The organism is Streptococcus sp. NLAE-zl-C503 (genome assembly GCF_900104285.1).
Classification (GTDB): Bacteria; Bacillota; Bacilli; order Lactobacillales; family Streptococcaceae; genus Streptococcus.
Map to the genome: position 1 here is coordinate 474,275 of NZ_FNJT01000001.1, position 57,671 is coordinate 531,945.

The 57,671-nt window shown below is 39.1% G+C and carries 56 protein-coding genes, 1 tRNA gene and 1 riboswitch (2 of these 58 running past the window's edge); of the genes, 10 read left to right on the forward strand and 47 right to left on the reverse strand.

Features of this window, described 5'->3' with window-relative positions:
* Positions 1–427, reverse strand: the 5' portion of a protein-coding gene (locus BLS46_RS02290) for a YfbM family protein (protein ID WP_093585406.1). 68 nt of this gene lie to the left of the window's left edge; the window shows 427 of its 495 coding nt (coding positions 1–427); it begins with the start codon at positions 425–427; the stop codon falls past the left edge of the window.
* 168 nt (positions 428–595) lie between these two features.
* On the opposite strand from BLS46_RS02290, the gene BLS46_RS02295 reads away from it, so the two are divergent.
* Positions 596–1,618: a hypothetical protein gene (locus BLS46_RS02295; protein WP_093585408.1), complete on the forward strand. Its 1,023-nt coding sequence runs from the start codon at positions 596–598 to the stop codon at positions 1,616–1,618.
* An 8-nt stretch (positions 1,619–1,626) separates the two neighbouring features.
* Here BLS46_RS02295 and BLS46_RS02300 read toward each other — a convergent pair whose 3' ends face one another.
* The 25 genes from BLS46_RS02300 to BLS46_RS02425 all read right to left on the reverse strand — a co-directional run bounded on the left by BLS46_RS02300 (position 1,627) and on the right by BLS46_RS02425 (position 24,265).
* Positions 1,627–2,781, reverse strand: coding sequence for a hypothetical protein (locus tag BLS46_RS02300; protein ID WP_093585410.1), 1,155 nt, complete (start codon positions 2,779–2,781; stop codon positions 1,627–1,629).
* A gap of 273 nt (positions 2,782–3,054) precedes the next feature.
* Positions 3,055–3,381: a hypothetical protein gene (locus tag BLS46_RS02305; RefSeq protein WP_093585412.1), complete on the reverse strand. Its 327-nt coding sequence runs from the start codon at positions 3,379–3,381 to the stop codon at positions 3,055–3,057.
* A 69-nt stretch (positions 3,382–3,450) separates the two neighbouring features.
* The gene (locus tag BLS46_RS02310; protein WP_093585414.1) at positions 3,451–4,005 is read right to left on the reverse strand and encodes a DUF6892 domain-containing protein; all 555 of its coding nucleotides are present in this window, start codon (positions 4,003–4,005) and stop codon (positions 3,451–3,453) included.
* Positions 4,006–4,017: 12 nt separating this feature from the next.
* Positions 4,018–4,323: a hypothetical protein gene (locus BLS46_RS02315; protein WP_093585416.1), complete on the reverse strand. Its 306-nt coding sequence runs from the start codon at positions 4,321–4,323 to the stop codon at positions 4,018–4,020.
* A 172-nt stretch (positions 4,324–4,495) separates the two neighbouring features.
* Positions 4,496–6,238, reverse strand: coding sequence for a glycoside hydrolase family 13 protein (locus BLS46_RS02320; RefSeq protein ID WP_093585418.1), 1,743 nt, complete (start codon positions 6,236–6,238; stop codon positions 4,496–4,498).
* A 175-nt stretch (positions 6,239–6,413) separates the two neighbouring features.
* The gene (locus tag BLS46_RS02325) at positions 6,414–6,905 is read right to left on the reverse strand and encodes a phosphoribosylanthranilate isomerase (RefSeq protein WP_093585420.1); all 492 of its coding nucleotides are present in this window, start codon (positions 6,903–6,905) and stop codon (positions 6,414–6,416) included.
* A gap of 61 nt (positions 6,906–6,966) precedes the next feature.
* The gene (locus tag BLS46_RS02330; protein WP_093585422.1) at positions 6,967–7,848 is read right to left on the reverse strand and encodes a diacylglycerol/lipid kinase family protein; all 882 of its coding nucleotides are present in this window, start codon (positions 7,846–7,848) and stop codon (positions 6,967–6,969) included.
* Positions 7,849–8,011: 163 nt separating this feature from the next.
* On the reverse strand, positions 8,012–8,638 hold the full coding sequence (locus BLS46_RS02335; protein WP_093585424.1) for an SAP domain-containing protein: 627 nt from the start codon (positions 8,636–8,638) through the stop codon (positions 8,012–8,014).
* A 108-nt stretch (positions 8,639–8,746) separates the two neighbouring features.
* Entirely contained in the window at positions 8,747–8,875 is a 129-nt protein-coding gene (locus BLS46_RS09980; RefSeq protein WP_093585426.1) for an ADP-ribosylglycohydrolase, read from the reverse strand.
* An 11-nt stretch (positions 8,876–8,886) separates the two neighbouring features.
* On the reverse strand, positions 8,887–9,693 hold the full coding sequence (locus BLS46_RS02345) for an alpha/beta hydrolase (RefSeq protein WP_093585428.1): 807 nt from the start codon (positions 9,691–9,693) through the stop codon (positions 8,887–8,889).
* A gap of 162 nt (positions 9,694–9,855) precedes the next feature.
* Positions 9,856–11,355 carry a hypothetical protein gene (locus BLS46_RS02350; protein WP_093585430.1) on the reverse strand — a complete coding sequence of 500 codons (1,500 nt, stop codon included), beginning with the start codon at positions 11,353–11,355 and terminating at the stop codon, positions 9,856–9,858.
* A gap of 79 nt (positions 11,356–11,434) precedes the next feature.
* A complete protein-coding gene (locus BLS46_RS02355) occupies positions 11,435–12,508 on the reverse strand; it encodes a hypothetical protein (protein ID WP_093585432.1) in 1,074 nt (357 codons plus the stop codon).
* 529 nt (positions 12,509–13,037) lie between these two features.
* Positions 13,038–13,436 (reverse strand): hypothetical protein, encoded by a 399-nt coding sequence (locus tag BLS46_RS02365; RefSeq protein ID WP_093585436.1) that lies wholly within the window; start codon positions 13,434–13,436, stop codon positions 13,038–13,040.
* Between the two features lie 12 nt (positions 13,437–13,448).
* Positions 13,449–14,414 (reverse strand): DUF4365 domain-containing protein, encoded by a 966-nt coding sequence (locus BLS46_RS02370; protein ID WP_093585438.1) that lies wholly within the window; start codon positions 14,412–14,414, stop codon positions 13,449–13,451.
* 447 nt (positions 14,415–14,861) lie between these two features.
* Positions 14,862–16,217, reverse strand: coding sequence for a 23S rRNA (uracil(1939)-C(5))-methyltransferase RlmD (gene rlmD, locus BLS46_RS02375; protein WP_093585440.1), 1,356 nt, complete (start codon positions 16,215–16,217; stop codon positions 14,862–14,864).
* A 74-nt stretch (positions 16,218–16,291) separates the two neighbouring features.
* Complete coding sequence (locus BLS46_RS02380; protein WP_093585442.1) at positions 16,292–17,266, reverse strand: DUF1002 domain-containing protein; 975 nt, start codon at positions 17,264–17,266, stop codon at positions 16,292–16,294.
* A gap of 86 nt (positions 17,267–17,352) precedes the next feature.
* The gene (locus BLS46_RS02385; protein ID WP_084927270.1) at positions 17,353–17,955 is read right to left on the reverse strand and encodes a lysozyme family protein; all 603 of its coding nucleotides are present in this window, start codon (positions 17,953–17,955) and stop codon (positions 17,353–17,355) included.
* Positions 17,955–18,929 carry a nucleoid-associated protein gene (locus tag BLS46_RS02390; protein WP_180364034.1) on the reverse strand — a complete coding sequence of 325 codons (975 nt, stop codon included), beginning with the start codon at positions 18,927–18,929 and terminating at the stop codon, positions 17,955–17,957. Before BLS46_RS02390 ends, BLS46_RS02385 begins: the two co-directional genes overlap by 1 nt.
* Before the next feature lie 7 nt (positions 18,930–18,936).
* The gene (glyA, locus tag BLS46_RS02395) at positions 18,937–20,193 is read right to left on the reverse strand and encodes a serine hydroxymethyltransferase (RefSeq protein ID WP_000575508.1); all 1,257 of its coding nucleotides are present in this window, start codon (positions 20,191–20,193) and stop codon (positions 18,937–18,939) included.
* A 59-nt stretch (positions 20,194–20,252) separates the two neighbouring features.
* Positions 20,253–20,684: a GNAT family N-acetyltransferase gene (locus BLS46_RS02400; RefSeq protein ID WP_093585446.1), complete on the reverse strand. Its 432-nt coding sequence runs from the start codon at positions 20,682–20,684 to the stop codon at positions 20,253–20,255.
* 1 nt (position 20,685) lies between these two features.
* A complete protein-coding gene (locus BLS46_RS02405; RefSeq protein WP_180364035.1) occupies positions 20,686–21,288 on the reverse strand; it encodes an L-threonylcarbamoyladenylate synthase in 603 nt (200 codons plus the stop codon).
* A complete protein-coding gene (prmC, locus tag BLS46_RS02410; RefSeq protein WP_093585448.1) occupies positions 21,272–22,108 on the reverse strand; it encodes a peptide chain release factor N(5)-glutamine methyltransferase in 837 nt (278 codons plus the stop codon). Before prmC ends, BLS46_RS02405 begins: the two co-directional genes overlap by 17 nt.
* Positions 22,108–23,187 carry a peptide chain release factor 1 gene (prfA, locus tag BLS46_RS02415; protein WP_093585450.1) on the reverse strand — a complete coding sequence of 360 codons (1,080 nt, stop codon included), beginning with the start codon at positions 23,185–23,187 and terminating at the stop codon, positions 22,108–22,110. The genes prmC and prfA overlap by 1 nt, the downstream gene beginning before the upstream one ends.
* Before the next feature lie 9 nt (positions 23,188–23,196).
* Positions 23,197–23,676, reverse strand: a complete 480-nt coding sequence (locus BLS46_RS02420; RefSeq protein ID WP_093585452.1) for a GNAT family N-acetyltransferase — start codon at positions 23,674–23,676, stop codon at positions 23,197–23,199.
* Positions 23,666–24,265: a thymidine kinase gene (locus tag BLS46_RS02425; protein ID WP_093585454.1), complete on the reverse strand. Its 600-nt coding sequence runs from the start codon at positions 24,263–24,265 to the stop codon at positions 23,666–23,668. Before BLS46_RS02425 ends, BLS46_RS02420 begins: the two co-directional genes overlap by 11 nt.
* A gap of 122 nt (positions 24,266–24,387) precedes the next feature.
* Here BLS46_RS02425 and BLS46_RS02430 point away from each other — a divergent pair, with 122 nt between their 5' ends.
* Positions 24,388–24,570, forward strand: a complete 183-nt coding sequence (locus BLS46_RS02430) for a 4-oxalocrotonate tautomerase (protein WP_001117401.1) — start codon at positions 24,388–24,390, stop codon at positions 24,568–24,570.
* A gap of 133 nt (positions 24,571–24,703) precedes the next feature.
* Complete coding sequence (gene mnmE, locus BLS46_RS02435; RefSeq protein ID WP_093585456.1) at positions 24,704–26,077, forward strand: tRNA uridine-5-carboxymethylaminomethyl(34) synthesis GTPase MnmE; 1,374 nt, start codon at positions 24,704–24,706, stop codon at positions 26,075–26,077.
* A 44-nt stretch (positions 26,078–26,121) separates the two neighbouring features.
* On the opposite strand, the gene dapA is transcribed toward mnmE, so the two are convergent.
* From dapA to BLS46_RS02455, 4 genes are all read right to left on the reverse strand, one after another.
* On the reverse strand, positions 26,122–27,057 hold the full coding sequence (gene dapA, locus BLS46_RS02440) for a 4-hydroxy-tetrahydrodipicolinate synthase (RefSeq protein ID WP_093585458.1): 936 nt from the start codon (positions 27,055–27,057) through the stop codon (positions 26,122–26,124).
* A gap of 56 nt (positions 27,058–27,113) precedes the next feature.
* Entirely contained in the window at positions 27,114–28,190 is a 1,077-nt protein-coding gene (locus BLS46_RS02445) for an aspartate-semialdehyde dehydrogenase (RefSeq protein ID WP_093585460.1), read from the reverse strand.
* Between the two features lie 357 nt (positions 28,191–28,547).
* Positions 28,548–28,620, reverse strand: a tRNA-Thr gene (locus BLS46_RS02450).
* 105 nt (positions 28,621–28,725) lie between these two features.
* Positions 28,726–29,235, reverse strand: a complete 510-nt coding sequence (locus BLS46_RS02455; protein WP_093585462.1) for a QueT transporter family protein — start codon at positions 29,233–29,235, stop codon at positions 28,726–28,728.
* Positions 29,233–29,329, reverse strand: a riboswitch (PreQ1 riboswitch). It overlaps the preceding gene by 3 nt.
* Positions 29,330–29,357: 28 nt before the next feature.
* Here BLS46_RS02455 and BLS46_RS02460 point away from each other — a divergent pair.
* Both BLS46_RS02460 and mscL read left to right on the forward strand, forming a co-directional pair.
* A complete protein-coding gene (locus tag BLS46_RS02460) occupies positions 29,358–29,789 on the forward strand; it encodes a GtrA family protein (RefSeq protein ID WP_093585464.1) in 432 nt (143 codons plus the stop codon).
* An 84-nt stretch (positions 29,790–29,873) separates the two neighbouring features.
* Entirely contained in the window at positions 29,874–30,254 is a 381-nt protein-coding gene (gene mscL, locus BLS46_RS02465; RefSeq protein ID WP_093585466.1) for a large conductance mechanosensitive channel protein MscL, read from the forward strand.
* Positions 30,255–30,295: 41 nt separating this feature from the next.
* Here the strand turns inward: mscL and hemH are convergent, their stop codons facing one another.
* Entirely contained in the window at positions 30,296–31,390 is a 1,095-nt protein-coding gene (gene hemH, locus BLS46_RS02470; RefSeq protein WP_093585468.1) for a ferrochelatase, read from the reverse strand.
* Between the two features lie 152 nt (positions 31,391–31,542).
* On the opposite strand from hemH, the gene pepT reads away from it, so the two are divergent.
* Positions 31,543–32,766 (forward strand): peptidase T, encoded by a 1,224-nt coding sequence (gene pepT / locus BLS46_RS02475; RefSeq protein WP_093585470.1) that lies wholly within the window; start codon positions 31,543–31,545, stop codon positions 32,764–32,766.
* 45 nt (positions 32,767–32,811) lie between these two features.
* Here pepT and BLS46_RS02480 read toward each other — a convergent pair whose 3' ends face one another.
* The 6 genes from BLS46_RS02480 to BLS46_RS02505 form a co-directional block, all read right to left on the reverse strand.
* A complete protein-coding gene (locus BLS46_RS02480; protein ID WP_093585471.1) occupies positions 32,812–35,847 on the reverse strand; it encodes a pneumococcal-type histidine triad protein in 3,036 nt (1,011 codons plus the stop codon).
* Positions 35,848–35,860: 13 nt separating this feature from the next.
* Positions 35,861–36,778, reverse strand: a complete 918-nt coding sequence (locus BLS46_RS02485; protein WP_093585473.1) for a metal ABC transporter solute-binding protein, Zn/Mn family — start codon at positions 36,776–36,778, stop codon at positions 35,861–35,863.
* Between the two features lie 195 nt (positions 36,779–36,973).
* Positions 36,974–39,496 carry a pneumococcal-type histidine triad protein gene (locus tag BLS46_RS02490; protein ID WP_093585475.1) on the reverse strand — a complete coding sequence of 841 codons (2,523 nt, stop codon included), beginning with the start codon at positions 39,494–39,496 and terminating at the stop codon, positions 36,974–36,976.
* Positions 39,497–39,752: 256 nt separating this feature from the next.
* The gene (ptsP, locus tag BLS46_RS02495) at positions 39,753–41,486 is read right to left on the reverse strand and encodes a phosphoenolpyruvate--protein phosphotransferase (RefSeq protein ID WP_093585477.1); all 1,734 of its coding nucleotides are present in this window, start codon (positions 41,484–41,486) and stop codon (positions 39,753–39,755) included.
* Between the two features lie 5 nt (positions 41,487–41,491).
* Positions 41,492–41,755, reverse strand: a complete 264-nt coding sequence (locus BLS46_RS02500; protein ID WP_000146948.1) for a phosphocarrier protein HPr — start codon at positions 41,753–41,755, stop codon at positions 41,492–41,494.
* Between the two features lie 463 nt (positions 41,756–42,218).
* Positions 42,219–43,439, reverse strand: a complete 1,221-nt coding sequence (locus BLS46_RS02505; RefSeq protein WP_093585479.1) for an alpha/beta hydrolase family protein — start codon at positions 43,437–43,439, stop codon at positions 42,219–42,221.
* Positions 43,440–43,982: 543 nt separating this feature from the next.
* On the opposite strand from BLS46_RS02505, the gene nrdH reads away from it, so the two are divergent.
* The 4 genes from nrdH to BLS46_RS02525 all read left to right on the forward strand — a co-directional run bounded on the left by nrdH (position 43,983) and on the right by BLS46_RS02525 (position 48,506).
* On the forward strand, positions 43,983–44,201 hold the full coding sequence (gene nrdH / locus BLS46_RS02510; RefSeq protein WP_000259240.1) for a glutaredoxin-like protein NrdH: 219 nt from the start codon (positions 43,983–43,985) through the stop codon (positions 44,199–44,201).
* A gap of 81 nt (positions 44,202–44,282) precedes the next feature.
* Complete coding sequence (gene nrdE, locus BLS46_RS02515) at positions 44,283–46,442, forward strand: class 1b ribonucleoside-diphosphate reductase subunit alpha (protein WP_093585481.1); 2,160 nt, start codon at positions 44,283–44,285, stop codon at positions 46,440–46,442.
* A gap of 194 nt (positions 46,443–46,636) precedes the next feature.
* On the forward strand, positions 46,637–47,599 hold the full coding sequence (gene nrdF / locus BLS46_RS02520; RefSeq protein ID WP_000451380.1) for a class 1b ribonucleoside-diphosphate reductase subunit beta: 963 nt from the start codon (positions 46,637–46,639) through the stop codon (positions 47,597–47,599).
* Positions 47,600–47,738: 139 nt separating this feature from the next.
* Complete coding sequence (locus BLS46_RS02525) at positions 47,739–48,506, forward strand: DeoR/GlpR family DNA-binding transcription regulator (protein WP_000917585.1); 768 nt, start codon at positions 47,739–47,741, stop codon at positions 48,504–48,506.
* A 42-nt stretch (positions 48,507–48,548) separates the two neighbouring features.
* On the opposite strand, the gene lacG is transcribed toward BLS46_RS02525, so the two are convergent.
* From lacG to BLS46_RS02575, 10 genes are all read right to left on the reverse strand, one after another.
* Positions 48,549–49,955: a 6-phospho-beta-galactosidase gene (lacG, locus tag BLS46_RS02530; RefSeq protein WP_093585483.1), complete on the reverse strand. Its 1,407-nt coding sequence runs from the start codon at positions 49,953–49,955 to the stop codon at positions 48,549–48,551.
* Positions 49,956–50,039: 84 nt separating this feature from the next.
* Positions 50,040–51,734, reverse strand: coding sequence for a lactose-specific PTS transporter subunit EIIC (locus BLS46_RS02535; protein WP_093585485.1), 1,695 nt, complete (start codon positions 51,732–51,734; stop codon positions 50,040–50,042).
* Positions 51,734–52,051 carry a PTS lactose/cellobiose transporter subunit IIA gene (locus BLS46_RS02540; RefSeq protein WP_001078319.1) on the reverse strand — a complete coding sequence of 106 codons (318 nt, stop codon included), beginning with the start codon at positions 52,049–52,051 and terminating at the stop codon, positions 51,734–51,736. The genes BLS46_RS02535 and BLS46_RS02540 overlap by 1 nt, the downstream gene beginning before the upstream one ends.
* 35 nt (positions 52,052–52,086) lie before the next feature.
* Positions 52,087–52,923 carry a PRD domain-containing protein gene (locus BLS46_RS02545; protein WP_000285740.1) on the reverse strand — a complete coding sequence of 279 codons (837 nt, stop codon included), beginning with the start codon at positions 52,921–52,923 and terminating at the stop codon, positions 52,087–52,089.
* 235 nt (positions 52,924–53,158) lie between these two features.
* The gene (gene lacD, locus BLS46_RS02550; RefSeq protein ID WP_093585487.1) at positions 53,159–54,139 is read right to left on the reverse strand and encodes a tagatose-bisphosphate aldolase; all 981 of its coding nucleotides are present in this window, start codon (positions 54,137–54,139) and stop codon (positions 53,159–53,161) included.
* A gap of 1 nt (position 54,140) precedes the next feature.
* Positions 54,141–55,070 carry a tagatose-6-phosphate kinase gene (locus tag BLS46_RS02555; protein WP_093585489.1) on the reverse strand — a complete coding sequence of 310 codons (930 nt, stop codon included), beginning with the start codon at positions 55,068–55,070 and terminating at the stop codon, positions 54,141–54,143.
* A 10-nt stretch (positions 55,071–55,080) separates the two neighbouring features.
* The gene (lacB, locus tag BLS46_RS02560; RefSeq protein WP_001216908.1) at positions 55,081–55,596 is read right to left on the reverse strand and encodes a galactose-6-phosphate isomerase subunit LacB; all 516 of its coding nucleotides are present in this window, start codon (positions 55,594–55,596) and stop codon (positions 55,081–55,083) included.
* 30 nt (positions 55,597–55,626) lie between these two features.
* Positions 55,627–56,052 carry a galactose-6-phosphate isomerase subunit LacA gene (gene lacA / locus BLS46_RS02565; RefSeq protein ID WP_000029277.1) on the reverse strand — a complete coding sequence of 142 codons (426 nt, stop codon included), beginning with the start codon at positions 56,050–56,052 and terminating at the stop codon, positions 55,627–55,629.
* 294 nt (positions 56,053–56,346) lie between these two features.
* The gene (locus tag BLS46_RS02570) at positions 56,347–57,243 is read right to left on the reverse strand and encodes an aldose 1-epimerase family protein (protein WP_093585491.1); all 897 of its coding nucleotides are present in this window, start codon (positions 57,241–57,243) and stop codon (positions 56,347–56,349) included.
* A gap of 103 nt (positions 57,244–57,346) precedes the next feature.
* Positions 57,347–57,671, reverse strand: the 3' portion of a protein-coding gene (locus BLS46_RS02575; RefSeq protein ID WP_000382509.1) for a PTS galactitol transporter subunit IIC. The gene runs 1,151 nt beyond the window's last position; only the last 325 of its 1,476 coding nucleotides appear in the window; the start codon falls outside the window, past its right edge; it ends in the stop codon at positions 57,347–57,349.

Consider the following 57,671-nt stretch of genomic DNA (forward strand, 5'->3'; position numbering starts at 1 on the left):
GGAAATACTCGCAGATTTCTTCTTCAATCTCTTCCTCTTCGTCATCATAATCCCAAATATCGGGATAAAGATCTGCATTTTTACAAGCTTGCATACTAAAATGCGCCATGGCTTCTTCAATATCAAAGTTTTCCAAAGCTGAACAAATCTCTACTACTTTTGTTTTTTCTGTATAAGCAATATATTCCGTGACATTTTCAAGGGGTGTCACACCCAAAACAGCAACGCTCAAAGGATCATTTCCATTAGGATTTGAAGTGCTAATACCTGTAAGCACAAAATGAAGAACATCCCACATTTTATCTATATCAAGTAAAAGTTCTGCTTCCTCTACTATCTCAAATTGATCATCTTCTTCAGCATTAAAACTTTTCATTTGATGTAAATACTGATCATTGATATATCTATAATTAGCAATCATTCCCATTTGTTTTTCCTCCAAAATTTCTATGTTGAATGACATTTTTATATAAGCTCAATTTCGCCCAGGTTTAGTTTTTGCCTGATTTATTGTATCCTCAGATGTTTTCCCTATAAAGTGTTATAATAAAGGTGTATCCAAAATGTGGATTATAGTTTAAAAAGGAGAATAGCGATGGGCTTTTTTATATTTGCTTTGACTTTTTATTTTATTTTTTACCTTTTCTTAGTCTGTACGATTTATCTCTATTTTAAACTGGCGAGTGCCGTTAGAGCCGGCGAGGAGGTTCCTAAGTGGATGTATCAGTTTGGGCAAGGTTTTCAAGGACGCTACCATATTGAATATGAAGATATCACTAATCGGGACGCTCTTAAAGAAGTAAACCTATTTATTTTCTATTTTGTTCTGGCTAATATCCTCACTTTAGTGGCATTATATGTTAAAATGGACAATTTTCCAGCAGCTTTTTATACTTGTTTAAAGGCTCAATTTGCCATTGTTGTAGCAAGTATGCTGTTTAGAAACCTTATCAACTTAATGTTATTTATAGTAAAGCGTCCAAAGAAAAACCATCACCGCTATTCATCATCCAATGCGGTTGTTGGTGCTGTCTTTTTGACCGCTTTCATCTTTACTTTTTGCATCTTCATTACTGGCTTTCCTGCTCGACCTTTTGGAATACAAATCGATAAGACCAATGTGGTGGTCGGAGAAACAAGGGCTTCAGAACTACTGGATCAGGGTTTCAGCTTTACTGGAAAAAATCCTGAGAGCGAGATTGTGAACAAACGTAATGACCACTTCTACTACGGAGAACTACTTGAAATAGTCCGAGATGGTAAATCTTACGGTCTTATGAGCATTACACCAAAGTGGAAAGACACTGATAAACTCGCGAACTGCGTGGTTACATACTATGAAATCTTAGCAGAGAGCCCGCAACTCTCCCAAGTTAACATCAATAACCAAGACCTCTCCAAACTTACAATCAATGACTTTAAAACAAAAAAATTAACAGATATCTTTTCACTGAAACCTGCTGATGCTAAAGAAGTAAAACAGGACACCTACTTCAGTCTGAGGCTGCAAACTGCTGACTATGTGCTATGGAACAGCTATCAATTTGTGGCGAATTTCAATAGTGATCAGTCCCCCTATCGATACGGTGTAAGAGTCCAGCATACAATCTGGGAGTGAGAAAATCCCTACTCCTGATAGGATAATGTAACTCTGTCTATCTCTTTGAAATAGCTCTTCATCTTAAATAAAACTCTTATATTTTTATAGGGAACTCCGTCGCTCTCCTCTTCACTAGTGGAGGGCCTTTTTATTCCAAGCATATCATATAAATCAGCGGTTAATTCTTTTCTTTTATCAAATTCAAAATAGACATCTCCAATATACATACTTGCTGGATCAGAGATGACAGCCTTCACCAACGTTCCATCTAAAACAGAACATTCCTTATCACTTAGATTTTTCACCTGCACTGTAACTTTTGTATAATACTCTAAACTATTATCATTATAGTCTTTGGACAATATATAGTTTTCGCTATTTTCTCCAGGTTGCAACTTGATCTTTTGAAGTTCTTCTACTGTGGTAGATGATAATTCGAAATGCTTATATAAGCAATCATCGAGTGTATCGCTCCCCAGTACAAAGGAAGTCGTGTTTACTATAAATACAAATCCCTTTGAATTCTCAGGGTGTGTTCGTAGTTGGGGTTCCAATTCTTGACGAATTTCCTCAAAAGGTCTTATGTTTAATTTCCCATTTTTTGCATTGCAAACTTGTTGATAAATACCGGTATCGATTGACCCATCAAGATTCCTCCTCGAGCTCTTTAATCGAATACCACTGATATCCATTCGTACCCCGAAACAATCAGTTTCTACTAAAATAGGATACTTCAGGCTAGTATAGTTGATAAAGTCCAACATCTTGTCATAGGATTCTTTTAGTTGATCTAAATTTGTTACTTCTGTAGAATAGACAAAATTTACAGGATGCAGATAGGAAAGGACATCATCACCTAGATTATGATCTTCCTTATATTCCGCAAGAGCTCTTGTGCAGAAGGTTTCTTCAAAATCAGAATGAATAAAAGGTGATCCCATTGCTAGCCAATCATGGGACACACTACAAGTAAAGGGAATATTTGGATAATCCTTCAATGTCACAAACCAATAATAGGGATGACTGGGATCTTCTTTCATCACATAAGTATTTTCTCCATAGACCTTATTGAGATATCGAACCAGTCGCTCTTTGTCTTCTTTATGCGAGGTACAGGCACTTAGTAGAAGGGCGCCAACTATAATAATAAATAGACAGGAAATTTTTTTAAATAGTTTCATTTTTTTCTCTTCCTTGCTATCTAATCAGTATTTTCTACGATAAAGGGACTTTTATAAGTTGAATTCTTTGACTTGCTTCCTTCTAATGATAGTATGAGTGGAAAATAAACTCTTCACTTCTTCAACACTAGTTTGACTATTTAAATTCGAGTAAGTTACACTAGATTGAGTAAACTCAGATTTGAATTGTATTTTTTCACACTTTTCTCTTGTAATTAACTGTAACTCACCGCACTCTAGCATCTGCAACCTCTGTGATATAAAATACTCTCATCAAATAAATTTGCTCAAATCGTCAAATGAATAATCTTTATAGATTTGATTTGGTTTAAGTACAGAATCAGTTGTAACAGACAAGTTTTCCAGTAATGTTTCCGCATTTAGTCCTTCTGGTAAGGAAATCAATTCTCCAGCCATGTTTTCCTGTCTATGCGCAGTAAATAGAAACTCCCCTTTTTCCCAATCTATTGCAAAATCATTCATCACTTCAGATTTGGATATGTCTAACAATTCTTCCTGCTGTGCTATAAAGTTTTCATAGATAAATTCATAAAGTGCTTCTTTATCTATTTTCACAACTCTAAGTGTGTTGGCATCCATTGATTTTCATACTCCTTTTAAAGCGAGAGCAAATTATTGTTTTAACATGAATTGACTTGATAACTAACATTATAATAGATCCACTTCAATACCAGCCACATCGAAGATTTCTTTCACGCTATCAAAATTGCTACTTAAAATCGTTGCTTCTTTTAAATTTGGAAATTGTTGCAATTCGGATAAGCTGAGCTCATTCAAATCAAATGTTTCATCCTCTCCATCCCATTGTGGAATGATATTCATATAAATCTCATTTCCACCATCCATGTAAATTTCTTTGACCTCTTCAGCATATTTTTTAGGAATAGATAATGCTTCAAAATACTCAAGAGCCGGTCTTATAACTTCCATGCTTTCAATATCAATCTCTTCTGTACTGTATTGATCAGCAAAATCATAAATATCAAAAGATGGTTCAAGCACTTCTAAATCGTACATTAAGACCTGAATGACAGCCAATTTAAAGTTTAAATGATCAAAATGGAGGATTTGTTCAGAATCCACCTTTGTTTCATCATTTTCTAAATCAAGTTTCTTTTCAGAAACAGTCTGATTTTCTTTAGCCTTGTCATGTGACTCCTGATTGAACCACTTGCTTCTTTTTCGCTTAAAAAAACTAAACATGATTTCTCCTTACTAAGTTTCATCTAAATAAATTTTTACTTTGAGGTATTCCTTTTCTTTAGCATCGGCAAAGATCTCAGAGTTCCGAATATAGTCAAAGATATTCTCATCAAGATCTTCGTCCCATATAGACCCGATAAACTCTGCATTCTCACTAGTCAGCTTATAGAAAATATCTAAATGGACTTGGTAAAATTCTTCATCGTCATTAGGAACTTGTCGAACCAAGGAGATTTGGAACAAGGGATCGTTTGATAACCTAGTAAATGTTCCCGTTTCAAACAAAATCATTTCCTCATCAAATAGTGTACCACACATTTCTTCAAAGACATTTGGTCAGTGAACTTTTCTTTTAAAGATTGGACCAGATGTTCATCGTTCTCTTCTTTCTAAGGTTTTGCTTATGGTATTTCCTTTATTATACTACATAAACAGAAAAAAGACTGGAACGAATGGTTGCCCATCATTACAGTCTTTTTGATTACATTTTTTATTGAATCACAAATCCTTTTGGCAAAATCACCAGTTGCTGCTCCAATTCTTGGTAATGACTTGCTAACTCTACAGCATCACTGTCTTCTACAAGATAGTTTTCAGTTGATTGGTTAAAAATTGCTCGGACCTTTTGTCCATCATAATTCCATTCTAGAGCTAGTACATCAGGCTTGATTTCTTTCAGGTTGTAGGTTCCATGTTGGATAATGCCTGAAACATCCTTACGAAACTGAATCAATTTCTTCATGAAATTAAGCATCTCATTGCTTTCGGAAACACGTTCCCAAGGCATAGCACGACGACAATCTGGGTCTGGCCCTCCGTCTAACTCTAACTCGGTTCCATAGTAGAAACACGGTGTTCCTCTTTGTAAAAAGAGGCAGGCTAGGGCAGACTTAACAAGTTGGCCATCTCCCTTGGCTGTAGCCAAAATACGCTCCGTATCATGCGAATCCAAGAGATTGAACATCACTTCCGAAATTTGCTGTCTATAGTACATAGACTGGCTATTGATCTCATCGATAAATTGATGGGACTTCTTGACCCCACGCAAGAAATAATCCTTGATACTGTCAGAGAGAGGATAGTTCATGACCGCGTGGAATTCATCGCCATTTAGCCAAGGCTGAGAAGTGTGCCAGACCTCTCCAAGAATATAAAGGTCAGGTTTTTTAGCCAAGACAGCCTTACGGAAATCTCTCCAAAATTGGTGATCGACTTCATTGGCCACATCCAGGCGCCAAGCATCGATATCAAATTCTTCAATCCAGTAGGTCGCAACACTCAACAAATAGTCTCTCACTTGAGGATTTGCCGTATTGAGCTTAGGCATATAGCTCTCAAAGGCAAAGGTGTGGTAGGATAGTTCTCTTTTATTAACAAGATTTTCTTTAACGACTGGAAAGTCTTGAATATGAAACCAGTCTTTATAAATAGAATCTTCACCATGTTTGAGAACATCCTGCCACTGTGGAGATTGGTCTCCGATATGGTTGAAAACAGCGTCCAGCATGATTTTCATGCCTCTCTGATGGGCTTGATCCACCAGTTGACGGAAGGTTTCCTTGTCTCCAAAATGACGGTCAATTTCAAAATAATCCGTCGTATTGTACTTGTGATTACTTGGAGATTCAAAGATGGGACAAAGATAAAGCCCAGTAATTCCTAAGTCTTGTAAGTAATCCAGATGATCAATGATGCCTTGTAAATCACCACCAAAGAAATCGCTCGTCTTTGGTTTGATAGAGGAATCCCAAGTTAGAGCTCCTTCTGGTGAAATCTTAGGATTGCCATTAGCAAAGCGTTCAGGAAAAATCTGGTACCATACCGTCTCTGCTACCCAGTCAGGAACATGGCAAGCATCAATCTCATGGATATACGGTATTTTAAAACCATTTCCTTCATAATGAAGATTTTCAAGCGTGTTTGGAACACACCCCTTATCGCCGTATAAGATTCTCCGACCTTGCTTATCCTTGAGTTCAAAGAGATACTGGAGTCGTGCATAGCCAACTGTAACCTCCACTTGCCAGTAATCAAACAAAGCATCGGAGGTAAGTTTCCTCATCTCCTTAATTGCTTCATAACGATCCTCTATAAAGATAAAAGGATCACCATAATGTAAGTTGATGCTTTCGATATCATCTTTCTTGGTCCGGATACGAATGTGCATTGTCTTATCCTTATAAAGATAAGCATACTCCGACTCTGGTCTATGGTAAATAGCTGTTAATTCCACTGTATTTGTCTCCTGATTTACTTTCATTCATCTGCGACGCAAACGTTTTCATAATTATAACTCCAGTATACTACTTTAAAATCTTATTTGCAAGGCTCGTTTGTATTTTCCAATAGTTTGTTTATGAAAATAAAAAAGCAGTAAATCTCACAACTTACTACTTTTAAATGATGATTTACAAATGTCTTTCCAGCCATTCAATCTTCTTAAAATCTTTATTGCTATTTTGATTGTTTCGATAGGAGTCTTGAGAAGAAACTTTGTAAATACTTAGATACTGTTCCAGACTTGGAACACGAAAAGTGATGTTCTCAAGATGAATAAGATCTATATCCGATTCCGAAACTCCTGCAAAATCAGGTAAGGAATCGATACTTCCAAATTCAACACTCAAGTCATCTTTTTGGAATTCATGCTCATGAAGATCTATTAAAGTGTAGCCTAAGTGGTTCATCACTTTCATTATCTTGTCCCAGTCATAAATTCTGAGATGATCAGGCGCATCCCAGCCTCTAGGATCTCCAGAGACATGAATGTCAATGTCAGACGGCTCCCAATCTTCATTTGAACGGTATTCAAACCCCAAAGACCCCATAAGCGTCGGTGTGATTCCGACTTGGTTTAAATGAGAACAAATTGTTCGGAATTCATCAAATAGAGAATTCATCCCTCCTCCAATCGTTGATATAAAACTTTATTTCTCAATGAAAGATAAACTAGTTTTCCTTCTACTCTTTCGGTTGTGAAAAGACTTCAATATGCTGGCTTAGTACCTTAATCTCTACAGGTAGATTATCCGACTTATCGCCGTCAACATCTGACTCCAATTCACTATCTGAAGAGATTTTAATATTACGCGCTCTGATATACTCAATATGTTCATTGCCGACAACATCCCCTTTTAGTAAATCGGGAATGACGGATAATTTAGAGAATAGAGAAGCATCTTTTAGAATCAAAATATTGGCATAGCCATCTTTGTCTTCTTCAAAGATTTTCTTGTCAGCGAAGTAATTTGTCAAAAGGACCAAAACATGACTTGCTTCGCCATCATAATTTCCATTTTCTGTCTCAACCTTAATGTTAAAGACCTGATCTGTAATGACAGACTTCATGGTATTTACAGCGTAAGCTAAAATACCGAATTTTGTCTTGTCATCGATCTCTACATTGTGAATCGCTTCTGGAAGAGAACCGATACTAAAGATATAACCAAAATAGTTATCATTCGCTTTACCGATATCAATCTTGTTGGTTAAGTTAAAATCGAGTTCATCAATCGCGCCATCGATGTCTTGATTGATTTCCAAAAGTTTCGTAATGAGGTTACCCGTACCGCCTGGGATAATCCCTAACTTAGGAATGTAGTCTCTCTCAGCAATACCCGAAATGACTTCATTAACAGTCCCGTCTCCACCGAATACAACCACTGCATCGTACTGCTCACGAGAAGCTTCCTCAGCAAAGTATGTTGCATCCAGCGCTTTTTCGGTAATTTTTGTTTCCACATGCTCAAAATAATCTTTGGCTTTATTCTCCAGCTTGACCTTATAATCCAAAGCCTTTTCCCCACCAGAGGTAGGGTTGATAATTACCATTGCTTTTTTCATTGATTTTCTCCTTAATTTTTAAATAGAAATATTAGCGTAGCTACATTTATCATTACATATAATGCTATTATATAATGAAAACTCAGAAAAAAGAACTTTGACGTACTGGGCATTAATGTATAATAGCTAGTTTAAAATTCAGATTATCAAAAGCAAGTCACTTCTATTTAACTACCTCGCCATACTCTTTTATTTTATCAGCATATTTAGTCAAAAGATTCTTTGAATAAATTTTTTCATTACTTGAATTTCTAACTTCTTTCCAAAGAATAGAAGCTACTTTTAGTTTATTCGAGTAATTTCGACTATTTTCGTCTGCACAGAAATTCTTTAGAAATTGGTTCCATTGACAAACCGAATGATCATACTTGGCATAATCTGAATTTCCATAATAAACTTTTAGCATATCTTGGATTGTAAAACTCAAATCATGTTCTCTTTTTACTTTTCTCCAAGCTGTCGCCATATCAGCAGTAAATTTAAATGGCGAAACATCTGTTAAAGTTGAGAAATATTCTCTAAAGTGTGCATTAAAGGAGAATCCACATTCAAGCAAGGGTGTGTCCAAGGTAACGACTTCTACTTGTTTCTTTTTCCTTTTTATTGATGATTTTTTAATCAAATTGCCCTTAAAGTACTGCTCAATAATATCATTTAGTTCTTGTTTTGTACCTCTATTTTCAAGACCTAATGACTTGCATATCTGTGAAAGTTCATCACGATACCAATAGTATTTATTAAACTCATCAAAGGATATGATTTTATCAAACTCAGGTCTGCTTTCTATCAATATAACACCTCCTTCCTCAAAGACAATTTATGTTGTCATCTCAAAATAAAGGAATTTTAGTTTCTTTATTTTGAGAATTAACTACGTTTCTCTAACAAGCTCATACACTCAGCGGTTCGGACTTACCGTATCATCCGTGAAAAAACAATCCTCACAAAATAAAGAAAAAACCTTCGTTTTGATATTGTTCCATTCGTAAACTGAACCTACAATGTCTCCAACTATTGCTCCTAGCATATGTTTCCTCCTTATGGCATATCAGATTCGTTACACATTTCTAATGAATCACTCTTTAAAAATGGCACCACCAAATCAATCCACTCATAAGGCAGGTAAGCTGATAAATAACCGTGGTTATACCCCTTTGCTTCATACAAAATTGTATTTGAATGTAGCTGATGAAATAATTTCGCTGATTCTTTCACACAGTTCAATTCTTTTTCACCATAAATATACAGAACCTGAGCCTTGCTAGCAGAAATCATATCTTTCAGCTTGTAACATCCTATATAGTTTTTGTAAATGGTCACCAATGTTTTGACAGGGGTCCTTGGCAAATCCTCCAAATAATAAGCTTTTATTTCCTCTGGATAAGCCCGTTTTGGATAGAGTTTGTTCATCATGCTTAACTGAAGTTTGCAAGAGAATTTATTGAACATTAGTTTACCAAATAGAGACACTAGAAAAATGCTGATTTTAGCTAAACTTGGTTGAGGAATACAGAGGCTTCCATCTATGATGGCCTTCTCAGCTATATCTCTGTCTATTGACAAAAGCTCCATAGCAATTTGACCACCAAGTGAAACACCACCGATTGCAAACAATTTCCCACCACAGTTTGCTTTTATATAGTCTAGAATCTCAAAAGCAGAATCTTCAGTAGAAACATAATCAAGTTGATATTCCTCGCCGTGGCCATTCAAAGTGGGTAGGATAATACGGTATTCTTTTGACAAGATTCGTGCTTGACGAAGATAATTCCACCAAGAACTGCCACCACCATGTATCAGTAAAATAGGAGGCAAATTCTTATCACCAAATTCATGGAATTTCATGTTTAAACTCCTCACTGTAGGACTTTCACTAGCTACACCCATGTTTAATCAGCTTTTACAAGCAGTGATACCGCCTCAACATGTGCCGATAGCAATCTCCTGTACTATAGAACGAAAGGGGATTGATAGAGTTTTAAATAATACTGTTGTACGAAAAACATACTAAAGACCCAAACTTTTTTTTACTTTATCTTCAAGATCGACTTTAGACACCTTTTTAGCCAAAATATTACCAAGCATCATTTCCTTACCTATCTCCACAATTTCATTGTGATTATCAAAACTTTCAATAAAAATGTTAGAATTATAATTTGTGAAAGTATTTTTGATTATATCTGATAGTTGACTAATAATGGGCTGAAGCAAAAAAAGTGTATTATTTCTCATCACCAGTATACTATAGCCATCCATATTTACAATCGTGAACTCGACTCCAGTAAAATATTTTTGTATATTTTGAGCGCTTGCAGCAATCGAATTAGAAATTAAGATATAGCTAGTGTTTGGTAAAGCAGCTAATAGGTCTTTCCAATTAGGATATTTAAAAATATAAAAATCATGGAATTGTAATATTGCATTATTGCGATAGGCCAATTGTAAAACTAGTAAAAAACCACTATTCAACTCGTCATCAACGTACATACAATAATAATTTTCTCCGTTCGATAAAACGACGTTTACCGTTAACAAAAGGCCTGAAGGAATTACATTAATATACTGTATATTATCTAAACTAAATAACTCTTCTGGATTAGCAATGTACTTTATCTCTGGAGTATCATAGTTCTCCCCACTAATTTCTAAAAATGGGAAAGAATGTGCTAAATCGGGTAAACCGAAGGTATTTGAATTATCCTCTTTTAAATAAAAACTACTTAATCTGTTACGCACCATGAAATTTGAAGGATAATTTTGCTCTACAATTTTAATATAATCATCAATTCCATTGGTTTCCAGAGTGCTACACTCAATCACACTCTGATCATACTCAAACTCTCCATTAATCCATGATATAGTTTGTATTAATTTACTAAATCTCCTATTGGGATTGAAGTCAAGTCGACGCTCTATGCCACAACTACATTTATTGTAAGAATTGCATCTAGAACAACGACCTTCTGACATTACAGTTTGTAACTGAGAAAGAGTTGTTATAGATTCTAGACCAAATTTAGTAACATCAATATTAAACGCATCTCTACCAATTAATAGTAGACAATTAATCAATGATTGTATTTTTTCCGTTGTATAATTGATAATCCGAAAATAACCAAGATGCTTGTTCTTATATGAAAGATTCTTAAAATAATTGAAATATACTTTATTATATTCTCTCATGTATATTGCTTCATTTTTAAATGCTTCCACTCCAGATTTCTCAAGGAGTCTCAACATTTCTATATATGTAGCAAGCTGCTCTTGCATTCTTTTATAATATTTACTAACCCCTTGTAAAATTTCATCTCTAGTAGAATCTGTAAGAGATATTTTTTCAAACATTATCAATAGTAGACCCAAAGAAGATGTATGGAAAATTCGATGGTGAACAGTCTCATGTTGAATTATCGGTAATAATTCATGTAAACTCTTATCATGTAGTCCACCATTAATAAAAAATGATTCACCGTTATTGTAATAACCTGACTCAGTTGTATCAAACATATAATTAATCCTTTAAAGTAGTTAGAATGATCGGAACTAGACTGGCTTTGTGATTATATTATTGAACGAATTTATTACTCTAAGAAATGTAAAAGTCTACCGACAAGTCTTCATCAGATTCATGTGGTTTCCAAGCTACATTAAAGCCATATCTCTCGCTCAAATCTGGATGCCAGTCGTTATAATATGGGACACGGCTGTATTTGCCAAGTGTCACTTCATCCTCCTCTGATGATTCCTGACAGGTTATCCCAAACTGGATACCATCAAGTTCCCAGGAATTTCCCCAAACATAATCGTCAGAAATGACATCAACCCATCGAGAAGCGTCAATCTCAAAGTCGGTACATAACTTTAACGATTGGAAAGTACTGTAATTCATCTTGAAAGGTTTGATATGTATAGCGCAGTCAACGTGATACTTTTCATAATTGGTATTCAATAGGACAACCTTCATTGGAATGGGAACGCCATTCAGTTCCAACCACCAGTATCCAAGTTTATTGTGCAAAATATCTAAATAGTCATCTGCTACTAATGATTTGGAAAAATCATCTATTTGCAAACATCGACCTGACCTTAATAATTCAGCTGCAATCTCTTTTGCTTTCTCTTTATCAAAATCAGAATAACGCTTAATCACATGCTTTAACTTGTCAATTGGATATGAGAGGTCTTTTTGCGAAGCCTGAAATATCTTCACAACATGAGCAACCTTTTCGACATTGTTGATTCCAACAGGTACAACCACAAAATGGTCTTCCCTGATTGATTCATCCTCACAAATATAGATGTACTCCTCACCAAACTCTGAGAAAGTGACTGATGCAATTCTATAAACTATATCTGATGAATTTGAATCAGTCTCTTGATCAGTTAGCTCCTTCTCTTTACGATCTAAATCTATCCACTTATAGAAAGTATAACAATTTGGATTCTCATCCTCACCGAATACCATCAAGCTATGACAATTTGGACATTGCCAGGCATAGTATGAAGTATCAGAAATATCATAATAATCAATCTTATTATTTTCATCTGCGGTATCCGTTATCTTTTCCCATAACTCATCCGAGAATACCGAAAAAGCATTCGGGTCTGGGGCAGCATGGTCATTCATTGGATATCCGCATTGACAAGTCCACTTACCCATAATATAACTCCTACAGCTAGTAACCAATCTTACCGTTTATCGTTTTAGCTTATTATACCACAAAACAACACAAAAAACCGCAACCTTTCGATTGCAGTCTCCTACAAGTCAACTTCTGTTCCTTCTAGAAAGGTTACAGGAATCTGCCCACTTCCTGAGATTGTGATGTTGTCGAGAAATTGGCACATGATATTCCTGTAAAAATGACTACTAAACTTAACCAAAATCCTATCCAGTTTACCATCTCTACAATCCTATATTAGTCGGTTAAAGGCATCACCACACTCGGCGGTTCGGACTTACCGTATCATTTCGTCGTATACTCCTTACTCTACGACAGCTATACCACAGGGCACCTTCTCGACCTTTGGTGTCACCTTGTTGCATGGGCGGGTTCAGGGAACCTTTTGAGGATTAACTGCGTTTCACCAACAAGCTTACACACTCGACATGTGGTGAGAGAAATTTCTATACTATAGCACGATACAGAATAGTCAGAGTTTGAAATCATATTATGGAAGGATTCCACTCACAGACAGCCACCCATAGTAAGGATAATTTGTGTGTGTTTGAAGCCTGTATTTTTACTACTACATTCCATGACAATGTAGTAATCATCATCCTCTTCTGCTCTTACTACAATCCCTATTGAATATGGGGTTTTCCAAAGAGGTTCAACTCCATAGAACTTTGCTACAAACTCATTTGTTGGATTTGGTGTTTCCATACTGAAACCATTCTCAAATAGCCAAGCATGCCAATTTTTTAATGCTGGGGGAAAACCAAACATATGAATTGCTTGCATTGTAGATATTGCAAATTCCATTTCATCTTCCAAATTAATTACATACTTCTCAGTAGGATTTAGTCTATATCCATCTATAGTTTTTTCTGATTTCATACCACTATTAAGTTTAAGCTTTTTCATGATTATGCTCCTTTATTCATCTTTTGATTCTGGTCTTGCTTTGGTGTATGGTCTAGTTTCAGATATAAATTGCTCTACCTCTAAGAACGATTTTCCCAATTCATTCAAACTGAGAACCAACATATATTCTGCAACTTCACCAGCATGGTCAACGAAACGCATAGGGTGTAATTTTGAGCGGAATTGCTCAAATGTGTCTCCTACAACAATCCAATCATCCATTTCACTATCATAATAACAATGAAGTTGTTGCCATAATTCATAATCACTTTCTTCAAGAAATTCTTCATCAACAGAAAAATCTGCCCATGGAAATAATCGAGGAAAAACATCGGTATACGGTGTAAACGGAAACCAATAAGGATAGGCATACTCTTTAGTTTCTTGACCATCATTAACAATTAACTTAGTATCACCTTTACCACTAGACTTATTAACCCACTCTGTTGAATGTAGTTTAACTTCACCTCCAGTTTGTATAATTTCCATAAATTTTTTCTGAGATAGCAGAAAGTTATAATTTTGAATATGTTGCGGTAAATTCGTATAGGAAAGAAGGTGGTTATTTGATTGTTTATCCAAAAAAACTTGATTTATAGGAACTTTCACATAATATCCTTTGCCTCCTCCCTCTTTAGTTTTTTTAATTGTTTTAGGAGTTAACTCTTGCCAAATACACATACTATCATCAGGATTAAACAGAACAATTATACACGGAAGAGAATTCATCGTCCAATAATTATATTGTCTCTCATTTATGTTCCTAAAAATAATGCAGTTATCTTTTTTCTCCCTAAACCAACTTGGTCCTGACTTGATTTGTAATGCAAGGTGTTGTCTTGGTTTGCCATCTACAACAAATTCCATATGAGCATCTATACCTATATCATTAACTGGCTGCTCTCTAAACATCCAACTATTTCTTTCTGCAATAACTCCACATTGATGTATACCAATCCTCTCAGTGCTACTAGCCATATCAATATCTACCTCCCTATATAACTAAATATACTAACAATTGATGTAATTCAAGGGAGCCTCAGTACAATTTGCAACAGCTAGTTGCCAGGCCTGATTAAAATCTCCACTACTTGAAATCACTTTATAGAAATGTTCCGAAAACTCATATGCTATGCTCGATTCAACTTTCCCTCTATGAAAAATAGAAAAGTTTGAATTTTGTAAACGTGAATACAATGCGAACTCTAAAGTTGAATAACAGTTAAGAAATGAATAATAAAATCTATGGTTAGAAATCCAATTACTAAATTTTATAAAAGTCATGTTTGAATCTACAAAAGAAAGTAATCTCAAATAAGTTATCAAACCTAGAAAAAATATGAGAGGTTACTTTAATACTTCCCCACTAAACGAGAAAAGTCTTTACCTACAAGTCTTTTCTTAACCCCTTTCGTTACAAGGTTTCTAGGCTTTTACCAGCAAAGCAACACACTCCACGTGGTGCGTCTGCGGAAATAGATCCACCGGCTGTACTTTCTTCAGTTCATATCCTAACTCTTGATAGAGTTTGATGTCACGCGCCATGGTTGCGACATTGCAGGAAATATAGGCAATGCGGTCTGCTCCTGTTTGAGCGCTTGCTTTGATAAAGCTCTCGGTCAAGCCCTTGCGTGGTGGGTCAACCAAGATGACGGTTGGTTGGATACCTTCCTTGAGCCAGTTCTTCATGGCATTTTCAGCTGTGTCACAGACATAGTGGGCATTTGTAATATTGTTTAATACAGCATTCTTCCGGCTATTCTCTACTGCTTCTGAAATCACTTCAACACCGTAGACTTCTTTGACATGCTTTGCAACGGATAATCCAATCGTTCCAATTCCTGAGTAGGCATCAATAACCACATCATCTTTTCTTAACTCCGCAAAGTCAATAGCTGTTTGATAGAGTTTCTCCGCCATTTCAGTATTAACCTGGTAGAAAGCTGGGCCAGCGATTTGGAAGTCATTTCCCAACATCTGGTCCGTAATGTGATCTTGACCATAAAGTGTACGCCATTCCTTGCCAAAAATCGCATTGGTATTCTGGTCGTTGATATTTTGCATGACAGATACAATCTCTGGGAACTGCTTGATTAGTTGCTCGATCAACTGTTCAATACGAAAAACTTTGGGACGAGTTGTCACCAGAATGACCATGATTTGTCCTGAGTAGTGACCACGACGCACAACGAGGTTACGAATCAAGCCAGACTGTTCCTTTTCATCATAAGGTTTCAAATCATAACGACGGAGCAAGTCGCGCAGGGATACTACAACTTGGTCAATGACAGGATCTTGGATAAAGAAATCCTCAAGGGGCATGAGGTCGTGCGAATTTTTACGGAAAAAGCCTGTTTCCAAGATACCATTCACTCGACGAACGGGCACCTGTGCCTTATTTCGATACTTGACTGGATGTTCCATGCCAAGCGTTTCAGCAACCTCTACATCTATAATACCAGCAATCTTGTAGAGACTGTCTTTGACTTGCTTGGTTTTAAACTTGAGCTGCTCTGGATAGGCAAGATGCCCCAAGTCAGCAATTCCTGAACGCAGGTAAGCCAAATCTAAATCTTGATTACGATGAGGTGACTGAACAAGGTATTCTTCAACCTTCCCAAAGCCAATCTTTTTATTGACTTTAAGGACACGCATGAGGATTTTCTCAGTTGGTAGAGCATTCTCTACAAAGAAAACCAAACCATCTACCTTAGCGACCCCAGCACCTTCATGGGTCAAATCAACAATTTCAACTTCTACAATATCATTTTTCTTTAACATATTTTTCACTTTCTATCGGCCGACAAAAAAAGACGGCAACATTTCTGTTACCATCTATTATATCATGAAATGACCTAAGCACCAAAACTCTTGAAGAAGTTAACAATGGCTTTCCACAGGGAGCTAAAGAAGTTGCCCCCGTCTTCTAGCGCTTTATTGGCATCAAAGTTGAGGTTGATATTTTTAAAGCTATCTCCAGCTTGGGAAACAATGCTTTCCTTGAGGTCATTTAGGGTTTTAGTGAAATCAGCATTATTCAAAATGTCACTCTTTGAGAGGTTTAGGGCAAAATTGATGATGATATTGACCTGGTTTCCTGTTATAACCTGATCAAGTTTGTAGTTTTTAAGCGTGTCTTCAACGATTTTGCGGACATCTTCTTCTGTCAGATTTCCTTTGGCTTCTTTTGCCTTTGCGATTCCTGCCTTGATATCTGTCATAGCCGCATTGAGCTTATTAGCATCGTAACCTGACTTGTCCTTGTTTTCGGCATTGATATCGGACAAGGCTTTTAGCTCCTCTTGAGCCAAGTCTTTATTGGCTTGCGGTACTTTAGCACCATTAGCCTCTAACGAGTAGTAAATCCCAGCTAGAGCGCTCTCACCTGTAACTGGGATAGGTGCTGCAACTGTGATTTTGGCATGCTCCACTCCCAGAGTCACCGCTGCATTACGGTACATATCCTGCGTTACCTTGGTGATATTTTCAGGCGTTTCAATCTTGACTTCTAGGGGCGACTTGTCACCCAGCTTTTGAATCTTGGCCGACGAATAGAGTTGTAGACTAGCATCATTAGCCACATTCATAATCTTCGAATAGATATCAGGTGTCATGGTTTTAATATCTTTGGTGTCTTTTGATGCATTATAGCCAAGTTTGCTAAGAGTTTGATTTTTCTGGTCTTCAGTTAGTGAAGAGCCAAGCACATATTCAGGTTGTACATAGGTTTCATCGATTACTTTTTGAACATCTGTTGCTGCGTGGACACTCGTCATAGCTGTTGCTGCCCACAAAACTGCAGCGCTTGTTAGAAAGAATTTCTTTCTCATGGGATATTCCCTCCTTTACCTTTCTAGGGTAATAAAACAATCTTAAAGAAAACTTATAGTGAAAAACACCTGGCAAAACCAGATGCTTAAAAGAAATTAAAGAATTTCATGATATAGAGGTTAAAGCGAACCTGTCTCGAGTAGTAATAATTTCCACCATTTTCATAGAGTTCTGCTCCGTGGAAGATAGAAATCGGGTTGATATAGGTATAGGTTTTCCCAGTGGTATTTCCAAGAATGGGAGCGACGGTTTCACGAGAATATTGTTTGGCCAAGGCGAGAGTGTTTTCCTTGCCATTTTGAGCGATAAAATCGATATAAGCAGGACCAAAATTATAGGCTTGCACAGCTGTCCAGACATCAACGCCCTTTTCCTGAGCTAGGTAGAGATTATCAGTCAATGCCTGAATCCCCTGACGAATGCTCGTCACATTGTCATTGATAGTATTTGTAGTACCGCTAGCAGACTCACTAGATTGCATGACATCGCCTTCTTTTCCTTTCGTTTCGGTATAAATCATGGCGAGCACAAGCTCTTCATTGGCTGGAGTATCTCTTTCACTGAGGACTTCTCGAACCATGGGTTGGTAGGTCATGACTTGCTTCACATCTTGATGGATATGATAGACTTTATAGACAGCGAAAAGGAAGACTGCTAGCATTAGCACTCTTCGTAGTAATTTAAACATTATTTACTTTGAATATCCTCAATATTTTTGATTAAAATAGAATAGGTTCCATTGTCATTTTGGATAAACTCAACAGACTCTGCGTCTTGGTAAACATTATTGGGAACGATGAGTTCAATTCCATTTGACAAGGAAAGCTTTTGATTTTCAAATTTCTTGAGTTGACGACTGGCATCAATTTCATCAAACTGGACTGGTTCTGGTACAGCTTCCTTGACTTGGTCGATAAAGCTTAGACGAGCTGTCAGGTTGTTATCAAAAAGGTCGTTAGCTAATTTCTCGGGTGACAGTTCATTACTTTCTTCTAGATTATTGAAAATAGCGGATTTGACCTTAGATTGAAACTGAAAATCATCTGTGTTAAAAGTTTCAGCAATTCTCTGGGCTGTTTTTTCAAGTTCCTTGATGGATTTCTTGGGTGAAATCTTAGGGGCGACGGCTAGGAGATTTTCTGAAAAATAATTCAAGAAAGTCCCATTGTACTTGATTCTTTTCTCGATCAGGTGGTACTTGCGACTTTGAAGATTGACCACCAAGGCCTCGTCAGCCCCCGTTCCAAATCCAGGCAGGTTATTCTGAGTTAGCTTGATTGGGTTATCAACTTCTCCACCGAGATGGGTTAAGGTTTCCCGCAGTGCAATTCGCAAGAAAGCGAAATGTTCTACGCCTTCTTTCGAAAACCGAACAAAAACCAAGTCATTGGTCTTGAGGTTTTCAGAAATGCTGAACTCCTCTTTCCAGAGATTAGCCAGTGTGACTGATGTCTCCAACAAATCATCCGTGACGTGATTGAAGAAGGGATTTTCTTCTTCGAAAATCCCAGTCTTGGCTTCATCTGAATACACATGTTCGATTTTTTTGCGCAGGTATTCTTCGATTTTTGGAGTGATATTGAGAAACTTATCCGCTAAGAACAACTCGGTATCATCTGGGCTGAACTGATGGATAATAGCTTTCTTAATATAAATGTCCATAAAAGTATTAGTCCTCGTATAGTGGGAAGGCATCTGTCAACGCTTTGACTTCGCTTCTCACTTCTTCTAAGACAGCTTCATTTTCTGCATTCTTAAGGGTTTTAATGATGAGTTCAGCCACTTTGCGACTTTCTTCTTCACCAAATCCACGTGCAGTGATGGCTGCAGAACCGATACGAATACCACTTGTCTTGAATGGTGACAAGGTTTCGTATGGAATTGAGTTTTTATTTAGGGTAATATTAACTTCATCCAGCAAGTTTTGAGCAACTTTTCCGTTTTCTACAACCTTAGTAACATCAACAAGGAAGAGGTGATTTTCAGTCCCACCAGAAATGATACGGAAATCAGGGTCTTGCAAAAAGACTTCAACCATAGCCTTACTATTTTTGATGACATTAGCAGCATATTCCTTGAAGGCTGGATCCAAAACCTCTTTGAAGGAAACAGCTTTAGCCGCAACAACATGCTCCAAAGGACCACCCTGAATACCTGGGAAAATAGCTGAATTGATCTTCTTAGCAAGTTCCTCATCATTGGTCAAAATCAAACCACCACGTGGTCCACGAAGGGTTTTGTGGGTCGTTGTTGTGGTGATATGAGCATATGGCACTGGGCTCGGGTGAAGACCAGCTGCCACCAAACCAGCGATATGGGCCATATCTACCATGAGTTTAGCCCCAACAGCATCAGCAATTTCACGGAATTTTGAAAAGTCGATAATTTGAGAATAGGCTGAAGCACCTGCTACGATTAGTTTTGGTTTTACTTCTTGGGCTTGTTTCAAGATAGCGTCAAAGTCCAAAAGTTCCGTTTCAGGATCCACACTATAAGAAACAAAGTTGTAGGTTTGACCAGAGAAGCTGACAGGAGCTCCGTGGGTCAAGTGACCACCTGCTGCCAAATCCATCCCCATTACGGTATCACCTGGCTCAATCAAAGCCATGTAAGCTGCACAGTTGGCTTGGCTTCCTGAGTGAGGTTGGACATTGGCAAATTTAGCACCGAAAATTTCTTTCGCGCGTTCAATAGCAAGAGTCTCTACTACGTCTACTACATCAGTTCCACCATAATAACGGCGTCCTGGGTAACCCTCGGCATATTTGTTGGTCAAGATAGACCCTTGAGCAGCCATTACAGCCTTGGAAACAACGTTTTCCGAAGCAATCAACTCAATGTTGTTTTGTTGGCGTTCTTCTTCTTTGGCAATAGCATTCCAGAGATCAGCATCGTATGCTTTAAAATCATCTTTGTCAAAAATCATAGGTCTTCTCCTTTATAGTGTGACTGGTCCTTTAGTTTGTTTTACAATAAGAAAATAAACTAAAAGATGCGAATAAACCGTTTTTGCACTTTATCACAAGTATAACCAACTTTTTCATAAAATGCATGAGCTCCCAGACGATGATCAGCAGAGTTTAAGCGGATAAACCCATAACCCCGTCTTTTTGCTTCTTGATCCAACCCTTGCAGTAAGCTTTTACCGATACCTTGCCCTTGTGCTTGAGGTGAAACCGCTAAGCCTAAGATGTTAAATCCTGCTTTGGAATAGAGGGATTCATAAACTTCAGCATGAACATATCCAAGTAGGACATGACTGGCTTCATCCTCATAGCCAAGTAGGAAATGATGTGAATCCTGAGATAATCTAGCTAGTTGACTAGCCGTCTCGTCTGGGCCAAAAGAATAGCCTAAGACTTCTTGATTGATGTCACATATAGCTTTCACATCATTTTCTTGCAAATCTCTTAGCATCTCATTCCTCCTCAAAAGAAATCTCTGGCAACCGAGCAAGAATATCTTCACGCTTGATCGCCCCTTGGCGTAAGATTTTCACCTTGTCTCCAGACAGATCCAAAATAGTCGAATCCAGTCCAGTTAGAAAAGCGTCGTCCTCCAGACCCAGAACCTCTTGATCAAAATCTTCAAGGATTTGCTGAAAGGTTACTCCACTTGCCTGACCTGAAATATTGGCAGACGGCCCAATCAAGGGACCAGTCTCTCGAATCAAATCCAGCGTAATGGGGTGATTCGGCATCCGAAATCCAACAGTTACAAGACCAGAATTGACCCAATATGGAACTCTGTCGTTTGCTTCTAGGATAATGGTCAAGGGACCTGGTAAAAAAGTCTCTACAAGTTTTTGTAGATAAGCTGGTTGATTCTTTGAAAAGTACAAGATGTCCTCTAGAGAGGCAACATTGAGATTAAGCGCCTTGTCTCTAGGACGACGTTTGAGTTGGTAAACATGGTCGACAGCTTTTTCATCTAAGGCCTTAGCAAAAAGACCGTAAACTGTCTCTGTAGGCAGAACAACAGCTCCACCCTTTTCCAACTCTTGCCTAATCCTGTCCATCATCAGCTACAACCATCCTATCTTGACCAAATTGGTCCTTGAGTGTTCGTACTCGTTTTTCAGGAAGATGTTTCCTAAAAAGCGCAGGAACACTTTGACCTTGCTTGTATCCAATTTCAAGGTAAATCTTACCACCATCTGTGAGATAGTCTTTTGCATCTTCCGCAATTCTGCGGTAAATAGCTAGGCCATCCTCATCTGCAAAGAGAGCTAGATGAGGCTCTGAATGCAAAACATTCAAACCGACCTCTGACTCATCTTCACGAGAGATATAGGGTGGATTGGATACAATTATATCATATTTTTCAGAAATTTCTGCAAAACAATCAGATTTTTTAAAAAATATCTGGAAATTCTGAACTTTAGCGTTTTCAGTTGCCAAATCTAGTGCATCCTGTGAAATATCAACTGCTGTCACTGACCAGTCTGGACGATTCTTTGCTAAAGCAAGGGCGATGGCACCACTTCCCGTGCCGATATCCAAGACCTTAAGATTTTCATCAGAATTTTCAGCCAGGATGAGCTCAACCAACTCCTCTGTCTCTGGACGAGGAATCAAAACCCGCTCATCTACTTTTAACTGCATTCCAAAAAATTCAGCATGACCGATAATATACTGGGCCGGTGTGTGGGCTGCTAACTGCTGGTAAATTTCTTCTATAAATAATTCTTCCTCTTTGGTTACTTCTTGCTGGAGGGCAAAGACGAAATCTGTAAAAGATAGATTTTTTAGGTTACGATAGACAAAAGAGAGGCTTTCTGCTTCCTCTCCTTGTCTTATCAACTCTTCTTCAAAATCTGAAAATAATTGAGCTAATTTCATTATTTGTTTAATTCTTCTAATTTTTGTGTTTGGTCATAGAGCACCAAGGCATCTACAACTTCATCCAATTTACCAGACAAAATGGTATCTAGTTTTTGGAGAGTCAAGCCGATACGGTGGTCTGTGACACGGTTTTGTGGGAAATTGTAAGTACGGATACGTTCTGAACGGTCACCAGTACCGATAGTAGACTTACGCTCAGCGTCTTGTTCATCCTGAGCAATCTGCGCAAAATGGTCAGCAACACGCGCGCGGATGATCTTCATGGCCTTCTCACGGTTTTTCTGCTGGGTACGTTCTTCCTGCATCTCAACCTTGATATTGGTCGGCAAGTGAACGATACGAACGGCAGTCGCAACCTTATTGACGTTCTGTCCACCAGCACCAGAGGCATGGTAGATGTCCACACGAAGGTCTTTTGGATCAATATCGTATTCTACTTCTTCGATTTCTGGCATGACAAGAACTGTGGCTGTCGAAGTATGAACACGACCCTGACTTTCTGTCACAGGGACACGTTGCACACGATGGGCACCAGACTCATACTTAAGCTTAGAGTAAACGGATTGACCAGAGACCATAGCAACCACTTCTTTGAAACCACCAACACCATTCATTGAGGCTTCCATGACTTCAAAGCGCCAGCCTTGGGCTTCCGCATACTTTTGGTACATAGTTAGAAGGTCTCCGGCGAAAAGTGCCGCTTCGTCTCCACCAGCTGCTCCACGGATTTCAAGGATGATGTTCTTGTCATCGTTTGGATCCTTTGGAAGGAGCAAGATTTTCAGTTTTTCTTCATACTCTTCTTTTTCAGACTTGGCATCTTTGAGTTCTTGCTTGGCCATTTCTTCCAAGTCCGCATCTCCGCCAGACTCTTTAATCATTTCCTCAGCATCAATGATATTCTGAAGGACCTGTTTGTATTCACGGTAGGCTGTTACCGTGTCACGAGTAGAAGCCTCTTCTTTCGAAAGCTCCATGAAACGCTTGGTGTCTGAAACGATATCAGGGTCACTGAGCAATTCTCCTAATTCTTCATAACGGTCTTCTACAGCTTGTAGTTGATCATAGATGTTCATTTTTTCTCCTTATTTCTCAATTGTTAAATCATAGATTGCTACTACTTCGTTCTCGGATATTTCTCCAGTTTCTTTAAATCCATAACTGAGGTAACAAGATCTTGCATGTTCATTTTCTGGTTCATAAGACAACCAAAATTTATTACCTAAACCTGCTGGCGCTGTCCGAACATAGTCTAGCACTTTATCCATAATTGGTTTAAAATATCCTTGATTTTGAAAATTCTTATCAATCATAAAACGAAATAGTAAATAATTTCCACTACTAATTCCGATCTTTTTATCATAAGCTATCATCACAAAACCTATAATTGCATCATTATCATAAACTGCCAATGGAGCTACAAAATCTCCACTTTTAGTGTAGACATATGCTTCAGCTAAACTAATTGCGTTGGTTGCAATGAATTGTTTTTGATATTCCTTGACATCCAAATTCAAAACATCAAAATAATTTTCCATTGTAACATCTCTTAGTTCAATTGTCATAGTTGTGCTCCTTGTTAGATGTTATCATTGGCGCAAAATAATGTTTACGGCAAACCGAGATATAGGTTTCATTACCACCAATCTGAATTTGTTCTCCCTCATAGGTAGGCTTTCCGTCTAGGGTTCTGAGTACCATAGTCGCCTTTTTCTTACAATACTGGCAAATGGTCTTGATTTCGTCAATCTTGTCTGCTAAAAGCAAGAGATATTTGGAACCTTCAAACAATTCATTACGAAAGTCATTTTTCAAACCAAATGCCATGACGGGTATGTCTAACTCATCGACAACACGAGCTAGGTCGTAAACATGGTGACGTTTGAGAAACTGGGCTTCATCGACCAAAACACAGTATGGTTTCTCAGGTAAATCTCGGATAAATCCAAAGATATCCGTTGTCTCCTCAATCGCAAGGGCAGGGCGTTTCATGCCGATCCGACTAGATACATAACCAACACCATCACGTGTATCCAGAGCAGAGGTCATGATGACAACACCTTTTCCTTGCTCTTCGTAGTTATAGGCTACCTTGAGAATCTCAATCGTCTTACCAGAGTTCATGGTCCCATAACGATAATACAACTGTGCCATGCTTCTATTTCACGTCCATTTCTAAATTTTTGCTACATTCTAGTATATCATAATTTTCTGAAGCTTTAAACGGCAAAATGTGGTAAAATAGAAGAAATCAAAAACTAGTGGAGGAAGCTATTATGCCATTTGTACGCATCGATTTATTTGAAGGTCGCACGCTCGAGCAAAAGAAAGCTCTTGCTAAGGAAGTAACAGAAGCTGTTGTTCGTAACACTGGAGCCCCTCAGTCTGCTGTCCATGTCATTATCAATGACATGCCTGAAGGAACCTACTTTCCTCAAGGTGAAATGCGCACCAAATAAACTAGCTTAAGCAATTTCGCTTAGGCTTTTTCAATCTCCAAGTAGCATCCATTGAAGAAATGGTTTAAATTTGTTACAATTTGAAAAGAGCCTTGGAGGAATGTCCAAGAAAAGTGTTATTAAAGGAAGAAGTATGATTACACGTGAATTTGATACCATTGCTGCTATCTCCACACCTCTTGGAGAAGGGGCTATTGGGATTGTCCGCCTGAGTGGAACTGACAGTTTTGCCATTGCGCAAAAGATTTTTAAAGGAAAAGACTTAAGCAAGGTTGCTAGCCATACTCTCAACTACGGACACATCGTCGATCCTCAAACTGGTAAGGTCATGGACGAGGTTATGGTTGGGGCCATGAAGTCTCCAAAGACCTTCACTCGTGAGGACATTATCGAGATCAACACCCATGGTGGGATTGCAGTGACCAATGAAATTCTCCAGTTAGCTATCCGTGAAGGAGCTCGGTTGGCAGAACCCGGTGAATTTACCAAGCGCGCCTTTCTAAACGGTCGTGTGGACTTGACACAGGCTGAGGCGGTGATGGACATCATCCGTGCCAAGACTGACAAGGCTATGAACATTGCGGTTAAGCAATTGGACGGTTCTCTTTCTGATCTCATTAACAATACTCGGCAAGAAATCCTCAATACGCTTGCCCAAGTTGAGGTCAATATTGACTATCCTGAGTATGACGATGTTGAGGAAGCCACTACTGCCGTTGTCCGTGAGAAAACTAAGGAATTTGAACAACTCTTGACCAACCTCCTTAGAACAGCTCGTCGCGGTAAAATCCTTCGTGAGGGTATTTCAACAGCTATCATCGGCCGTCCCAACGTTGGAAAATCCAGCCTTCTAAACAATCTCTTGCGTGAAGATAAGGCTATCGTGACTGATATCGCTGGTACTACACGAGATGTCATCGAAGAATACGTCAACATCAATGGTGTTCCTCTCAAATTGATTGATACAGCTGGAATTCGTGAAACAGATGATATCGTGGAGCAAATCGGTGTTGAGCGTTCGAAAAAAGCCCTCAAGGAAGCTGACTTGGTTCTACTGGTTCTAAATGCCAGTGAACCACTAACCGCCCAAGACCGCCAACTCCTAGAAATCAGTCAGGATACTAATCGCATTATTCTACTCAATAAAACTGACCTGCCTGAAGCGATTGAAACTTCCGAACTTCCAGAAGATGTCATTCGTATCTCAGTTCTTAAAAATCAAAACATTGATAAGATTGAAGAACGCATTAACAACCTCTTCTTTGAAAATGCAGGCTTGGTCGAGCAAGATGCTACTTACCTGTCCAACGCCCGTCATATTTCCTTGATTGAGAAGGCTGTTGAAAGCTTGCAAGCAGTTAATGAAGGACTAGAACTTGGGATGCCAGTCGACCTTCTCCAAGTTGACTTGACCCGTACTTGGGAGATCCTTGGAGAAATCACAGGTGATGCTGCTCCCGATGAACTCATTACCCAACTCTTTAGCCAATTCTGTTTAGGAAAATAAGAAATCCATGATCGTTCTTGCGGTCATGGATTTTATTGTCTTTATTAGTAATCTGGTCTTAAGACACCTGTTACAGTTGCCTTTGTTGCCTCATAGTCGCCGTCAATAACGACCTTGATAATACGTTTTGCGTCTTCTTCTGGCGCTGGGACTAATGGCAAACGAGTTGGTCCAGCTTCAAATCCCATGTAATTCAAAACGGCCTTGACAGGTGCAGGGCTTGGATAAGAGAAGAGCGCATTGACCTTAGGAATGAATTTTCGTTGAATAGCTGCAGCTTTCTTCATATCGCTTTCTGCAATTGCAGTGAACATCTCATGCATCTCATCCCCATTTGTATGAGAGGCAACAGAAATAACCCCATCTGCACCGAGATTCATAGCATGGAAGGCATCCCCATCTTCACCTGTATAAATCAAAAACTCTTCTGGCTTGTGCTCAATCAAGTAAGCCATATTTGCCAAGCTGGTACATTCTTTAACACCGATAATATTAGGATGGTCAGCCAAGCGAAGCATGGTATCAGGAGTCAACTCAACAACCACACGGCCTGGAATGTTATAAATGATAATAGGCAAATCTGATGCATCCGCAATCGCCTTAAAATGCTGATACATCCCTTCTTGAGAAGGTTTATTGTAGTATGGGACGATAGCAAGGCCAGCTGCAAACCCTCCAAATTCTGCGACTTCTTTGACAAACTCGATAGAGTCACGTGTGTCATTGGTCCCTACACCCGCAATCAAAGGAACACGTCCATTGACAACCTTTTGCACAGCCGCAAAGAGTTCCAACTCTTCATCATGAGTCAAGGTAGGACTCTCAGCGGTAGTTCCAGCTAACAGAATACCGTCTGTATGATGGGCCAACAAATGCTCAATCAAGGCTGGAATGGCATCAAAGTTGATGGAACCATCCTCATGGAAAGGGGTAATAAAGGCTGTGATGATTTTACACTCTTTTAAATCTTGATAAGACATGAGAAACACCTCTCTATTTCAAAGAAGGAGTTCATCTGAACTCCTAAACGATATGACTATTTTAATTCAAATTTCAACTCAGCTGTTGGACGAACCAATCCACGTTCGTGAAGTGTTTCTGCGATCTGAACTGAGTTCCAAGCAGCACCTTTGAGAAGGTTATCTGAAACAACCCACATGTGGATTCCTTTTTCAGCATCCAAGTCTTTACGGATACGACCAACAAAAGTATCACGTGAACCAACAGCGTTGATAGCTTGCGGATAGATTTGATGCGCTACATCATCTTCGAGAACTGCACCTGGAAAGGCTGAAATAGCTGCTTTCACTTCTTCGATTGGAGCCACTTCTTTTGTTTCGATATAAACTGACTCAGAGTGAGCTGACAAGACTGGAATACGTACACAGGTTGCAGATACTGCAATGCTGTCATCTTCCATGATTTTCTTCGTTTCCTTGGTCATCTTCATCTCTTCGTATGTGTAATCATTGTCAGTGAAGACATCGATTTGTGGAAGAGCGTTAAAGGCGATAGGATAGTGTTTCTTGTCACCGCCTGAAGGCAAGATTTCGGCATGTAAATCACGTGGGTTCACACCGTCATTCAAGACTTCACGAAGTTCACGTTGTGTTTCAAGAATCGCTCCCATACCAGCACCTGAAACGGCTTGGTAAGTTGAAACGATGATACGATCCAAGCCCCATTTTTGACGAACTGGCTCAAGCGCTACCATCATTTGGATTGTTGAACAGTTAGGACAGGCAATGATTCCGTTGTGGGCATCAAGTGCATGAGCATTGACCTCTGGGACAACCAATGGTACGTCTGGATTTTGACGGAAGTAGGATGTGTTATCAACTACTACCGCTCCAGCTTGAACTGCGTATGGTGCATACTTAGCTGATGTCGAACCACCTGCTGAGAAGAGTGCAATATCAACACCCTCAAAAGCTGTCTCAGTCGTTTCTTCAATCGTAATATCTTGGTCTTTAAATTTCAAAGTCTTGCCTGCTGAACGTGCAGAAGCAAGGTAACGAATTTTATCGATTGGAAGTGTTGATTCTTCCAACATTTTTATCATCTGAGCTCCGACAGCACCTGTCGCGCCGACTACAGCAACTGTATATCCCATAACTAACCTCTTTCGGAATTTTCTAAAAATTTCTATAATAGGAATATTATACTACTTTTTCAATGAATTGCAAAGTATTTTGAGGCTATATTTTCTGAAAATTAAAAATCCCTAGTCATTGACCAGGGACTAAGAGGCATCTTCATGTGATGAGCAGGTTCACACAACTCATCAAGGTCCGCTCCTGCGTTATGACCTCCTTATGCTCAATAGTAGTCCGAAGACTACCTATCGACTCATCGCAACTACTATTCTACTAGATAGAGTCACTTTTGTCAACAGCCAAAATGCTTTAACTTCATTTATACAGGTAGATAAGAATAACCTTGGTCTCCCAAGGTTATTTCGTTTCTATCATGCTAATTGCCGGGATTGAACCGGCGACCTCATCCTTACCATGGATGCGCTCTGCCAACTGAGCTAAATCAGCCTACCTAAAAAGTATACTATAGTTCTATGCTCTTGTCAAGCGCTCTCTTTTAATTTTATGGAATGAAAAAAGCTAGATTTAGCAAGAATCTAGCTTATAAACTTCTTATTTTGTAAGATCGATTCGCTGTCCCAGTTTATTGATCAAAATCGCACCTACGATAAGTGATGCAAACTCTCCAATTCCTGTAGAGAACCATGTGAAGAAGAACGGAGCTTCTGCAACGATATGAAGTTCTGATGCAATGGTAATCATTGAAATGGAGAACAGGATTGAAAAGAAGAAATGATCTTTTCGAATCAAACCATTGAACAGATAGTCTTTCTTGTACTTGCTAAATAGCCATACACCTAGACTAAGGAAAACTAGGGTAGAGCCCCCGCCGACAAAGACATCTATTAGACCAAAGCTAAAGAAATTAGCAATCATACAACCAATCGTCACACCGATGATATATTTGGGATTGTAAAAGGCCAAGAAATTCATCATCTCAGAAATACGGAACTGGTAGGCACCGTAGCTAATGGCATTAAGGGGTGGGGTGATGGTCAAAACCACATAGATAGCAGCAACGATAGCAATATCTGCCATGTCACGAACAGTTAAATTTTTCATGTTTTCTCCTTTGACGGTTTCCCGCGTACAATATGCTTGGTGAAAGAAGCTAAGCACCAAGGGTTGATTGAATCAACCTTACCAGTATAGCACAATAGCCAGCTTTATGCTATACTAAAATCATGAAAAAACTAATAAAAGCTTTCTTTGATAACGAAATCCTATCCTACTTATTTTTCGGTGGTGCTACTACGCTAGTATCTATCCTATCACGTTTATTTATCTACCATATCAGTCACCAGGAAATTCTAGCAACCGCACTCGCAAATATTATCGCTATTCTCTTTGCTTTTATCACAAATGACACCATCGTCTTTAAACAAGAGAGAAGGAATTGGCCAATTCGCCTGGCTAAGTTTTTCTTAGCTCGTCTCTCAACACTTGGACTTGACGTTCTTTTAACTTATATCTTCGTTACATCTTATCCCAATATTATCGGACAATTTGTCAACGATCAACTAGATCAGGTTAATGCCATCGAAACGCTAATTGCGCAGGTTTTGATTATCTTTCTTAATTATATTTTTAGTAAAGTATACGTTTTTTATAAATGAAATGGATGTCATTAAGCATTAAGGTTGCAATATTTAGGTATTTCAGGTACAATTAAGATTAGTTCTTGAAAGGAAATTATGAAAATGTTAAAAGATCTTAAAGAATTTTTGCTTCGTGGCAATGTCGTTGACCTTGCTGTCGGTGTAATCATCGCCTCTGCTTTCGGTGCTATCGTTACTTCATTTGTTAATGATATCATCACTCCACTCCTATTGAACCCAGCCTTGGAAGCTGCGAAAGTACAAAACATCGCTGAGCTTGCATGGAATGGTGTTACATATGGTAAATTCTTGAGTGCTATTATCAACTTCCTTGTTGTAGGTACTGTTCTCTTCTTCGTTATTAAAGCTATGGAAAAAGCTCAAAGCCTTACTAAAAAAGAAGAAGCTGCTGAGGAAGCTCCAGCTGGTCCAACTGAGTTGGAAGTACTTCAAGAAATCAAAGCTCTTCTTGAGAAAAAATAAGACAGATAAAGGATCTAGCTTAAAGCTAAATCCTTTTTTCTTTACTCTTTTGGTAGCTTACCAGCCTTTTCGAGCATTTTCTTAATCAAGTAAGGCATCTTCACATTTTCACGACCTTTTTTCTCAATCAGTTTTTTCACAAACTCTGGCATCTGAAGGTCATCTGTCTCCTCCATGATGTCCTTTGTAGTTGCTGAAGGTGCTAACTCATCAAAGGTTTCTTCTTCTGGGAGAAATTCCTTAAATTCTTTATGTTCATTGGCTCTTACAGTATCAACTAAAGCATCAATCAAACGAGAATCTGTGTTTGGCATAGGTGGTCGATGGTAGGTTACACCTAATTCTTGACATAATTCATAACATTCTACATCGTTATCAAAAAGAACTTCGATATGCTCACTGATAAAACTAATTGGTACAAAAATATAATGCTCTGGATGTTGTTTCTGTTCTTTCAGATACTCGAGTACATCTGGCTTAATCCAAGGGATTCCAATATCACTCTCGCTCTGCCAAGTATTGGTATACTGATCTGCGGTTAGACTGAGTTGCTCTGCTATCAACTTGCTATTATCGAAAATCTGATCGATATATGGATCTCCAAAGTCCAAGGCAAAAATTGGAACACTATGGGCTGAGAAGAGCACCTTAAAGGACTCCCCTCCCACTTCGTCTCTCAAGATTTTACCAACCTCATCTGTCCAAAAGTTCAGCAAAGACTGTTGCTGATACCAGTCCTTAATGACTAAAAATCGGATCTGCTGGCTTTCCAGAAACTTCTCATACCCCATGACTGAGTAAAAGGAATAATGAGGTTCTAAAATCAAGCAAATACATTCTTCAACACCATCAGCCTCCATCTGCTTGATCACATCAGGGATAAAAGGCCGAGAAAATTTGTTGGCAAAGTAGATGCCATACTCTTCTCCTAAACGTTCCTTGACTAAATTGACCTCCTCACGTGTAATCCTCTGCAGGGGCGTACCACCTATACGAAGATAATTGTCATAAAGAGTCTGAATCTCGTGATCCTGGGGTCTGATTCCACGACGAATATTGGTAAAAAAATCCGCTACACTCTCAAAGGTGATCTCTTCTGGCGAACCAAATGTCATCATTAAAATCGCTTTTTTCATTGATATGTCCTTGTGATATTTTTTTCAATTACTATTCTACCATGAAATATATAATAAATAAACGCTTTCATTCATTTTATTTTTATTTACTTCTCTTTGTCTTTCTCTCCATTCTATGATACAATGAAAAAAATGATATTAAAGGAGTTTTTATGACTTATCCCAACCTTTTAGATCGTTTCTTGACCTACGTTAAGGTCAATACGCGTTCTGATGAACACTCTACTACTACTCCAAGTACGCAAAGCCAGGTAGATTTTGCGACCACTGTTCTTATTCCTGAGATGAAACATGTTGGCCTGCAAAATGTTTACTACCTACCAAATGGTTTTGCTATTGGTACCTTACCAGCTAATGATCCGAGCTTGACACGCAAGATTGGGTTTATCTCCCACATGGATACTGCTGACTTTAATGCTGAGGGCGTTAATCCGCAAGTCATCGAAAACTACGATGGAGGAGCTATCGACTTGGGTGATTCTGGATTTAAACTCGATCCAACTGATTTCAAGAGCCTTGAGAAATATCCAGGACAAACCCTTATCACAACTGATGGCACAACCTTGTTGGGTGCTGATGACAAGTCAGGGATTGCTGAGATTATGACTGCTATTGAATATCTGACTGCTCATCCCGAAATCAAACACTGTGAGATTCGTGTTGGTTTTGGACCAGATGAAGAAATTGGTGTTGGAGCTAATAAGTTTGATGCAGAAGATTTTGACGTTGACTTTGCCTATACTGTTGATGGTGGACCACTAGGGGAGCTTCAATACGAGACTTTCTCAGCAGCTGCTGCTGAACTTCATTTCCAAGGGCGCAACGTTCACCCTGGTACTGCTAAAGGCCAGATGGTCAATGCCCTTCAGCTAGCAATTGATTTTCATAATCAACTTCCAGAGAATGACCGACCTGAACTAACAGATGGTTACCAAGGTTTCTATCATCTTATGGATGTGTCAGGTAGTGTCGAGGAGGCGCGTGCAAGCTACATCATCCGTGACTTTGAAAAAGATGCATTTGAAGCGCGTAAAGCAGCTATGCAGTCTATCGCTGATAAGATGAATCAAGAGCTTGGGAATGATCGCGTTACCTTGACTCTGACAGACCAGTACTACAATATGAAAGAAGTCATTGAGAAAGATATGACGCCCGTTACCATTGCTAAAGCTGTTATGGAAGATTTAGGTATCACACCTATTATCGAACCAATTCGTGGTGGAACAGATGGCTCTAAGATTTCCTTTATGGGAATTCCAACTCCCAATATCTTTGCAGGTGGTGAAAACATGCATGGACGTTTTGAATACGTCAGCCTTCAGACTATGGAGCGTGCGGTGGATACCATCATTGGTATTGTAGCTTATAAAGACTAAAAAAGACGAGGTAGCTCAGCTACTTCGCCTTTCTTTTTATTCATTTTATTGAGCACTTAGCTCAGATTCACTTTGCGCTTGCTTTTCTGTTGGTTGAGAAGCAACTGTTTCACTGTCTTTCTCAGACTTAGATTGGCTATCAGTTTCACTTGCTTTTGAACGGAGTTCCTGGTTCAATCTAATGATTTCTTTAGCTAGAGTGAGGAGACCTTCTTTATCACTGCTTTTGGCTGCAAGTTGATCAAATAGGGCATCAACACGTTCAAAGTCAGCATCGGATCCTTTGTTATCCTCTAAGTACTTGTGAAGAGAGAGCAAGACATTATAGAGTTTTTGGTAGATGATCACAGTTTGTGGATCTTTTTCTGCTTCTTTTTCCTCTCGTTGGATAGTCGCTGCAATACGATTTAAAAGATCCTCAAGTTGTGTTTTAGCTTCGTCAAGGTCTGCATTTTCCTTTTTAGTAGCCGCTTTGATATTAGCAGCTTCTTCAGCTAGGGATTGTTTGACACCATCTTCTTTGACACGCGCTAGGAGTTGGGCAGCTTTTGTTAGAAGAGCATCCACTTCTTCCTTCTTAACATGGCTAACCCGCTCTTCTGGCATAAAATTACCGTAGAGTTCTTTTAGGAATTCATAGATGGCTGTCTTAGCGGTTTGACTATCTACTTTTTCCGTATCTAGAATAGTCTTACCAGCTTTTGTAGAAACGGGTTCTTCTTTGAGAGCTTCTTCTACTTCTAGCTTAGTTTGGTAAATAGTTGGGAATAGCTTGTTCAAGTCGGTTGCTTTGAGGAAAGATTGTGACTGGTAAAGTTCCCATGTCAACTTGGCAACACGGTTCCGAAGTTCTTCTCTCAAACGACCATCAGATACATGTTCATAGAAATACTTGATGTACTCTACTGTTGTAACCCCTGTCCGATCACGGAAATCTTGCAAGGCCTGAAGTTTCGCTTCAATGGCAGCCAACTCTGTCTCATCTTGTGCTAGTTTTGCTTCCTGCAAATGTACCAAAAGATCTTTCTTAGACAAGCCATAAGTGTCCGTATCCAGTGTATTGATCTTATCTACAAGGGCTTGGTACTTCTTATCTAAAGGTGAAGTTTCAACTGGTGCCACACTTTGATCCACATGGATATATTGCTTATCAAAGAGATCCAAGGCTGCTAGATATCCAGCAGTTGAGTTTGTTGCCAGTTTTTTCATATTTTCGGTGAACTGCCCCAAAGCAAGTTCAACACGTCTCTGCATGATTGGCTGGTCTTTGTAGAGACTTCTGCTATCTGCTAAAAGTTGATCCACTTTAGATAGAACAGTTTGTTCATCAAATGCTCCAGGTTGATAGGTCGATTGTAGGGCTGGAATCTTGTTTTTCAAAGCTACTTCATAGCCCTTAGTTTGAACCTTGATGTAGTGATTGTGGTCTCCGTGAGGAATCACAAAACTACCACTTTCTACCTGTAAACTATAAGGAGACACCCCATCACGTAGGGCAGTCGTATAAAGTTCATTTAGGAAATCCAGTTCTGGATTCCCAGTTTGGAGAGGAATACGAACATGTTCTTTTCGAACAGCATAGGGATGGATATGGGTTGGATCATAGGCTTGATCCGGATTTCCAAAGACAAAGAATTCATTTGAAATACGAATCGCTTCGAGCGGAACTCCATAGGTCTGTGAGATATACTTGATTTTTTCTTCATCACTAGCATCTCTTGAGAAACTTTCCACAGTCTTTGCAAGTGGTTGAACAGGCTCAGACTGATGATTTTCTTTCAAGTGGTTTTGGGCAGCTTTGATTTGAGCTGCAGTCAAGTCCTTCTTAAAGAAATAATGAGCGTGGTCTCCGTGAGATACTACGAAACCTTGCTCATCCTCACTGATGACACGGTCAGCTGCAAAACCATGATCATGTTCTTCGCCGTGATGGTGGTCATGCTCCTCTCCATCATGGTCATGGTCTTCATGGTTGGTATCCTGACTTCCATGGTCACCGTCTTGGCCATGATGATCTTGTTGAGCTGGATGCTCTGCTGGTTTACTTGGATTTTCCAAAGGAGCTGGCTTCCCACTGTCGGTAGATAAAGGAATCATTCGCGCAATCTTTTCTTCCAAGGCAGAAAGCTTTGTATATGGGATGAAATGATAGTGATTTCCATGAGGAATCGCTACGCCACTTGGCGTTCTACTTGAAATCTTAGCAGGGTCAAAAATCAAGCCATCTGATTCTGCATAACGTTGGTTGTTTGGAAGAGCATAGAGTTGTTTTAATAAATTCTGAAGGCTCTCTTCTGGATTGCTTGGTGTTTTAGATTGTTGACTAGTATTAGTGGTTTGACTGGTTCCATTTTGGCTTGGACGATAGTCAGTCACACTCGGTTGTTTTCTAGTTCCAGAGAGGTAAGCTTGAGCAGCTGCTAATTCGCTAGCAGACAAGGAACTCTTAGGAATGTAGTGATAATGTCCACCATGAGGGACAATATAAGCATCACCAGTATCCTCTATAATATCAGATGGATTAAAGATGTACCCATCATCGGTGGTATAGCGACCTTGAGATTGAGCAAGTGCCACTGCACTGTTAGAAGTTGGCGCATCGTGAGTATGACCTTGTTTTTGACGCTCAATTTCGTCCTTCGTACGAATATTATCAGCATGAGCCGCATCTTTAAGGTAGACATAATACTTGCCATCCACCTTGATAATATAACCACCTTTGATTTCGTTGACAATGTCAGCGTCTTTCAGTTGATAATTAGCATCTTTCATCAAAAGCTCTTCGCTGAAAATCGCGTCAAAAGGAACTTTACCATTGTAATAATGGAAATGATCACCGTGTGAAGTTACATAACCTTGATCGGTAATTTTCACAACAATTTGTTCTGCCTGAATATCTTCTTTTTTGCTAACTTGATCTGGTGTTTGGGTCTCTGTTTTTTGAGAGTCTTGCTTCCCATCAATGTAAGACACACGGTTATTATCTTTGTTTCCTTCTACCTGATGTTGGTTCAATGCATAGATGCAAAGGCTTAGGGAAAGGACAAGAGCCGATCCTGCTACAAGGTATTTCTTCTTCATTTTCATCATCTCCTCATTTTAATTCTTCTGCAAGAACATTCATATTTTCTTCTAGGTTTTCTAAGTAAGTTTTGTCGTTTTCAGGGTCTGCTTCCAAAGGATTAAGAGTTTTCAGACTGACTCCTGTTGATTTGACCAAGGTTTCAGCAACTTTAGAAGAAGCATTGCTTTCAGTAAAGATGGTTTTGACCTTATAGGTTTTGACAAATTCTTGGATTTCTGTCAACTGTCTCGGACTTGGCTCTTGTTCAGGGGAAATTCCTGCTATACCGAGTTGTTTCAAACCAAAGCGTTTAGCGAGGTAAGAAAAGGCTGTGTGTTGCGTAACAAAAGTCTTTTGACTCGCTTTTTCAAAAATAGGCTGGTATTTCTTAGTCAATTCTTGGGCTTTTGCTATAAAGTTTTTAGCATTCTTTTGATACGTTTCCTTATTGGCACTGTCAATCTCCGAAAGTTTGTCCGCAATAATCTGTGCCTCTTCGCCTGCTTTTTCAGGATCTAACCAAGTATGTGGGTCATAGAGTGTTTTTTCATCAATACCGTCACCAGCTTCTACATCTTCCAAACCTGGAACACGCTCCAAAGTCATCCCTTCTGAAGCTTCAAGAACCTTAACTTTTGATTTTTTCAAATTTGGATCCAAACTTCCCGCCCAAGATTCGAGCGTATGAGAGTGGTATACAAAGACATCCGCATCATAAATGGCAGCAATATCATTTGCTGACGGTTCAAAGGAGTGAATCCCACTACTTGACTGAATCATCCGTACATCATTCAAGTCACCTGATACCTCTTTGACCATGGCATAGATTGGGTAAAAACTTGTTACTATCTTCATCCCTTTTGCTTCTTGTTTTTCTTTTTGACCACATGCTCCTAAGACAAGAGCCAACAAACTGGCCATCAATAATAGGATTGTTCTTTTTTTCATCATTACTCCTTAACTAGTATTTAACCATTTAATTAACTAGTAAATAGTTTATCTTTATTTACACTATATGTCAAGATATTTTACATATTTTCATGAAAAAAATGAGAACTAGAACTTACATTCTGTTCTCATTTTCGATTTTAACTTTTCTAGTTCTCCTATCCTGTTTTTAGGAGTTAGAAAATTGTGTTAGGTTTACTTGCTCTCCTTTAACAATGCCAATAGTTTTTCAGCTTCTGCCATAATAGTATTGTTGTCCTGGGAGCCAAATAGCAAGTTATTTTTTAATCCCGCGAGAGTTTCTTTAGCATTGGACTTGATAACGGGGTCTTGGATCTTTTCAAGTAACGCTTCTGCCTCTCTTAACTTCGCTTCAACCTTTTCAGTTTCAACCTGAGGTTCTTCTGCTTCCTCTGGCGATTCTTCTTCTGGCTCCTCAGTTGGTTTTGGAGACTCTGGTTTCTCACTCTGCGGCTTCTCTTCGCGCGGTTTTTCTTCCTCAGGTTTTTCTGTACGAGATTTCTCCACTGATGGTTTTTCCGTATGATTATTATCAGCTTGACCATTTTGGTTTCTTTGAACATGGTCACTTGCATTTCCCCAACCACTATCTGAATGCGGACGTTCGTTTGGATGTTCGACATAGTACTTGACAGTCGCAAAGAGGTCCTCTAGAGTATAGCCCTTAGGAGCCTCATAAAGACCTTCGTCAAACCACTCAAATTTGATGTTATGATAATGGTCATAATGAGGAATAATCAAGCTTCCGTTTTTGACTTCCACAGTATGTTGGAGATTGTAAGGCATACGATCAAGCGGTAACTTCTTAGATGCTTTCACGCGGTTGTAGATAGCTTCTGCTCCTTTAGCCTCCGTATTTCCTGAATCTTGACGGTCTGTGGAAGGAGGGGTCAAACCTTTCTCTTTAGCATAAGCCTGTGCTGCCACTCTTTCGGCTTCAGACAAACTATCTTTCTTAATCCAATGACTATGGGTCATATGTGGAGTTACATAGGCATCCCCCTCATCACTGGTGATATCACGAGGATCAAAGATATAACCGTCTTCTGTTGTGTACTTGCCTGCCAACTTGGCTACTTGAATCTCATCATCAGTGTAGGCAATTTGCGTATTTGGTTTTCCTAAACGTTCTGGATGACGAATCGGTGCTAGGAAGGCGAGGATATCATCCACTAACTTGACTTTATCGCTTGAGGCATCATTGAGACGTTCCAAGAGTTTATCCAAAGCCTCAAAATCAGCTTGGCGACCTTTATTATCAAGTAGGTCTTGATGAATTCTTGCTAGCAAGTCATAAGCCTTATTGTAAAATTCTCGATCACCAGATGGGAGGTTGGTTTTCTTAGGACCTAGCTCATGAGAATAACTTTCCTGCTTGGTTAGTTTACTATCAATGGCTGCTGCTGTTTCTGCGGAAAGTTCCTTGGCTGGGATATAACGAGAAACTCCATTCTCCTCAAACACATAGCCATCAGCTACTTTTCGAATCGCCTGTTTGACTAATTTCTCATCAATTGGATTGCTTGGAGCTGGTTGAGAATTTGGTGCAGGTTGCGGGCTTGGACTAGGTTCCGGAGTCGGTTGTGGACTTGGTTGTTCTGGTCTTGAATCCGGCACCCAATGGTTCGAACTGTAACGAAGTGGAATGATGCGAGCGATTCGCTCTTCTAACTCAGACATTTGTTCATAAGGGATAAAGTGGTAATGGTTACCATGAGGGACAGCTACACCTCTGGCTGTACGACTTGTGATTTGCGCTGGATCAAAGACAAGTCCATCTGATTCCACGTGTCGTTGGCTCAAAGGCAGTTTGTAGAGCTGTCTCAAAAGACTATCAATGTCATCACTTTGACTTGCTTGACTGTTAGTGTTACTGTTGTTGCTTGTGTTAGTATTGGTAGTTCCCTGATTGCTTACAGAAGGAACCCAGTTAGTTCTTGGGCTGCTATCGCTATTTTGTCGGCGATAGGTTCTTGAACTTGACAAACTTCCCCGACCAGATAGGAAGGCTTCTGCAGCAGCCAATTCGCTAGCTGATAACTCATTCTTAGGAATATAATGGTAATGATCACCATGAGGAACGATATAAGCATCGCCAGTATCCTCAATGATATCAGATGCATTAAATATGTAACCATCATCTGTGGTATAACGTCCTTGCGAACGTGCCAGAGCTACAGCACCATCGTTTCTTGGAGTCCCACCTTCACGATGCTGACTATGCTCTTGTTTTTGTCGATTGATTTCCTCTTTTGTACGGACATTATCAGCATGGGCAGCATCCTTAAGGTAAACATAGTATTTTCCATCTACCTTAATAACATAACCACCCTTGACCTCATTAACAATATCCTCATCTTTTAGCCTATAGTTTGGATCCTTCATGAGTAATTCTTCACTAAAAATCGCATCATAAGGAACCTTACCATTATAATAATGATAGTGGTCGCCATGTGAAGTGACATAGCCTTGGTCTGTTATCTTGATGACGATTTGCTCTGCATTAATTCCTTCACGTTTGCTAACCTCATCAGGAGTCAGATTTTCCGTTTTTTGCGTTGCTTGTTTTCCATCTATATAGGAAACACGATTATTTTCCTTGACCGTTCTGGCTTGATAAAGTCCCAACTCGTATGAACAAACACTTAAAATCAAGGCTGCCGCAGAACCTGCTAGGTATTTTTTATTAATTTTCATCGAAGCTCTCTTTCTTTTTGATATTTCTAGTCGCAATTCATTTCTAAATTGCAGAAACTCCTCTCTAATAGTTAACTGGTTAATAGTTTACTCCTAAATTTGCAACTTGTCAAGAATTTTATGAACCAGTTAACGTTTTTTGTTTTCTACACTACTTTCTATCTGAACAGTCTGATTTGAGAATCCTATATTGAAAATCAATCACTAAATTTTTAAATCAAAAAATCCCTGCAACCGAGTTGCAAGGACTTTTTGATTAATCAAAATTAACGTATTCTTTTTGAAGTTCAAGAACTTCTTCCATTGTTGAGCATTCTGTAAGGGCACGGTTTGCGTACTCTTCCATCTTAGCTGTGTCGAGTTTCTTCATCAAGCTACGTGTACGAAGTACAGATGTTGCTGACATAGAGAACTCATCCAAGCCCATTCCGACAAGAAGTGGAACAGCTTGTTGGTCACCAGCCATCTCACCACACATACCAGCCCATTTCCCTTCAGCGTGAGCTGCTTTGATAACATTGTTAATCAAACGTAGGATTGATGGGTTGTATGGTTGGTAAAGGTATGAAACTTGCTCGTTCATACGGTCTGCTGCCATTGTGTATTGGATCAAGTCGTTTGTACCAATTGAGAAGAAGTCAACTTCTTTAGCAAATTGGTCTGCAAGCATTGCTGCTGCTGGGATTTCGATCATGATACCAACTTGGATATTATCCGCAACTGCAACACCTTCAGCAAGAAGGTTTGCTTTTTCTTCGTCAAAGACTGCTTTGGCTGCACGGAATTCTTTCAAGAGCGCAACCATTGGGAACATGATACGCAATTGACCGTGAACAGACGCACGAAGAAGAGCACGGATTTGTGTACGGAACATAGCATCTCCAGTCTCAGAGATAGAGATACGAAGAGCACGGAATCCAAGGAATGGGTTCATTTCGTGAGGCATATCGAAGTAAGGAAGTTCCTTATCTCCACCGATATCCATTGTACGAACGACAACAGGTTTACCGTTCATTCCTTCAAGTACAGCTTTGTAAGCTTCGTACTGCTCGTCTTCTGTTGGGAAGTCTTGAGAATCCATGTACAAGAACTCTGTACGGTAAAGACCAACAGCTTCAGCACCGTTGTCATTGACACCTTCAACGTCTTTTGGAGTACCGATGTTGGCAGCCAATTCGAAGTGTTTGCCATCAGCAGTCACTGTTTTAGCATCTTTCAAAAGTGCCCATTCAGCTTTTTGCTTCGCATAAGCTTCACCAGCAGCCTTGAATTCTGCCGCTTGCTCATCAGTCGGGTTGATAATAACCTCACCTGTGATACCGTTAACGGCAAGAATGTCACCGTCTTTAACGATTTCAGTGATGTTGTTTGTACCCAATACAGCAGCAATTTCAAGTGTACGTGCCATGATAGCTGAGTGGCTAGTACGTCCACCGATATTGGTTACAAAAGCTTTAACAAAGTTTTTGTCCAATTGAGCTGTATCAGAAGGAGTCAAGTCATGAGCAATGACGATTACTTCTTCATTGATGGAAGCTGGGTTTGGCAATTTTTTACCAAGGAGATTTGCCAATACACGTTTTGTCACGTCGCGGATATCCGCTGCACGTTCTTGCATGTATGGGTTGTCTTCCATACCTTCAAAGATAGTGATAAACATGTCTGTCACTTCTTTCAGACCTGCTTCTGCATTCACTTTCTTAGCACGGATTGTTTCTTTGATTTGGCTGATCATTTCTGGGTCAGCAAGAACCATTAAGTGAGCGTCAAAAACTTGAGCCGCTTCTTCCCCTAGCGTACCTACTGCTTTCTCACGAATAACAGAAAGCTCGTCTTGTGATGCTTGTAGAGCGACATCAAGGCGAGCTTCTTCTGCGTTTGTATCCTCGACTGTAATAGTCTCAAATGACAAATCCGGTTGAACGAGTAGATATGCTTTTGCAACTGCAACACCGTCAGATGCTGCGATTCCTTTAAGCATTTCTGTCATTTTCCTTATGCCAATCCTTCTTTTTCCATAGTTTCAGTGATAGCAGCGATTGCGTCGTCAGCATCTGCACCTTCAGCTGAAATTGTAACATCAGCACCTTGGCCAACACCAAGACTCATAACACCCATGATTGATTTAAGGTTTACTGATTTACCTTTGTACTCAAGAGTGATATCTGAAGCAAATTTGCTAGCTGTTTGAACCAACAATGTTGCTGGACGTGCGTGGATACCTGTTTCTGCCACTACGTGGAAATCTTTAGAAGCCATAGTTTGACTCTCCTTTAAGTGTTTTCTATTTGAGTTATAAGTGATAACCCTTACAAGACTGTATTATATCATCTTCAAGATAATTTTTCAAGTATTTTATGGACTTTTACTGAAAATGAAATTACTTCTTTTTCTATTAAATGAGCACTCTAGTAACTAAATAGCATATCTAAACACTAATTGTTCAAAGAATGTCATCATCAAAATTCAATTTTCAAAGCTATTTTCTCTTAATATCAATCAGAGGACAATCCTAGTAAATAATGAAAAAATAATACTATTTAGCTATAATTAATATAACTCAGTAAAGCTATTATTTGAAAAGACTTCATCAAATACTGAAATTCTAAAATCTACTCTTACCATCAACAGTAGAGAATTTATCCAATTTGCTACTTAAAGTAAAATAAGCTTGTAGCACCTAACAGTAAAAGGTAGATATATCTAAGTGGTATAAGTAGAACTAAAACTTTGATTGATTCCATTCAAATAAAGTATCCAACCAATCAAAAACGACATTATGGGCTAGTCTTAAATTATTGACTTGGCAATGAGCGTCCGCACCACTTTCCGCCTCAAATACTTGTAGTTTAGTTTGTTGATTTTTAGATTTAAGTGCTTCATAAATTACCTTAGTTTGATGTTGCAGTTCGGCACCCTCACCCTTTCCCATGATAAATAGGCATGGGCATTGAATTTTTTGATAATCCACAATCTTTGCATGGTTAAATACATCATCAATAGCACTCTTAAAATCAGAAGTACCAAACTGCCATGCATACTTTTTAAGATTTAAATTTGCTGATTCATTCAAATTTCCAGTTAATTTTAAAATGGCATTTATTAACCAACTAGGTGCTTTCAAACTTGATCCAAATTCTTTTCTGAAAAGTTCTGCAACGTCGTAAATAGGGGTACTAGCAATCCAAGCATGAATTCTTGGATCCTTTTCGACAGCTTGTGCGGTAAAATATCCCCCTCCGCTGACACCATAAATGGCTAAATAATTTAGTTTAGGATTTCTATTTTCCAACCAGTCTATGCATAATGAAATTGGAATAGAGGCATCCACATCAAAGATTAGTCCTCTACTAGGATTACTTCCTTGACCTGGAAGGTCAACCATTAAAACATTATAATTTCGTATCCATCCAGGGTATCCTGCAAAGTAAAATAAATCTTCGCGATAAGTATCACCTCCACCAATCATGATTAGCGTTGGGCAATTATCGCCGCTATGAAGATAATAACCAGGCAAGTAGGAATCCTGATAAGTAATAGTTAGTTTTTCAATCGGTGTACCTAGTGAATGAATTGCGCTAGAGAACGCCTTCTCCATTTGACAAACGGTAGGCATGTATTCGGCAGAAAATGGATCAGTAAACTGGATTGCCGATCGAAGTGAGTAGGTCTGTGCGAGATAATACTGCGCCTTTGTTTGTTCACTCAAACCTAAATCGCTAACCTTTTGTTCAAGATAGTTCACATGTGATAAAAACACATTTTTCCAGTCATCAGGTTTTGGTGAATTACCTAACTTTTGAGCAAGATAATACAGCTCTCCATGAGAAAAGCCAAAAACTTCACCGATTCCTAGCAACCAATTAAAGAAAAAATCCGTATCCCCATTTTTAAAAAATACTCGAGTAGATTGCCGTTTTAAAATAACCTCGTTTTCTTTCACCACACACCTCCTGATTTGCATTCTTTCATTCATTAATCCCAATTCCCTAACAACATTATACTAGACATATATCTACAGTGAGTATAAATTCCTAAAGTGAATAGCTCCATTCTAATAGTGTTTTGCATATTCAACATTTATCTAACTTATCTACTATCTATAAGTTCTATGGTCACCATTAGTATACCACATAAAGCGAATACCTCAAAAAAATTATAGTTATATACTCTCTATCAAGAATACGAAAGTCATAATCTATTTGGATAAATGCAGTATAAGCTAACATCTTCAGTTTAGTTATCTCTTAAATATTTTAATACAAAATATAGGGACATCTTCAGTTTTGTTGAAGCATTGTCTCAGCTGAACTTATTCATGCTCTTACGACTTTGCTATTTTCAACTCCTTTCAAAAACCACTATATCTTGTATTTAGTTTTTAAAACTGTAACTTTTAGGCACAAGATTTAGTTTAAAAAATTTGACAAAGTTTTTTTTTCTGATATACTAAGAAAGTAATCAAATTTTATGAGGAGTTACGAAAATGGTAACGGTTTATTCTAAAAATAATTGTGTACAATGTAAAATGACCAAACGTTTCTTGGATAGCAACAATGTCGCTTATCGTGAGATCAATCTCGACGAGCAACCTGAGTACATCGATCAAGTTAAAGAGCTCGGTTTCAGCGCAGCTCCTGTTATCCAAACACCAACTGAAGTCTTTTCAGGCTTCCAACCAGGAAAACTGAAACAATTAGCATAATCTTAGTACATCATCCAGAAGAAACTCGCTTCTAGGGCTAACTTAGAGGCCTTTCTTTTGTAATTAGATAAAGGAAATTTTATGGGATTAAAACATCTTGAGGACGTGACCTACTTCCGTCTCAATAACGAAATTAACCGTCCTGTTAATGGACAAATCATGCTTCATAAAGATAAAGAAGCCTTGGATGCTTTCTTTAAAGAAAATGTAGTTCCAAACACTATGGTTTTTGATTCAATCACTGATAAAATCAACTACCTCATTGAACACAACTACATTGAAACAGCATTTATCAAGAAATACCGTCCAGAATTCTTGGAAGAATTGTCTCAATTTATCAAGGACCAAAACTTTCAATTCAAGTCTTTCATGGCTGCCTATAAGTTCTATAATCAATACGCCTTGAAGACTAATGACGGTGAATATTACCTTGAAAGCATGGAAGACCGCGTCTTCTTTAACGCCCTTTATTTTGCAGACGGTGATGAAGCGATTGCGATTGATATTGCCAATGAAATCATCCACCAACGCTACCAACCAGCTACTCCTTCCTTTTTGAACGCAGGTCGTGCTCGTCGTGGGGAGTTGGTATCCTGTTTCTTGATTCAGGTGACTGATGATATGAACTCTATCGGACGTTCTATCAACTCTGCTCTTCAACTTTCGCGTATCGGTGGAGGTGTGGGAATTTCCCTCAGCAACCTTCGTGAAGCTGGCGCACCTATCAAAGGTTATGAAGGAGCCGCTTCTGGTGTCGTACCAGTTATGAAGCTTTTTGAAGACAGCTTCTCTTACTCAAACCAACTCGGGCAACGTCAAGGTGCTGGTGTTGTCTACCTCAACGTCTTTCACCCAGATATCATCGCTTTCCTTTCAACTAAAAAAGAAAATGCCGATGAAAAAGTTCGTGTAAAGACTCTTTCACTTGGTGTTGTAGTACCTGATAAATTCTACGAATTAGCTCGTAAAAATGAAGAAATGTATCTCTTTAGCCCATACTCTGTAGAGCTCGAATATGGTGTACCGTTCAACTACATCGACATCACGGAAAAATACGATGAATTAGTAGCAAATCCAAACATCCGCAAGACAAAAATCAAAGCGCGTGATTTGGAAACTGAAATTTCTAAATTGCAACAAGAGTCTGGCTACCCTTATGTAGTCAACATTGATACAGCCAACCGTGCAAATCCTGTTGATGGAAAAATCATCATGAGTAACTTGTGTTCTGAGATCCTCCAAGTTCAAGAACCAAGCTTGATCAACGATGCTCAAGAATTCCTTCAAATGGGAACAGATGTTTCATGTAACCTTGGATCAACCAACGTGGTCAACATGATGACTTCACCTGACTTTGGTCGTTCTATCCGCGCTATGGTTCGTGCCCTTACTTTCGTTACAGACAGTTCACACATCGTAGCTGTTCCTACTATCGACCACGGAAACAGTTTGGCTCACACCTTTGGTCTTGGTGCCATGGGGCTTCATAGTTACCTTGCCCAACAACTCATCGAATACGGATCACCTGAGTCAATTGAATTTACAAGCATCTACTTTATGCTTATGAACTACTGGACCTTGGTGGAATCAAACAATATCGCGCGTGAACGTGGTGTCACCTTCCACAACTTTGAAAAATCAGACTATGCTAACGGAAGCTACTTCGACAAGTATGTGACAGGCGAATTTGTTCCAAAATCAGACCGTGTTAAAGAACTCTTTAAAAATGTCTTTATTCCAAGCGCTGCTGACTGGGCTGAACTTCGCGAAAAGGTTCAAGAAGATGGTCTTTATCACCAAAACCGTCTAGCTGTTGCTCCAAATGGTTCTATCAGCTACATCAACGACGTTTCTGCTTCTATCCACCCGATTACACAACGCATCGAAGAACGTCAAGAAAAGAAAATTGGTAAAATCTACTACCCTGCTGCAGGCTTGTCAACAGATACTATTCCTTATTACACTTCTGCTTATGACATGGATATGCGTAAAGTGATTGATGTTTACGCTGCTGCGACTGAGCACGTGGATCAAGGGCTTTCACTCACTCTCTTCATGCGTAGCGACATTCCAAAAGGTCTTTACGAATGGAAGAAAGAAAACAAACAAACAACACGTGACTTGTCTATCCTTCGTAACTATGCCTTTAACAAGGGTATCAAGTCTATCTACTATGTCCGTACCTTTACAGACGACGGTGGAGAAGTCGGTGCTAACCAATGTGAAAGCTGTGTGATTTAATTTTTATCTGAGGTAACCACATTTTCTCAGACTACTGATTAAGTTACCCGTCAGACAAAACTTGATAAGTATCTTAAATACTATGAAAAACTAAAAAGTCGGGCTTCCGACTTTTTGTGCGATACTCTTCTCAGACTATGATAAAATAGAGATGATTCTATAATCGCATTATTACATACAGAAAGAGATTTCAAATGGAAACTTACTACAAAGCCATTAACTGGAATGCCATCGAAGATGTCATCGACAAATCAACTTGGGAGAAGTTGACGGAGCAATTCTGGCTCGATACGCGTATCCCCTTGTCAAATGACCTAGACGACTGGAGAAAACTATCAAACAAAGAAAAAGACTTGGTAGGAAAAGTCTTTGGTGGTTTAACCCTTCTGGACACCATGCAATCTGAAACAGGGGTTCAGGCTCTTCGTTCAGACATCCGTACACCGCATGAGGAAGCTGTTTTCAACAATATCCAGTTTATGGAGTCTGTCCACGCAAAATCTTACTCTTCTATCTTTTCAACCTTGAATACCAAGGCTGAAATCGAAGAAATCTTTGAATGGACCAACACTAACCCCTACCTACAAAGAAAAGCGGAAATTATCAACGAAATCTACCTCAATGGTACGCCTCTTGAAAAGAAGGTTGCCAGCGTCTTCCTTGAAACCTTCCTCTTCTACTCTGGTTTCTTTACACCGCTCTACTATCTCGGTAACAACAAACTTGCCAATGTTGCGGAAATTATCAAGTTGATTATCCGTGACGAATCTGTTCACGGAACTTACATTGGTTACAAATTCCAACTCGGTTTCAATGAATTACCTGAAGAAGAGCAAGAAAAACTTAAAGAATGGATGTACGACCTGCTCTATACCCTCTACGAGAACGAAGAAGGTTATACAGAAAGTCTCTATGACGGTGTTGGTTGGACCGAAGAAGTTAAAACCTTCCTTCGCTACAATGCCAATAAGGCCCTTATGAATCTAGGACAAGATCCACTCTTCCCAGATTCAGCTGATGATGTCAATCCTATCGTCATGAACGGTATTTCAACAGGAACTTCTAACCACGACTTCTTCTCTCAAGTCGGAAATGGTTACCTCCTTGGTGAAGTTGAAGCCATGCAAGACGAGGATTACAACTACGGTTTAAACTAATTTGACCAATCATTCAAAATATCATGGTTTGTTTAAAACAACCATGGTATTTTTGTTTTTGTTTTATTTTGTTTTTTTATATTTGATTGATTGAGCGTTTTATGGTAAGATAATAATAGTAGAAATCGAGGTGATAAGGATGCTAAAGCAAGAAAAACTAGATAGTATTCTAGAAGCAGTAAACACAAAAGGCACTATTACTGTAAAAGAGATTATGGAGAGTCTTGATGTATCAGATATGACAGCTCGCCGCTACTTACAAGAATTGGCAGATAAGGATTTGCTTGTTCGTGTGCACGGTGGCGCTGAAAAACTTCGTACAGGTTCTCTCTTAAACAACGAACGCTCAAATGTTGAAAAACAAGGCTTGCAGATTGCTGAAAAACAAGAAATTAGCCGTTTTGCAGGTCATTTGATTGATGAAGGTGAAACCATTTTTATCGGGCCAGGAACAACCTTAGAATGTTTTGCTCGTGAACTCCCAATTGATAATATTCGTGTTGTAACAAACAGTCTTCCTGTTTTTCTCATCCTAAACGAACGAAAACTAACAGATTTGATCTTGATTGGTGGAAATTATCGCTCTATCACTGGTGCTTTTGTGGGGACACTCACCTTGCAGGATTTGACCAACCTTCAGTTTTCTAAAGCGTTTGTAAGTTGTAATGGTATTAAGGATAAGGCAATTGCTACTTTCAGTGAAGAAGAGGGCGAGGTACAACGAATCGCCTTGAATAATGCCAATAAAAAATACTTACTGGCAGACCACAGCAAGTTTAATAAGTTTGATTTTTACACTTTCTACAATATCTCAGAGATTGATACCATCGTTTCAGATTCCAAACTGAGTCAGGAGACATTTGAAGATCTGTCGAAACAAACAACCATTCTTTTATCAAAACCATAAAAATTCCCCTGCCTTTTGGCGGGGAATTTTTTTGTTTTAGTTTTACTCGATAATCTGTGTCTCAGCTAGTTTTTTGTACCAGTGAGCTGATTTCTTGGGATAGCGCTCCTGGGTCTCAAAATCAACATAGAAGAGGCCGTAACGCTTTTCGTAACCATTTGACCAAGAAAAGACATCCATCAGCGACCAGATAAAGTAGCCTTTGACATTGGCTCCATCAGAGATTGCATCTGCAATCACTTCCATGTGTTTCTTTACATAATCAATCCGTCCATCATCGTAGACTGTCCCATCCACAAACTCATCTTTGTATCCGAGACCATTCTCTGTGATGTAGATTTTCTTGTAATTTGGGTAATCTTTCTTCACGCGCATGATTTGATCATACAAACCTTGAGGATAGATAATCCAGTCCCAGTCCGTACGTGGGACATAGTCAGGCGCCACTCGACGTCCAACTCCCTTAATCTGATACTTAGAGCTTCCTTTTTCACCCTTACCATTGTGGATGATTTCCGTCTCTCCGTCAAAGGCTTGCATCCAATCACTCATGTAGTAGTTAATACCTAAGAAGTCATTCAGGTCTTTTGCAGCTTCTAGGACTGCGAAGTCTTCTTCACGCAAATCTAAGCTTCCACCGTTGGCTGCTAAGATATGGTTGACACCTTCCATGGTTTCTTCAGAATATCGTCCTAAATAAGTCGCATCTAAAATAAATTTATTATGAATGATATCTTCTAACTCAGCTGCACGAACATCTGCTGGATTATCTGGATCCAGAGGATACTTAGTAGGCAGTGCATGAACCACACCAATTTCACCCTTATATCCCTTATCCTTGAAAAGTTTGACTGCACGCGCATGCGACACCATCATATTGTGATGAGATTGGAAGACTTTGGCAAGGTCGTACTGAATACCTGGAGGGAATTTCCCAACCAAATACTGACCATCTCCTATCGGCCCAATTTCATTAAAGGTTGTCCAAAAGTTTACTTCAGGAAATTCTTCAAAACAAAAGGCTGCATAATCCACAAAGTGATCAATGTTTTCTCTATTCAGGAAATCTCCGTTTGAATGAAGTGCTTCTGGCGTGTCAAAGTGATGAAGAGTCACGAAGGGCTCAACATGCCGTTTGTGGCACTCTGCAAATAGATTATGATAGAACTCAACCCCCTTGTCATTAACCTTCCCATAACCAGTTGGAAAGATACGTGACCAAGCGATTGAAATACGGATACCATTGACACCATACTCTTCTGCAAGTTTGAGGTCAACTGGGTATTTGTGATAGAAATCACTGGCTGGTTCAGCAGTGTACCAGTAGTTATCTTTGAGGTATTTGTCCCAGGCGACTGGCCCTTTACCATCAGTATGTGTAGCACCTTCTGCTTGGTAGGCTGCTGTTGCTCCGCCAAAAATAAAGTCTTTTGGAAGTGTTTTTGTCATTTGATTCACCTTTCAAGAAATAGAAATGAGATGGGGGTATAGTTGGGAGGAGTTCCTCCATCTCACTTCCTCGCTATTTACATTTTATTCTTCGAACTGCGCTTGAACAAAGGCAAGAGCGCCTTTTCCGTCACGAGTCAGTTTAATGTATTGGCCACCTTCTGTCTTGGCAAGTTTGATACCAAGTTTGTCGGTCTCTGCTTTCATATCTTCAAAGTTAGAAGCAACTTGAGGAGCAAGGATAACCAGATCAAACTCAGGCAACATTTCACGGTGAGCACCATAGCCACCAGCTGCTGCTTTAACAGGAACTTTGTATTCTGCTGCCGCTTTGTTTAGAGCATTTGCAAGGAGACCACTTGTTCCTCCACCTGCACAGAGAACGAGAACATTAGTTTCTTCTGTGATTGTGTTTTGCGCTGCTTCTACACCTGCTTTTTCAAGAATCGCATCTGCTTTGGCAGTATTGAAGTTTGCTGCTACTTTTTCTTTCAATTCATCATTGGCTTTACCTGAACGCTCTTCTTCAAGAATTTGTTCATCATAAACCTTGAGGAATGGATAGTAAATGGCTACGTCAACAAGGATTAACAAAGCAGCAAGTACAAATGACAAGAATTGGAAGTTTGTACCGAGAACAATACCGAGCGGACCTGGTGTTGTCCAAGGAAGGTTGGCAGTAAATGAGTTCATACCAAGCGTTTCAATGAAGAATTTAAAGATCCATACGTTGGCAATTGGCGCAAAGATAAATGGAATAAAGAAAATTGGGTTCAAGACAAGTGGTGCACCAAACAGGATTGGTTCGTTAACTCCGAAGAAGGTTGGTACTACTGATGCACGTCCTATTGCACGATTTCGTTTCGATTTGGTCAACCACATGAACATGAATGGAACAACCAGTGTCGCACCCGTACCACCCATGGTAACGATAAACATTTGTGTACCAGAAGTAAGAATCTTGTCAGCGTGCATACCTTGTTGGAGAAGGTTCAAGTTGACTTCGGCATTTGCATAGGTAATAGCTGCGATTGCTGGTTCAACGATAGATGGACCATGGATACCAACAAACCAGAAGAAGGCAAAGGCACCAAAGATAATCGTAATACCTAGATAACCATCAGCAGCAGAGAATAATGGCGCAAAGAATTTACCGATTGATTCTGCTACACTGGCTCCAACAAAATGACGAGCTAGTAAATCAAGAGCATAAAGAGAAACCACTGATAGAGTGAATGGAATCACATCTTTAAAGACTTGTGAGATATTTGGTGGAACTTCGTCAGGCATACGAATAGTGACGTTGTTCTTAACACAGACCTTATAGATAGCTACAGTAACAAAGGCAGCAAGGAAGGCTGAAAGCAAACCTTTTGTCCCCAAGAATCCAGTAGCTAGGCCATTTTCGATAGGATCAGCTGCCAACATCAACAAACCGACAATCGCTGCCAACAGTGTTGACATATAGTTGATTTGATTGGTTTTCTCCATGCTACGGTTTACTGAGTCGGTCAATGACTTAGCTGTTGTACCAGCTACCAAGAGAGCTAGAATCCCCATTGAATAGCTATAAGGTTTCATGAGGAGATTAACAACATCATCAGACCATTTAAAGCCCCATGAGTTTGGTACAAAAGCAATCAAGATAAAGATACTTGAGAAGAGAATAACAGGCATACCTGCAATGAAACCATCACGAATAGCACGAAGATAGATATTACGAGACAGTTTTTCAAAGAAAGGTTTTCCTTTCTCAATAAATTCAATTAATTTATTCATTACTTAACTCCTCTCTTGTAGAGTTCGATTAAATGGTGCATCAAATCTTTTAACAAGATAGTTGTCATCAAGTGATCCTGGCCATGCATCATGGTTACACTATAGGCCAAATCTTCACCAGCTGCTTCCTTAGTCAATAGACTTGTTTGCGCGTGATGAGCCTCGGCGATACAGCCACCAGCTTCCTCGACTAAGCTATCTGCTTTCGCAAAATCGCCAGCTTCAGCAGCCTTCAAGGCTTCCAATAGTTTTGAACGAGCATCGCCAGCATAGGCTACGATTTCAAAACCTAACAATGTTACTTCTTCTCTATTCATGATAGAATGCTCCTTATGTATTTTTAATTAAATTTTTATGACAATAAACGTTGGATATGTAGAACTAGATAAACTCGTTCACTTTTATACAAATCAAGACCCGTATGTTGCGTAATCACATCATAGATCTTGGAACCAATCTCGAACGCTTTTGGATAGGATTGTTTAATATGATCTTCCATATCCAGAAGAGATTGATTATCATCTCTGGAACGGTCTAAATAATCCAAAAAATAGTTAAGATGAATCATAAAGCGATCATAGAAATGGTTATTCTCTTTAGTTCGTTGAATAGAGTAACTCTTCAGCACTTCTTCAACATTCCTGAGAATTTCTTTCCTCTTATCAATCGACTCAACCACTTGAACTTCGTTCTCCCCTTCGGCATTGATGAAATGATAAGCGATCCGAATAATTTCATCCTCAGGGAAATGATCTGTCAACTTCTGACGATAAATTTCAAAGGCTTCCTTTGCTATTTGAAAAGCGACAGGATACTTGGCAGAAATATCTGGTAGATTGCTATCCTTGTACCTTCCTTGTGTTAGAGCTTGATAAGAACAGTAAATATGATCTGTCAAGGTCACATAGAGATATTCTTGAATCGGATAGTGATATTTCTTAGAAAGATTATCAATGATCTCGTAGGTCACTGTGATAAAATCAAGCGGAACATCTTTGAGAAGAGCCATAAAGTTTTCTCTGGACTCTTCTGTCTTCATCCGAAAGATTTTCTCAACCTGATTTTCAGCAATCAAATCCCCCTTCTTCTTTCCAAATGTAATCCCCTTACCAATCACAATCACTTCTTCTCCTTTATCATTTCTGACAAGCGAGACGTTGTGATTCATTGGGTTTAGAATTCGATACATGTCAACCTCCTTTTATATCTTAAAGGTATATGAGTACAAAAAATGACCACAAATGAACTAGAAAATCCTTTGATTTCTAATCCACCTGTGATCATGCCTAATATTACTTAGTAACACTCACCTTGTATTAACTTGTGATTTAAGTATAGCACAAGTAAGTTATTTTGTAAACCTTTACATGTAACTTTTTTTAAAAATTTTTTTAGATTCATGTTCCTAAACTAGGAGGAAGATTTTACACGCGTTCTTTCCATGAAGTCGCTGTTGTTTGAAGAACTTTGTTGAGTTCGTCAATGTTCTCAAAACCTGTTGTACGTAGCCATTCGCGAGCTGCTGCTTCACCGTCTTTGATGTAAGCTTCAACTGATCCAGCCCATGTTGCACGTCCACAAAGAACGCCGTTGAAGTTTGCGCCTGATTCGTGGGCAAAGACAAGAGTATCTTGGAAGAGTTTAGCTGATACACCAGCACTCAAGTAGATGTATGGCAAGTTAGTTGCTTCATCTTGTGCTTTGAAGAAGGCTGCAGCTTCTTCGCGAGTATGGACGATTTCACCATCACCAAAGCCTTCAACGTATTTGACGTTAACTGGAACTTCCACTTTCAAAACATCGATGTTGAAGCGTGGGTCTGAGAAGACCTTCATGGCACCGATAACCTTGTGCGGTTTCACTTTGGCATATTCTGCAGAACCTGCGTCAGCGATTTTTTCATCGTAAGCGAGGATTTCAAGGAAGAATGGAATATCTTCCGCCACACACTCTGAACCGATGCGTTCGATGTAGGCTTGTTTTTGTTGGTTGAGTTCGTCAGCGCTGTCTACGTCATAGTAAAGCAAGAATTTGACAGCGTCTGCGCCTTGTTCCTTGATGCGTTTTGCAGACCAAATATCCAAGCAGTCTGGTAAGCGTTTAGTGCTTGTTGTGTCGTAGCCAGTTTTCTCATAAGCAAGGAGAAGACCAGCATTTGGATCAAGCGCTTTTGTAGCTGGAAGACCATACTCAGGGTCGAGAAGCATAGATGATGCGTATTTGGTCAATTCATCTGCAACCAATACTTTAAGTTCTTCCATTTGAGCAACTGTTGGTTCTTCTGTTTGGTATTGAGCCATGAGGCGTTTCAAAGCACCCCGTTGGTCAAAGGCAAGAGCTGAGATAATGCCGTTCTCGTCAGAGAGTTTTTGCAAGCAAGCACGTTTATTTTCTGTTAAAACCATTTTATACCTCTTTTACTATTAATTGATCATATAAAGCTTGATAGTTGGCCATATTGACATGACCTGTCATCTTTTCTTGGGCATTGAGCATACCAAGGACATTGGCCTTGATGAGGAGTTCTTGATCAGATTCCTTATGAAGAAGACCTGATGAAATACCTGCAACAGTAGAATCTCCAGATCCGACAGGATTAACTACTTGAATTCTAGGAATATCTACTTTATAGAAAGTATCCCCATGTTTTGCAAAAGCACCATTTGCACCAAGTGAAACGATAATCCACTCAATCCCTGCAAATAGAGGCTCTTGAAGAACTTCCTTTAATTCATCCAAATCTTCTGAAACTTCTTTCCCAAGAAGCTGAGACAATTCTTCGTTATTTGGTTTGATAACTGTTGGTTTGTGTGGTGATTCAAGGACCGCCTGAAGAGCTGCACCTGAGCAGTCCAGAACAACTGATTTTCCTGCGCGATTAGCAAGTTCTACCAAGCTTGCATAGTAGTCAACTGGAAGACCTGCTGGCAGACTACCTGAGATAGCTACTACTTCCACAGTGGCAAGAAGATTTTCGAAATGAGCCAAGAAATCTTGCCCTTCTTGTTCCAATACTTCAGGACCTTTTTCAAGGATTTCTGTTTGGTTTTCACCGTGTAGAATAGCGATACAGTTACGAGTCTCTCCTTGAATGGAGAAGAAACGTTTCGTTACTTTATCGTCGATACGCTCCACTAAAAACTCACCAAGTTTACCGCCGACCAAACCAGTAGCAACAACAGAATCACCAAATTCTGAAAGAACTCGGGTAACATTGAGTCCCTTACCACCAGCTGTCTTGGTCACGTCCACCACACGGTTGACAGTGTCAATTTTTAATTCATCCAAAGGATAAGAAATATCAATGGATGGATTCAGTGTGACTGTTAAAATCATGCGTCACCTCTTAGTCGTGGTATTCACCGCGATCCCATTTTTCAAGGAATTCTGTAAAGAAGTTTGCATCTGCTTGATGAGCATTGTGAGTTTCAACGTGCTCAATTTTCGCAATCAATTTTTTGTTTTCTTCTGATGGTTTGTATTCAGCATTGATGAAAGCTTCAATAATGTCACACATTAGCAATTCACCAGTAATCTTACCACCGAAACCGATAACGTTGGCATTGAGTTCTTCTTTAGCATAAAGCGCTGTTGTCATATCACGAACCAAGGCAGAACGGACACCAGGAACTTTATTTACAGCGTTGTTGATACCAACACCAGTACCACAGATACATACCCCAAGATCAGCTTGACCGCTTGTAACGGCTTCACCAACTTTTTTACCAAAGATTGGGTAGTGAGTACGTGTGTGGTCATATGTACCAAAGTCGATGACTTCATATCCTTTTGATTTCAAAAATTCTGAAACCGCCATTTTTTCATCTGTTACGATGTGGTCACATCCAATTGCAATTCTCATTTTTATCTTACCTTTCTTACTGTAATCTAATTAGCACATTTTGTTCAACATATCAACACGAATTTGGTGACGGCCACCGTCGTATTTACCGTTAACAAATCCTTTAGCAATATTTTTCGCCAATTCATCACCGACAAGTTGTGCACCCATAGTAATCATACGAGAGTTGTTGTGGCCGCGAGTCATATAGGCTGAACGTTCATCAGAAACTTCAGCAGCAACCATTCCTTTGATTTTAGTTGCGACCATGAATGGACCAGCACCATAGGCATCAATCACGATACCAAGGTTTTGTTCTTCTTTGTTTACTTCTGCAGCAACAGCAAGAGTCACATCAACAAAATCTTGACCTTCAGCTGTAACATCCACAACGTGGAAGTTTTCTTTTTCCAAGAAGTCTTTCACAACTTCTTTCAATCTCAAACCTGCAGCATCTGCACCGATAACAATAGACATATTGTTTACTCCTTTTTATTATTCTAGGCTAGTAAAGACTTTTATAGCTAGCAGTTTACCTACAAAAGACTTTCTAGCAGTTTATTGACAAATTTGATTGAATGAGATGAATAAAACACCTTATCCAAGTCCAGGAAATCAAGTTCCTAGAAACAAACTTTCTTCTCGAAAGAAAATATAACAAGTGATTATTTGTTTGTTACAAACACCATTTGTTGTTTACAAACATAATATACTCCTATTTATAGAAAAAGTCAACAGTTAATGTTTGTTTTTGTGTTTTATTTTTTAAAATTATAAAATTTCGATATCAAAACCAATTTGGTCAACTTGTCCTGGCTCTAAGAGACGAACATTCTTCTTATCTTCTAAATGATCTCCTTCTTCAAGAGATGTTGACAAGCCAGACCATGGTTCAAACGCAATGAAAGGTCCCTTATTCAAAGTTGACCAAATGATGAGATTTGAGAACTCTTGGAAGTGTACTTTTAATCCCTTCTCATGCTTGCGCGAACGAAGGGCAATTGTTCTGGATTGTAACTCATCGAGTGTCACTGCATCAACACTAAACAGATCATAACTGAGATCCACTTCCTTTTGTGAATCCAACCATGGACTTCTATCTTGGAAGTCTAACATTCCCGTTTCTGGGAAAGGACGTGGAACAGAGCAAGTCTCTTCTTTTTCAAACTCTAAATAGTAGTCTTCATAGACTTCGTCATCAAGTAGAGGACAATTAAATCCTGGATGTCCTCCTATAAAAAATGGCATTACTTTATTCGTTTCTTTATTAAAGATTTTGTATTGAGTACGAACAGTCTTGCCGGTCACTAGATAAGTGATTTCTAGGCGGAAATGATAAGGATAGTTTTGATAGCTATTCTCATCATCTTCGATAGCAAAGGTTACGCTGTTTTCTGTTTGATCAACTAAGTCAAATTCTTTTTTACGGACCAAACCATGGCGAGGAATGTTTCCTTTCGTCTCTGTTCCATCTTCGTGACTGTAGAAGGCTGTATCTTCTCTTAAAGAGCCACAGATTGGAAAAAGTACTGGAGCTTGTCCACTCCAGTAAGTGGCATCTCCTTGCCACAAGTACTCAACGCCATCTCGATCCTTGATTGACGACAAGGCGCCACCTAAGGTTTTAAACTGGACCGTTAACTGGTCTGATTTGATTTCAATTACCATTATTTTCTCCGATTTCTTGATAGTTTATAAAAAACTAGGTTGTCACTCCCAATGTAGGAAATTAACAACCTAGTTTTCACAATTTACATTTTATAGGAGCGAATTATTTAGCATTTGCTGCGTATTCTTCGTTACGTTTGATCATTTGTTTTCTATACCAAGCAAAGATACCTACATAGAATACAAGGAAGGCTGCTGCACCAAGGATTGCTTTAATATCACCTGTTGTAGCATTACCGATTGCCCAACCAAATAATTTTTCGATTGGTCCTTCAAGAGTTGAGTGAGTGATCAATTGAGTTTGGCTCACACCTTCTGGGAAGGCACCTACACCTTTAGCAAGTTCAGTTGCAAATGGAGCGATAAGAGTACCTGAAAGAAGGAAGAGTGGCAACAAGAGTGTTCCGAAGATAATCATACGGAGCAAT

Excerpts from the sequence above, each read along its gene's own strand:
- BLS46_RS02295 (WP_093585408.1), top strand. The coding sequence starts at position 596 with ATGGGCTTTTTTATATTTGCTTTGACTTTTTATTTTATTTTTTACCTT.
- BLS46_RS02300 (WP_093585410.1), bottom strand. The coding sequence starts at position 2,781 with ATGAAACTATTTAAAAAAATTTCCTGTCTATTTATTATTATAGTTGGC.
- BLS46_RS02305 (WP_093585412.1), bottom strand. The coding sequence starts at position 3,381 with ATGGATGCCAACACACTTAGAGTTGTGAAAATAGATAAAGAAGCACTT.
- BLS46_RS02310 (WP_093585414.1), bottom strand. The coding sequence starts at position 4,005 with ATGTTTAGTTTTTTTAAGCGAAAAAGAAGCAAGTGGTTCAATCAGGAG.
- BLS46_RS02315 (WP_093585416.1), bottom strand. The coding sequence starts at position 4,323 with ATGTGTGGTACACTATTTGATGAGGAAATGATTTTGTTTGAAACGGGA.
- BLS46_RS02325 (WP_093585420.1), bottom strand. The coding sequence starts at position 6,905 with ATGAATTCTCTATTTGATGAATTCCGAACAATTTGTTCTCATTTAAAC.
- BLS46_RS02330 (WP_093585422.1), bottom strand. The coding sequence starts at position 7,848 with ATGAAAAAAGCAATGGTAATTATCAACCCTACCTCTGGTGGGGAAAAG.
- BLS46_RS09980 (WP_093585426.1), bottom strand. The coding sequence starts at position 8,875 with ATGCTAGGAGCAATAGTTGGAGACATTGTAGGTTCAGTTTACGAATGG.
- BLS46_RS02345 (WP_093585428.1), bottom strand. The coding sequence starts at position 9,693 with ATGAAATTCCATGAATTTGGTGATAAGAATTTGCCTCCTATTTTACTG.
- BLS46_RS02350 (WP_093585430.1), bottom strand. The coding sequence starts at position 11,355 with ATGTTTGATACAACTGAGTCAGGTTATTACAATAACGGTGAATCATTT.
- BLS46_RS02355 (WP_093585432.1), bottom strand. The coding sequence starts at position 12,508 with ATGGGTAAGTGGACTTGTCAATGCGGATATCCAATGAATGACCATGCT.
- BLS46_RS02365 (WP_093585436.1), bottom strand. The coding sequence starts at position 13,436 with ATGAAAAAGCTTAAACTTAATAGTGGTATGAAATCAGAAAAAACTATA.
- BLS46_RS02370 (WP_093585438.1), bottom strand. The coding sequence starts at position 14,414 with ATGGCTAGTAGCACTGAGAGGATTGGTATACATCAATGTGGAGTTATT.
- rlmD (WP_093585440.1), bottom strand. The coding sequence starts at position 16,217 with ATGTTAAAGAAAAATGATATTGTAGAAGTTGAAATTGTTGATTTGACC.
- BLS46_RS02380 (WP_093585442.1), bottom strand. The coding sequence starts at position 17,266 with ATGAGAAAGAAATTCTTTCTAACAAGCGCTGCAGTTTTGTGGGCAGCA.
- BLS46_RS02385 (WP_084927270.1), bottom strand. The coding sequence starts at position 17,955 with ATGTTTAAATTACTACGAAGAGTGCTAATGCTAGCAGTCTTCCTTTTC.
- BLS46_RS02390 (WP_180364034.1), bottom strand. The coding sequence starts at position 18,929 with ATGGACATTTATATTAAGAAAGCTATTATCCATCAGTTCAGCCCAGAT.
- glyA (WP_000575508.1), bottom strand. The coding sequence starts at position 20,193 with ATGATTTTTGACAAAGATGATTTTAAAGCATACGATGCTGATCTCTGG.
- BLS46_RS02400 (WP_093585446.1), bottom strand. The coding sequence starts at position 20,684 with ATGCTAAGAGATTTGCAAGAAAATGATGTGAAAGCTATATGTGACATC.
- BLS46_RS02405 (WP_180364035.1), bottom strand. The coding sequence starts at position 21,288 with ATGATGGACAGGATTAGGCAAGAGTTGGAAAAGGGTGGAGCTGTTGTT.
- prmC (WP_093585448.1), bottom strand. The coding sequence starts at position 22,108 with ATGAAATTAGCTCAATTATTTTCAGATTTTGAAGAAGAGTTGATAAGA.
- prfA (WP_093585450.1), bottom strand. The coding sequence starts at position 23,187 with ATGAACATCTATGATCAACTACAAGCTGTAGAAGACCGTTATGAAGAA.
- BLS46_RS02420 (WP_093585452.1), bottom strand. The coding sequence starts at position 23,676 with ATGACAATTGAACTAAGAGATGTTACAATGGAAAATTATTTTGATGTT.
- BLS46_RS02425 (WP_093585454.1), bottom strand. The coding sequence starts at position 24,265 with ATGGCACAGTTGTATTATCGTTATGGGACCATGAACTCTGGTAAGACG.
- BLS46_RS02430 (WP_001117401.1), top strand. The coding sequence starts at position 24,388 with ATGCCATTTGTACGCATCGATTTATTTGAAGGTCGCACGCTCGAGCAA.
- mnmE (WP_093585456.1), top strand. The coding sequence starts at position 24,704 with ATGATTACACGTGAATTTGATACCATTGCTGCTATCTCCACACCTCTT.
- dapA (WP_093585458.1), bottom strand. The coding sequence starts at position 27,057 with ATGTCTTATCAAGATTTAAAAGAGTGTAAAATCATCACAGCCTTTATT.
- BLS46_RS02445 (WP_093585460.1), bottom strand. The coding sequence starts at position 28,190 with ATGGGATATACAGTTGCTGTAGTCGGCGCGACAGGTGCTGTCGGAGCT.
- BLS46_RS02455 (WP_093585462.1), bottom strand. The coding sequence starts at position 29,235 with ATGAAAAATTTAACTGTTCGTGACATGGCAGATATTGCTATCGTTGCT.
- BLS46_RS02460 (WP_093585464.1), top strand. The coding sequence starts at position 29,358 with ATGAAAAAACTAATAAAAGCTTTCTTTGATAACGAAATCCTATCCTAC.
- mscL (WP_093585466.1), top strand. The coding sequence starts at position 29,874 with ATGTTAAAAGATCTTAAAGAATTTTTGCTTCGTGGCAATGTCGTTGAC.
- hemH (WP_093585468.1), bottom strand. The coding sequence starts at position 31,390 with ATGAAAAAAGCGATTTTAATGATGACATTTGGTTCGCCAGAAGAGATC.
- pepT (WP_093585470.1), top strand. The coding sequence starts at position 31,543 with ATGACTTATCCCAACCTTTTAGATCGTTTCTTGACCTACGTTAAGGTC.
- BLS46_RS02480 (WP_093585471.1), bottom strand. The coding sequence starts at position 35,847 with ATGAAGAAGAAATACCTTGTAGCAGGATCGGCTCTTGTCCTTTCCCTA.
- BLS46_RS02485 (WP_093585473.1), bottom strand. The coding sequence starts at position 36,778 with ATGAAAAAAAGAACAATCCTATTATTGATGGCCAGTTTGTTGGCTCTT.
- BLS46_RS02490 (WP_093585475.1), bottom strand. The coding sequence starts at position 39,496 with ATGAAAATTAATAAAAAATACCTAGCAGGTTCTGCGGCAGCCTTGATT.
- ptsP (WP_093585477.1), bottom strand. The coding sequence starts at position 41,486 with ATGACAGAAATGCTTAAAGGAATCGCAGCATCTGACGGTGTTGCAGTT.
- BLS46_RS02500 (WP_000146948.1), bottom strand. The coding sequence starts at position 41,755 with ATGGCTTCTAAAGATTTCCACGTAGTGGCAGAAACAGGTATCCACGCA.
- nrdH (WP_000259240.1), top strand. The coding sequence starts at position 43,983 with ATGGTAACGGTTTATTCTAAAAATAATTGTGTACAATGTAAAATGACC.
- nrdE (WP_093585481.1), top strand. The coding sequence starts at position 44,283 with ATGGGATTAAAACATCTTGAGGACGTGACCTACTTCCGTCTCAATAAC.
- nrdF (WP_000451380.1), top strand. The coding sequence starts at position 46,637 with ATGGAAACTTACTACAAAGCCATTAACTGGAATGCCATCGAAGATGTC.
- BLS46_RS02525 (WP_000917585.1), top strand. The coding sequence starts at position 47,739 with ATGCTAAAGCAAGAAAAACTAGATAGTATTCTAGAAGCAGTAAACACA.
- lacG (WP_093585483.1), bottom strand. The coding sequence starts at position 49,955 with ATGACAAAAACACTTCCAAAAGACTTTATTTTTGGCGGAGCAACAGCA.
- BLS46_RS02535 (WP_093585485.1), bottom strand. The coding sequence starts at position 51,734 with ATGAATAAATTAATTGAATTTATTGAGAAAGGAAAACCTTTCTTTGAA.
- BLS46_RS02540 (WP_001078319.1), bottom strand. The coding sequence starts at position 52,051 with ATGAATAGAGAAGAAGTAACATTGTTAGGTTTTGAAATCGTAGCCTAT.
- BLS46_RS02545 (WP_000285740.1), bottom strand. The coding sequence starts at position 52,923 with ATGTATCGAATTCTAAACCCAATGAATCACAACGTCTCGCTTGTCAGA.
- lacD (WP_093585487.1), bottom strand. The coding sequence starts at position 54,139 with ATGGTTTTAACAGAAAATAAACGTGCTTGCTTGCAAAAACTCTCTGAC.
- BLS46_RS02555 (WP_093585489.1), bottom strand. The coding sequence starts at position 55,070 with ATGATTTTAACAGTCACACTGAATCCATCCATTGATATTTCTTATCCT.
- lacB (WP_001216908.1), bottom strand. The coding sequence starts at position 55,596 with ATGAGAATTGCAATTGGATGTGACCACATCGTAACAGATGAAAAAATG.
- lacA (WP_000029277.1), bottom strand. The coding sequence starts at position 56,052 with ATGTCTATTGTTATCGGTGCAGATGCTGCAGGTTTGAGATTGAAAGAA.
- BLS46_RS02570 (WP_093585491.1), bottom strand. The coding sequence starts at position 57,243 with ATGGTAATTGAAATCAAATCAGACCAGTTAACGGTCCAGTTTAAAACC.